Genomic DNA, 57671 nt, shown 5'->3' on the forward strand with positions numbered 1-57671 from the left:
ATCAGCAATCCTTCGGCTGGGATAGTGTTGGGAACAAACATCACTCAAAGTATTGCGATTACCGACAACGACTTCCCCAACGTCAACCTCTCTGTCAGCAGTAACGCAGGCACCGAAGCCGGAACCACCGCCATCACCGTCACCGCCACCGCATCTCAAGCAGTTACAGGCCCTCAAACCGTTGACCTAGGCGTAACAGGAACAAATATCACCCCAGGCGACTACAACCTCAGCGGTACAACCATCACCATTCCCACCGGACAAACCACAGGAACAGTAACATTTACCGTTGTCAATGATGTTTTAATTGAAGGCAACGAAACCGCAACTTTAGCTATCAGCAATCCTTCGGCTGGGATAGTGTTGGGAACAAACATCACTCAAAGTATTGCGATTACCGACAACGACTTCCCGAACGTCAACCTCTCAGTTAGCAGTAACGCAGGCACCGAAGCCGGAACCACCGCCATCACCGTCACCGCTACTACCAACGCACCCGTAGCCGGCAACCAAACCGTTGACCTAGCCTTAACTGGAACAGCAACGGCTGCTGATTTCACCGGCACCATTCCCACCCAAATTACCATCGCCGATGGCGCCACCAGCGGACAAGTCACCTTCACCATTAGCGACGACCAAATTGCCGAAATTGACGAAACTGCCACCCTCACCATTAGCAGCCCATCGGCAGGCATTCAATTAGGAACCACTACCACAGGTAGTTTCACCATCACCGACAACGACACTGCTGGCTTTCAAATCCTCCCGATTAGCGGCAATACCAGCGAATTCGGTGGTCAAGCCACTTTTGACATCCGCTTAACCAGCCAACCCACAGCTAATGTCACCATTGGCTTAACCAGCAACAACACAGCCGAAGGAACAGTTTTACCCGCTAACCTCACCTTTAATTCCACCAATTGGAACGTTTACCAAACTGCCACCATCACCGGCGTAGATGATTTAGTGGCTGACGGTGATATTGCCTACCAAATTATCACCGCTGCCGACACCACCACAGCCGACACAAACTATAACAATCTCAACCCAGAAGATGTCAATGTCACCAACACAGACAACGACTCTCCAGGCGTTACCGTCACTCAATCTGCTGGCAGTACCGAAGTAACAGAAGGGGGAATTACCGATTCTTATACCCTACAATTGAACACCCTCCCCACCAGCAATGTTGACATTACCGTGACGGCGGATACTCAAGCAGAAGTTAGCCTAGATGGAACGAATTTTGCTGCCACGCAAATTCTAACCTTCACAAATGTTAATGGTATCACTCCCCAAACTGTCACCGTTCGTGCTGTTGATGACACGCTACCAGAAAACAACCATACCGGTGCACTAACCCACGCGATTACCAACAGTACCGATCCCAATTATCCAACAACATTGGCGATCGGGCCGGTGAATGCACAGATTACCGATAACGATATTACTTACAGCGTTGTCGGCAGTACCGCTAGCATCACTGAGGGAAATAGCGGCACTCAAACGGTAAGTTTCACCGTTACTCGCAGCGGAGAAATTAGCCAAAGTAGCAGCATCGATTTTAGCTTTGGGGGAACCGCAACCAACGGTGCAGATTATAACAACACCAATGTTACCGGAACTGGAGTCACGGCTACTGGCAGTACGATTAGTTTTGCGGCCAATGCTAGCATAGCGACTATTGCGGTGGATATTTTGGGCGATCGAATTGCCGAACCTAACGAAACCCTAGCACTCACTCTGAGCAACGCCACTGCCCCAGGAACTGCTAACATTATTGGTTCTCCAATAACCACCACGATTCAAGACGATGATATTGCGGGAATTTCTATCAATCCCACTGCCGGATTAACAACCACAGAAGCAGGGGGAACGGCTACTTTTACGGTAGTGCTAAATAGCCAGCCTACAGCAGATGTGACGATTGGGACGACTTCGGATAATACGGCTGAAGGTACTGTAGATAAACCGAGTTTAACTTTCACATCAACTAACTGGAATACTCCCCAAACCGTCACTGTCACCGGAGTAGATGACAGCGTAGTAGATGGAAATGTTGCCTATAACATTGTCACTGCTGCTGCTACCAGTACCGATACCAATTACAGCGGTGTTAATGCCGATGATGTCGCAGTTACCAACACTGACAACGACAGCAAAGGCATCACCGTCACTCCGACTGCCGGTTTAACCACTACCGAAGCAGGCGGAACAGCTAATTTTACAGTAGTTCTCAATAGCCAGCCTACAGCAGATGTGACTGTTGGGATGACTTCCGATAAAACGACTGAAGGGACAATAGATAAACCCAGTTTAACTTTCACCTCTGCTAACTGGAATACTCCCCAAACTGTCACCGTTACCGGAGTAGATGACAGTGTAGTAGATGGGAATGTTGCTTACAACATTGTCACTGCACCCGCTACCAGTACCGATACTAATTACAGCGGTGTTAATGCGGATGATGTCGCAGTTACTAATACTGACAATGACAGCAAAGGCATCACCGTCACTCCCAGCAGTGGTTTAACAAGAACTACTGAAGCGGGGGGAACTGCTACTTTTACGGTAGTGCTAAATAGCCAGCCTACAGCAGATGTCAGCATCGGGACGACTTCGGATAATACGGCTGAAGGTACTGTAGATAAACCGAGTTTAACTTTCACATCAACTAACTGGAATACTCCCCAAACCGTCACTGTCACCGGAGTAGATGACAGCGTAGTAGATGGAAATGTTGCCTATAACATTGTCACTGCTGCTGCTACCAGTACCGATACCAATTACAGCGGTGTTAATGCCGATGATGTCGCAGTTACCAACACTGACAACGACAGCAAAGGCATCACCGTCACTCCGACTGCCGGTTTAACCACTACCGAAGCAGGCGGAACAGCTAATTTTACAGTAGTTCTCAATAGCCAGCCTACAGCAGATGTGACTGTTGGGATGACTTCCGATAAAACGACTGAAGGGACAATAGATAAACCCAGTTTAACTTTCACATCGGCTAACTGGAATACTCCCCAAACCGTCACTGTCACCGGAGTAGATGACAGTGTAGTAGATGGGAATGTTGCTTACAACATTGTCACTGCTGCTGCTACCAGTACCGATACTAATTACAGCGGTGTTAATGCCGATGATATCGCAGTTACTAATACTGACAATGACAGCAAAGGCATCACCGTCACTCCTACCAGCGGTTTAACAACCACAGAAGCGGGGGGAACTGCTACTTTTACGGTAGTTCTAAATAGCCAGCCTACAGCAGATGTGACGATTGGGACGACTTCAAATAATACGGCTGAAGGTACTGTAGATAAACCGAGTTTAACTTTCACATCGGCTAACTGGAATACTCCCCAAACCGTCACTGTCACCGGAGTAGATGACAGTGTAGTAGATGGGAATGTTGCTTACAACATTGTCACTGCTGCTGCTACCAGTACCGATACTAATTACAGCGGTGTTAATGCCAACGATGTCGCAGTTACTAATACTGACAATGACACCGAACCCACACCCGCACCCGATCCCGAACCAATCCCTGCGGAAACACCTGCACCAACACCCGCACCCGCGCCCGCACCAATCCCTGCGGAAACACCCGCACCCGCGCCCGCACCAATCCCTGCGGAAACACCTGCACCAACACCCGCACCCGCGCCCGCACCAATCCCTGCGGAAACACCAGCACCAACCCCTGCACCCGCGCCCGCACCAATCCCTGCACCAATCCCTGCACCAACCCCTGCACCAATCCCTGCACCAACCCCTGCACCAACCCCTGCAGAAACACCGACGCCAACACCATCGGTAACGCCAACACCAACAACCAACAACATCCCCAACGACGACTGCATCTGTGACAAAATTGCCTATCCCAATTTAAACCAACCTAACTCAGTTGAAAACACCATACTTGGTGTATCGGGAATTCAACTAGGCACTGCCCAAAACGATGAATTTTTCGGCACTAACAACGGCAATATATTCGATGCCAAATCCGGAAATGATAACTTATATGGTGGAGCCAACAACGACATCTTTAATGGCAATCAAGGCAACGACTTCATCGCCGGAGGCAAAGGTGACGACATCCTCTATGGAGATGAAGGAAACGACATCGTTCTTGGCGAATTGGGCAACGATTTAATCTTCGGAGGCAAAGCCAATGACTTGTTACATGGCCGCGAAGGTAATGACATCATTCTTGGTGATAAAGATGAGGACTTCATCGATGGTGGCAAGGATAATGACACCTTATATGGAGGCAAAGGTAACGACATAATGCTTGGTAGTCTAGGTGATGACTACTTGTTTGGACAGTTAGGTTCCGATACTATCTGCGGCGGTGTAGGTAATGATTTTATCAGCGGTAACGAAGCAGCAGATATTCTGGGAGGATGTGAAGGAAATGATACTCTTTATGGAGGGGAAGATAATGATACTCTCCTGGGGGGAAAAGGCTCTGATATCCTTTACGGAGACTTAGGCAATGATAGTTTGATTGGCGGTAGCGGCAATGATATCTTTGTCTTTAACCCTGGTCAAGGATTTGATATTATCGCTGATTTTACCCTGGGTCAAGACTTGATTGGATTAAGCGGAGGCTTGAGTTTTAGCCAGTTAGCAATCACTCAAAATACTCAGGGAACTCTCATCAAAAATGTCTTGACAGGAGAGGAGTTAGGTGTGATGATTGGAGTGAGTGCGAATGCGATTACATCCGCTAATTTCATGCTGATTTAGGAAAGGAAGGAAAAGTACGATCGCCCATTCGATCAAAAGGGCGATGGCACTTGACCCAAAATCGCACTTGAGAAGCCCGACTTCTCTAAGCCGTCGGGCTTATCGCCTTCACTGCCAACCTTTTCTAAACAGTCTTAGCCCACTCGATCCAAGTTTCCATCGGGCGGAAACCGACTGATTTGTAAAGCTTTGTCGCCCCCGTCAAACTGTCGGCATCGACGCTGAGTTTCGCAGTATTTGCACCCGCCGCTTTTAAGGAGTGCATACCAGCCAGCAGCATCGCTTTTCCTAAACCCATTTTCCGAAACTCGCGCCGCGTACCCAACAATTCAATCCAACCGTCTTTTGTGCCACTGCGGGCGTTTTTTTGGGGTTTTATTTGACAGTCGCAGAAAGCAGCAAATTTGCGTGAAGCGAAGCTATCCCGCAGGGAATCGCCCGAAACAGCAATCAAGTCTAATTCCGGCTGATAATTCGGATCTTGCATCCAATAACGCACGGTTTCCGCAGTTAAATCGTGGTGATTCCAGTGATCGATAAATGACTGGTTGAACATCTCTACCCAAGGTTGGATGTCTTGTTCTCCTAATACATGTGTCAGCGCAAAATCTGCCGGAAATTCCGGTGTGGGTATGGGTTCAGCGAGGGATCGGGCCATTGTCCAAAAATAGCGATCGACCTCAAAGCCCTGTTTCTCTAACAGCCGCATCTCATCTGTTTTATCCTCGCGGCTGTAGGAACGCAATTTTGCCGGCAAATTGCGTTCTTTTCCTACTTCGCGCAGTCGCTTTTCTCCCCACTTAATTATGTCTTTTTCTAAACCTTCGTCTCGTACATTTGGATGCACGTAAAACCAGAGACAAGCGTCTATTTCCTCTGGCGAATCTGGCATATCTAGGAGTGCTAAGCCAATTAGTTTGTAATTACCATCTTCCCACAACTGCACGTCGCGGGCTTGGTCGAGTTTGGGTGCATCCAGTATTAGCTTGAGTTCAGTTGCTGAGACTTCTTCGCCGAGTCTATCTACGGCTTCGCAAGCATCGATCAAATTTGCGATCGCGCACCAGTCAGTTTCGCCCTTGTAGGAGCGTGTTGTCAAGATATTCATAAAAAACTTGCCATCCGTAATTTCGGACTGTTCCTCTTAATTGGTATGGGCAAACAAGTACAGTAATTCAGACATTTTGGACAAACGTCAGTAACAGGCTTTCCGGCCTGTTCCACAAGAAATAAATACTCTTGTGGGGCGGGCACGCGAGCCCGCACCTAAACTGTTTTTAGTATTTGAGAATGGTGTCGATAAAACTCAGAAACCTGTTTATATCACCCAGGCTTTCAGGTTTTATCTCATAGCGCAATCATAAAAATTGGTTTGCCTTTTTGGGCTAGTTTTGTATGTGAGTCTCAGACTGGAGGAGCGCCCAATGTTCGCAAGCAGCCTCCTCAAAGTTATCAAAGCTGGTGCTTGACTAACTGTTGTTTAAATAAATTGGATGAAGCTAAGTAAAGAAGTTGTCACCCCCACTGGGTAGTTGGTTTTTACTTTTGCTCTGTCTTACAATAAATCCTGTTTCAGGGATTTGTTGCTCCTCTTGTTAACTCGCCCGCTTGGGGGAGGGTAGAAGTTGAACCTATTAAAAAGTTGCCTAGTTCAACTATAACCGCTGCGTTTCTTTTTTGCAAGTTTAATGTAATAGAAGTTCTGTTACTATTAACGAGAGCCTGGATTCTGCCGAAGAACCGCGCTTTTAACCGGCCGTAACTGTAGTTTTTATGACTTTTTTTCCGGGCTTTAGTATTTAATTTTATCCAAACGTTAAACTAACGTTAAACTGTTTTTTACAGATTAATATGAGGTAAATATGCTCGACAACCTCGATTTAGATATTTCCCTGGATAAAGAAACCTATGATGCCAAGATAGAAATTTTAATGCAACAGTTGCGATCGCTCCAACTGGCCTGCAGGGAAAAAAAATTGCCCGCAATCATCGTCCTCGAAGGCTGGGCCGCCGCCGGTAAAGGCGCGCTGGTCAAAAAAATGGTGGGGTACATGGACCCGCGGGGGTTTGCCGTCCACCCGATTTGGCCGCCGTCAGATGCAGAAATGGGCTATCCTTTCCTATGGCGGTTTTGGCAGAAACTCCCCGCCCGCGGCAAAATCGGTTTTTTCTACCACAGTTGGTACACTCACATTTTAGAGGACCGATTGTTCGATCGAGTCTCCGAGGCAGAAGTACCGACAGCCATCAGGCAAATCAATGCCTTTGAGCGGCAGATGGTTGATGAGGGCGCGGCAATTGCCAAATTTTGGATTCACTTAAGCAAAAAAGAGCTCAAGCATCGGCTCAAAAAACTAGAAGACGACACTTTACAAGCTTGGCGAGTGCGACCCGAAGATTGGAAACAAGCCAAAAAATACGAAGAATACACAACTTTTGCCGAAGAAATGGTAGCCCAAACCGGCACGGGCCCCGCACCTTGGACGCTAGTAGAAGGCGATTGTCAACGGTGGGCGAGAGTCAAAGTTTTAACGCAAATGGCAGCGACAATTACAGAAGCCTTAGACAGACTGCCGATGCAATCTGCACCCGTAGAATTGCGATCTCAAGAAAGCTTGCAACCTACCGAACCCGACTTGCTGGCCCAAGTAGATTTAACTCAATCGCTGTCGCCCGACGAATACAAACAGCAACTTCGCGAGGAACAAACCCGTTTTGGGAAACTGCAACAAAGCATCTACGAAGAGGAAATCCCCGTGTTAGTCATGTTTGAAGGTTGGGACGCCGCCGGTAAAGGAGGAGCAATCAAACGCTTGACGGACATATTAGACCCCCGCAGTTACATCGTTAATGCCTTTGGGGCGCCGACAGACGAAGAAAAAGCGCATCACTACCTCTGGCGGTTCTGGCGGCGGCTGCCAACTGCCGGTAAAATCAGCATTTGCGATCGCAGTTGGTATGGTAGAGTGCTGGTCGAGCGAGTCGAAGGATTTGCCACCGAACCCGAATGGCGCCGAGCTTATCAGGAAATCAACGAATTTGAGGAGCAACTCACCAGTTTCGGTTGTGTCTTAGTTAAATTCTGGCTGCACATCAGTCCTGACGAGCAACTAAAGCGGTTTACAGAGCGGCAAAACAATCCATTTAAACAATACAAACTCACCGAGGAAGATTGGCGAAATCGGGAAAAGTGGAATTATTATGAAGTGGCGGTGAATCAAATGATTCAGCGCACCAGCACGCCGCTTGCTCCCTGGACGCTAATTGCGGCCGATAACAAGTATTATGCTCGTGTTAAAGTAATTCAAACGGTAACGCAGGCAATTCGGAATCAACTGAAGCGCCGATAAATTGGGATTGGTGAATGGGTAAGAGGTAATGGGGAAAAAAAGCAGGCAGCAGAAAGCAGAGTTGAATTGCCAATTTCACCTGCGGCGTGCTCGATTCATTACCAATTATCAATCAACTATTACCAGTTATCAATTACCAATTAACTGTCAGCAGTCTGTGAATGGAAGTAGCGGGTTTCACCCTGCAACCAATGATTGATAGCTGACCGGAAGCGAGCATCAGGATAAATGCGATCGGACTGCGTTATTAGCGAAAGTTAAAAACCACCGATGCCCGTATTTCCTCCCGCAGCTAAATTCGCGCTCGTTTCCAAAACTTCTGTACTAATTTATGAAGACACAGAATATTGCAAGATGCCAGAACTGTTAGCTCGCATTCTATTTCTATTCCTCCTGTTCTCATTGATCAAATCGTGGTGGGATCAATCAGGGGGCAAAGACAATCCGTTATTAGACCGGCTGCGCGTTTTGCTACTGATCAGCCTTTTGATCCTAGCTTTTTTTGCACCAGACACCCCGGTCGGAGCAGCGATTTTCGGGCTCATAGCCTTCTTCTTTAAGCCGCTGGGTTTTTCCATCACTCTGCTGGTTATTGCATCGGCGCTGATCACGAACGGGGGCATCCGCAACCCGGCGCCGAGAATGATCCTGGCAGCCCTGCTAGTTTTAATTCTTTCGAGTATGCCAGTTGTCGCTTACTGGTTCGCCGAACAAGCAGAACGGGACGCCGCTGCCGCCGTCCGCACAGCTTGCTGCGATGAAACTGCCGCGGCGATAGTTCTCCTGGGCAAGGGAACCACTCAGCCCCACATCCCCAACCGAGTAGCGATTCAACTGACAGATACAGGCAATCGCCTGCCCTATGCTGCCATTTTGTACCGCCAAAAAGTGGCACCGATGGTCATCGTTACCGCTGGCCCCAGACCAGAGTTGGAGGGTTATGTTGGGGAAGCGAAGGATATCGAGACTTTGCTGGCAAACAACATGGGCGTGCCGCGCAGCAGTATCGTGCTCGACGATAACGGCAGCAACATACGCACCAGCGCCCAAGAAGTGAGAAAGATACTCGACAGCCGTGGCGCCCCGCGCAAAGTAATCCTGGTAACATCTGCGATTCAGATGCGCCGTGCCAGCCTCGCTTTTGCGAATATGGGAATCCAGGTGATTCCTAGGGCTACCGACTTCTACACTTTTCAACCCACATCAGGAGGGAGATCCAGTAGACTCCGCTTAGACGCGGGAGATTTTCTCCCCAGTGCAGAAGCTTTGGTAACTACGACGCGAGTATTCGATGAATATTTCGGGTCTTTCTATTACTATTTGCGCGGCTGGCAGGCTCCCAGGGCCTAAAGTGGCGAGTTGCTGGTGTTTTTCTTAGCCAACAGCGACTGCTCCCCAGATTGGTTTAAAATCTGATGAGAATGAGACCTTTGTGGGGAGCTGTTTTTTCTCATTCCGGCGGGGTCACCGACAATCAAGTTTGCCATGACTGCAAACAATACCCAAAAGATAACTGGCTCCCACGGGGATTTTGTGGGCTTTGCTTCTGGGGTTGTGACAGATTCTACGTTGACTTTAATATCTAGTTTGCCTTCAATTTCTTTGCCTTTGAGAACTCCCTCCTTGCACACACCCTTAAAAATCATGGGAGCGGGCTTTGGTGCTTCTGCTTTCGCTTCATCTGCCATTTTTTTATCCTGGTTTTGGTGAATCCGGTTGGATAGTACATTCTTAAAGGTTCGGGGGTTTTCCGGACAGGATTGCACGAACTCTGAAAGAATTAAGTTAAATATGCACCCCGCCCCTTGCTGGGGCTTAAACATAAGAATCTGAAGGCATTTCCAGCTAGTGCTTGTTTGTTTTGGCTAGCAGCGTTGCCTTGATGCTGCTACTTATATATCGGGGTGAAGGGGAGATTTTTATGCAAAGTACAGGTTTTTTATGAAAAATTTATTTGCTACCGGCGGGCCGAAACGTCAATAGCCTGAAGTTCGAGCTTGGTTTATCTCCCCGAAGAAACCCAGTTTCTTTCCGCAGCGGGCCCAAGTGACGCAATTCGGTTAATAAACGGGGTTTCTGGCTCACTATTGCGCCAGGAATGCCAATCTAAAATTTAAAGTGATCGAAATAATCGAGAGTGAAAATCTCCACCAGCCAACTATCTTCCTTGCAACCGGAACAACTGGAAGCTTGGGCAAAAGAGGCAATTAATCGCAGTAAATCTGGTCAAATCCCTGCGTACATACCTCTCCTAGTGCAAGCCGACAGACAAGGGTTTGCAGTGCAAATTCGGGCAATTGACGGTCAATTTTTGAGCTGGGGTAGTATTGCTCAAATATTCCCGCTGATGAGTGTAGTCAAGCCTTTGGTGCTGCTTTATTTGCTGTGCGAATTGGGCGAAAAAACGGTTTTTGACTGCGTTGGCTGCGAGCCTTCGGAACTGCCTTTCAATTCCTTAACTCAACTCGAAATAGACCAAGGGAAGCCGAGAAATCCGATGATTAATAGCGGGGCGATCGCCCTAGCGTCTTTGATTCCTGGTCAAAATGCTGTGTCCCGCTGTCAAAACTTGCTCGATTGGTTCAATCAACAGGCAAACAGTCAGTTATTTGTTGACGAGTTAATGCTCGATTCAGTGAAGACAAATCCGAATCAAAATAATTGGAATCTCGTATTGAAAATGGTAGAATCTGGTTATATTCAAAACGCGGAAATTGCTTTAGAAACCTACAATCGCGTTTGCTGTTTGTCGGGAAATGTGGAGGATTTAACGAAGCTGGGGATGGTTTTGGTAAATAGTGGCGATCGACAAATCGGCGAAAACAGCCGTACAGTCAAAGCACTGATGGCAACTTGCGGTTTGTATGAAGCATCCGCCCGCTTTGCGCTGCGGGTGGGGTTGCCGGCCAAGTCGGGAGTTAGCGGGGCAATGCTGTCGGTTATTCCGGGTCAGGGGGCGATCGGCTTTTACAGTCCGCCCCTCGATAAAGACGGAAATTCTATCGGTGGCTTATTTCTGTTAGAAAAAATAGCTAAAACTTTGCGGCTCAGCGTATTTGATTAGATGAGATTGCACTTTGATTTCCCCTTTAATTACCCCGACTAATTGGGTAAAAAAATTGGTAATTGGTGATGGTAATTGGGTCTAATCAATCCGACATAATATCATAACTAATGACTAATAACTGATGACTAATGACCGATAACTAATGCTTTTCACCCAAAATAGCATAAACCACAGTCTCTTCTTTTTTGCCACGCAATAGAATTGAGCCTACTTTTTGGCCTTCGTAGCGATCGCGCACGTAAGCAAAAGTCCTCGCCGTCACTAACAAATTAAAAGGACTGTTAGAAACAATTTCCTTATTCATCGCCTCCAATCTAGCAGCAACGTTGACAGCATCGCCGATCACAGAATAATTCAAACGCCGGGAACCGCCCACGCTGCCAGCAACTAACTGCCCGGTATGCAAACCGATGCCAAACTTAATTAAAGGTTTGTGTTCACTTCTAAGCTGCTGATTAAGTTGGTGCAGCCGTTCGTGCATCGCAATACAAGCCGCAACTGCATTCAAAGCATCTTGTTGAATTTCTGCATATTCGGTATGGCAAAAAGGCACTCCAAAAACTGCCATAATTGCATCACCGATGTATTTATCTACAACGCCACCGTGATCCATAATACAGTCAGTCATCGCTTCCAAATAATTGTTCAACCAGGTGAGTAAATCTCGCGGTCGCATTTTTTCGGAAATCGAAGTAAAACTACGAATATCCATAAACAGCACCGTTGCTGTAAGTTCTTGAGGTTCCAGTTCTCCCTGTTCAAATATCTCAGCTTTGCGTTGCCAAATAAGCTGAGCAGTCTCTGGATCGACGTGCTTTTCAAATAACCTCATCAACTGCTGCTTTTCGTACTGTTCCCGCAGTTGCAAAGCAGTGCCAGATAAAATGAGGGTGCCGATAGGTGCGGCAATCGGCACCCACCAAAAAAAGAAGCCAAATAACAAAGCAGCAGCCCCAATCCAAATTATAGGCAAACCGAGAGCGATCGCAATTCTCTCTTTAACACCTCGGTTGCCCAGAACCAAAGCGGTAAGCGGGCCAATCCCCAACAATAACAAAATTTCTAGCAGTATCGGCAGCCGCCGTAGCAAGCGTTGATTGAGCAAATTGTCAACCAATGCTGCATATAAATAAACCCCAGCCGTAGTCTTATTGAGAGGTGAAGATATGGGGTCAAAACCGGTAGCAACTATGCCCACTAAAACTAACTTATTAGTCAGAGCATCTGCGGGAATTCTACCTTCTACGACATCAACAAAAGCATAGGTAGGTAGATTTTTAGTTTTTCCCGGCCAGTTAACCCAGACTTTTTTGTCCTGTTTATTTTTGGACTGTGGGATCAATACTGGATTTTGGGGATTAGCAGCATTGTACCTGTGAGTCATTACTAAACCGAAATTAGGAATCCCGTTGAGAAAGATTTTTGACTCGCGGGTAATACCGTCGCTATCGGCTTCTTGGCTGATGTGGCCGACACCTGCGGCGGCTGCTTTTAAAGATGCTACTGGTTCTTCTTTAAGGGTTCTAGGGAGTACAACTTTGCCGTTGGCGGCGATTGCAGCGGCTAAAATATCATCTTTCGGACTTGGATCGAGGAAAAGAATGTCAAAACCAACTGCTGTAGGGGGAGATTTTTTCAGTGCTTCTAGCAGTTGGGCGTAGCGGTTGCGGGGCCAAGGAAATTGACCGTATTCTTGCAAGGAATGCGGTTCGATCGCAATTACCGCAATTCTCTGATCCCATCCGGGATTTGGCAAAATTCCCGATTCTCGAATTTGAAATAGGGTTTTGTATCCCAAATATTCAAGGGGTTTCCACATTCCCAATTGCAGCATGAGTACAGAAATTATACCTACTACTGTCCCTGTCATCCAGGGAGGATTTGTGATTATATATTGCCGCAAGCCGAGCAGTTTATTTTGTTTGAGATTATCAATCCATTCTTGGAACTTCATGCAATTAATTTGAGGCAATCATTGACATTCGAGTCCGACATTGGAGAGGATTTCTATTAATCCTTGCACGAGTCGTATTTTTTTACCCACCCAACCCTCCCCTTATCAAGGGGAGGGAGTAAGAAATTCACAAATGATGCGAGGATTGCTATATAAAGCGTATTCCAGGTTTATGAATTACAACCCGTAAACCTGGTTTCTTTACAGTTCTCGAATTACTGATTCTGTTGCTCTAAACCCGGTTGATCGCGATCTACATCTACATGGAATATGCTGTATCAATTCCGGTTGCACTCCTCTTGATTGTTGACTCTTGACTTTGTATATAAAAACAGAATGGTTGAGTGTTAACTGTTGACTCGATTTGATTATTTCGATGCAATCGGAAACGATATTAGAGGTAGGAATTGTTACCATACCGTAAGGGCGAAGCTTTGGGGCAAAGTTTCTTTATTTTGACTAATCTGTTGGGCATCTAAATTGTATTTTTTTGCTGGTTCCCTTGCCCACCCTACAAGAATTGCACCCCTCTTGATTGTAAATTGTAAGATTTAGTTGTGCGTGCGCTTACGGAGTTTCACTGCGAAATACTTCGCCTCTACAGGAAATAATCAACTCAAATAAGACTTACGATCTAACTCACTTCCTCAGAGACAGCGCGCGCATTTTAGTCTGAGCTCGGTGGTTTAGGGAACTGCGAGGCTGTAATGCCGTTCTGTGACTGACGGGCCTCGCACTACGATCTTAAGGCGACGGCTTGGAGGTAAAATTCCTTGGATTTTGAAGTTGCCTTTTCGATCGATCTTAATCTCTTCGTCGTTGACATAAACTGTGTCGATCGGGTTAATTTGACCGCTGAGGCGATAGATATTGCCGCTGAATCTCAACAACCTGCGGACTTTGAGTTGAGCTAGGCGAGGGCTCGCGGAGGGCGCCACGGGCGAGGTTTGAGGGAAAATTGTCGTGGCGTTGCCGCTGTTGACAACTACTTCCGAGTCAGTGTTGCCGGATACTACGACTGCACCTTCAATGGTTTCGACTGCGGTTTTGCCCCCGCCGACGCTGACGCCAAAGGAGGTGCCGCGAACTCCGGCAACACCTTCTGGGGTTTCAACCCTAACTGGGGCAGTTTTGGCAGAACGGGTTTTTTGGGCAATTTGACTGGATTTGCCGAGTCCGCTGAAGGTATTGAGGGCGGCTATTTGGTTCGGCGGGATAATTGTTGAGGTGTTGGCTGCGGGAGTTGCAGCAGCAGTTTTGCCGATCGACAACCTGACTCGCCCCCTGCTAACAAAAATGGCTGTGTCTTTTTCGCCACCTGCACTGCTTGACAAATTGGATATTCTGACTGCGGTTTTTTCGCCAACTTCCACGATGCCGATGTTGTTGTCGATGCCTAAACGGGCTGTGGAATTGCGGCCGGTGATGATTTCGTCTCCGGGGGCAAGTAGCCGATCGCCCACGACCGCTGGCCGCCCTTTAAAACTGACTGTACCGCGAATTTCTTCTATTTCGAGCGATCGCGCGGCCGCTGTTCCCTGGGCGTTTATCGTGTGTGCTGGGGATGGATTCGCCGCCACAGTTGCCGGATTTTTTGGAGAGTTTGAGTCGGTTGGCAGTGCTAGCGGTCGATCAACTGAGATAATTTTAGTAGGGTTAGACGGCTGTTTGGGGGATGGAGAGAGCGGGCTGGCGATCGTCCCACGAAAGGGCGACAGACTCGCCAGCACAGCCAAGGACAAACTTAGGAGCGGAATTTTGGTCGATCGCCCACACGTAAAAATTTTATTCATAATTTCAATTTTGTCATATTGAAGTTCCTCGACTTCCTTTCCTGTATCAGACGGCATACATCCGGAAATCGTTCCATTTTTTATGCCGTAACACAGCAGCAAAAATAAACTTTATCAGCCTGAAAGTTTAGCATTAAAACTTTTTTTTAGGGTCATATTTTAGTAAACTGTTACAACATGGCAGTTTCCTAAACTCTGACCTTCGGAATTTTGTGCCAAGCTGACTCAAAGTGTTCTGCAGCATCAACTTTCGCCGATGTCAACGTTAGAGAGCGCAGATTTCTATATAGCAAACATAAAATTAATTACTGCCTGTGAATGCCTTTTGGCTTCTGCCGGAAGGATGACTAATTGGGGATAAATTCTGTAGTTGTGGCAATTAATAAAAAGATGCTTTTTGCGAAGCAATAAAAAATAATAATCTAAGTGGTGCGGAGGCTCTGCCAGTGGAGCTTGCCGCTGTGGAACATTATGAAGCAAACCTAAGCGAATCAGGGTACACGATCAACCAACTCCGACTAGAATACCGTCTTTTAGGGAAAGTTGGTGGAAATTTCGATGGAAAATCATAGGGAGCGATCGACGGAGGGTGTTGCTGTTCCGAAGTAGACGCCAAACTGTAAAATAAACGGTTGTATATAGGTTATATAGAGCAGGAGAACAATTTCAGTGGCAATAGAAGTAGGTCAGAGAGTGAAGGTGCGCCGTCTCAGAGATCGGATACCTGCAAATATGGTGGGCAAGATAAAGGAGAATCCAGTAGGTACTGTTGACGGATTCAGAATGGTTGACGGTAGCGGAGTAGGCGTGGTTGTCAAGTTTGACGGTTTTGCGACTTGGTTCTTTGAAGATGAGCTAGAACCCGTTTAACAGATGTAGAAGGAAGAAGGAAGAAGGAAGAAGGAAGAAGGAAGAGGAAAAATTTTCCCAATTCTTCCCCTCCCCCACTCTCCGACTCGCCGACTCTCCTCTTCCTCCACTGTCCCCCCTCCCCCACTCTGGCTGAAGGTTGCGCTTAAATGTTAAAGAGTAAGCTTTGGCAGTGAGAACAGAAAATGGCTTTGATTTTGACATTTTTGGGCAAAGGCGGCACTGGCCGCAGTACGATCGCGATCGCAACAGCTAAAAAATATGCGGCTCAAGGCAAGCGAGTTCTGCTGCTCGGCCAAGATCCAGGCCCTGCATTGGGTATTCTGCTAGGGGTTCCCCTGACTCTCAGCCCCCAGGAAATCGCCCCCAACCTCAAAGCAGTTCAGGTGCAAAGCGCGCCACTGCTAGAACGCAGGTGGGACGAAATTAAAGAACTAGAAGCTCAATATGTCCGCACTCCGTTTTTCAAGCAGATTTACGGTCAAGAATTAGGAGTGCTACCGGGAATGGACAGCGCGCTGGCGTTGAACGAACTTCGGGAATACGACGACAGCAAACAATACGATGTAATTGTTTATGACGGCAATGGCGGCATGGATACGCTGCGGATGCTGGGAATGCCGGAAATTCTGAGTTGGTACATCCGCAGGTTCCGTCAAGCTTTGGTAGATTCGGATTTGGGTAAAGCTTTGTCGCCTTTTATTCAACCGGTTGTCAGTACGGTGTTGACTGTGGATTTGTCGGGAGACAATGCTTTTCAATCTACTAAGCAAGTCGATAATCTTTTGGATAAGGGTAAGGAAGCGCTGGCAGATCCGAACCGCACGGCGGCTTTTTTGGTGACGACTGGGGATGCAAGTGCGATCGCAACTGCCCGCTATCTTTGGGGAAGTTCTCAACAAGTTAGTTTGACTGTGGGCGGTGTCATTGTTAATCAAGCACCGGTTACAGAAGCTATTACTGCCGATTTTGAGCCTTTGACGGCTGTTTCGGTTCCGGCGCACAGTGACAATAATTGGCAGCCGCTAATTGATGCTTTGCCAGATTTTTCGGAGGCCGCAAAAGCTCCTAAACCGATTAACATAAACATTGCACAGCGTCAAGTTAGTTTGTTTTTGCCTGGGTTTGACAAGAAAGAAATTAAATTGATTCAATCCGGGCCGGAAGTGACGATCGAAGCGGGCGATCAGCGGCGCAATATTTTGCTGCCTCCGGCGCTGACTGGGAAGTCTGTTACTGGTGCTAAGTTCCTGAATGGTTACTTGATTATTTCTTTTTAGGGTAAGAAAGAAGATCGTTTCTAGTAAGGACTAAAGTCCTTAGTTTCCAGAAAATTATGTGGGGTAGGGAGACGGCAATGCCGCATCTTCCGCGACCTAAGTCAGGACACGGCAGTGCCGTTTCCCTACAATTAATCGAGGGTAGGGAGACGGCATTGTCGTGTCCTCCGTTGCTTATGCTACAATCTCCAACAACACATCACCCACCCAGCCAATGTTCCGACAAATTTGGCAACGCATCCTCAATCTGTGGCGGCAAATTCAGCGACATTTCCGCAAACAACCTGCACCCCCACCGCCAAAGCCAACTCCGATTCGCTCTTTTGGGGAATGCGAACAGAAATTCATGGCACTGTTAGAGGGTGTTGAAGAAGGCTGGAGTCGGGGCGAAATTAAAGGTTTTTTAATCGGCTGCAAAATCAAAGATGCTGAGTGGGAAAACTGGCTGCAAGAATTTGGAGACAGGTTGCTGGTATCGCCGGAAACGCATTTAGAATTGGGTAGGCGAATGGTGCGGCTGGGTGAGATGAATTGCGGGAGAATTAGTGAGGTGGCTGGCAATATCGGCAGGGAAGTGTTGGCTGGGGAGAGTTTGAGTCGGAATCCTGCGGATGATTCATCAGTTATAAGTGAAAATATTGTTACTCGATTGTTAGCAAGGGAGGGTTTGAGTGTTTCTTCTACAGATAATTTATCCGCGAATAACCAACGCGATTCAATCTCGCAGTCAGAAGTTATAGCAAGAGGAATCAGTCAAGAGGCTCTAGAATTATTTAAGCAAGGAGTCGCTCGTGATAATGCAGGAGATTTAGAAGGGGCGATCGCAGCCTACGAAAAAGCCTTAGAAATTGACCCCAAATTCGACAATGCCTGGTGCGGGCTGGGCAATGCCCTAAAGGATTTGGGCCGCAACAGTGAGGCGATCGCAGCCTACGAGAAAGCCTTAGAAATTGACCCCAAATTCCACCAGGCATGGTGCGGGCTGGGCAATGCCCTAAGAGGTTTGGGCCGTAACAGTGAGGCGATCGCAGCCTACGAGACAGCCTTAGAATTTACAGGCGATCAATTGTGGCAAGCTTGGGCAAATCGAGGTTTGGCATTTGTCAACTCAGGGCGCTACATTGAAGCCATTCAAAACTGGGATGAAGGCTTGCAGAAATATCTCCCCAGCAACCGCGACTATCGCCTCGCTTGCGGCAGATTGCACCAGCAAAAAGGCTCTGCCCACTACAAACACGGCAAACAAACAACCACTTATTTTGAATATTTCCACAAAGCCAAAGCCAGCTACGAACAAGCCCGCGAATTCTTGAGATCACCCCTCATCCCCGAAACTTATTTAGAAGTAATGCAAGGCTTAATTACCGTCTGCCGCAGCTTGGGAGATGCCAAAACCACAGAGTACCTTACTGAAGCTACTACGGTGTTAGAAAACTTAATTTTAGACAATCAAACTCACCCCGAAATCAAACTGCGACTCCAGCGCAAGTTTGCCGGACTTTACCAACTAGAAGTCGATATTCTCGTCGAGTCTGGCCACAAGGTAAAAGCACTGGAAAAAGCCGAATTGCGGAAAAACTTTTGCCTGCAATGGATGCGCGCAACTTCACAAAACCGCACGGATAGCCCGACTTATCCCCAAATCCGAGACTTACTGGCAAACAACACCGAAACGGCAATTATTTACTGGCATCTCAGCCCAGTTTCCCTGACTGCTTTTATCATTACCCTAGAAAAGTTTGAAGTCATCTCCACACCAGTCACCGATATATTCGCAAAGCGCAACAGTCAGAGTTTAGAAAAATGGCTGGAAAACTGGAAAACCCACTATCAAAATTACGGCCAAACTACCAGCAAACAGCAAAGCAAAGAATCCCATCCCTGGCGCGAGTCAATGACAGCGCAATTGCAACAACTCGCTGACATACTCAAAATTCCCGAAATTTGTACCCACCTCACCAATATCCAACACTTAATCTTAATTCCCCACCGCGACTTGCACCTCCTCCCCCTAGATTCTCTGTTTTTTCCTCCCTTTTTCGCAGAGTCTTTTACAGATACTCGGCAAATCAAAATCCGCAGGGTTACCCGCCTCCCCAGCGCTCAAATAGCCATCCAACAGCAACAGCAAAACCCCACGAAAATTGCGCCAAATTCACTGTTGATGGTAGAGCACTCACAAGGCAAAAGCGCCTTAAAATTCACCCAAATAGAAGCAGCGGCCATCTGTCAAATTAACCAGACTGAGCGCGCCTCCAATGCAACCACTAAAACCGCAATTATTGAAGCACTAAAAGCCAATAGCGGCATCTTTCATTATACAGGTCACGCCTACCACAACACCGAAAAATCCGAGGCTTCGGCGTTAATATTAGCCAAAGACGAAGAATTGACATTGACCGACATTTTACAGTTAAAACTTGTCAATTATTACCTAGTCTGTCTCAGCGCTTGCGAAACCGGCATCACCAAGAAAGGCGAGTTAATCGATGAATTCGTGGGCATAGCCAGCGGCTTTTTGCCGGAGACTAATTATATTATCAGCACACTGTGGCGAGTGGACGAACGTTCTAGCGCTTTGTTAATGATTTATTTCTACCAGTTATGGAAGCAGGGAATCCAGCCGCCGGAAGCCCTGCAACAAGCAAAAGATTGGCTCAGAGAACTCACGAATGGTAAGCTAGGCGAGTGGTACGCCGGAGAGTTGCTGCCTTTGCTGAGAGAGGCTGAGTTTGACAGTAAAGTTGCTATCCTATTCTTCTTTGAAATGGAAGCCTCGCGCCTGCAAGAAAATTTAGATACAATAGAGGAGAAACCCTACGAGCATCCTTACCACTGGGCTGCATTCAATATCACCGGCAACGGCTAAAATAATATGACTTCTCAAGAATCTACTTCATCAGAATTCGATCAGTTTGCGCCCAAAGCTTTTTTAATCGCCCTCGCGAGATTTGAAGAACCTCTTTCGCCTGAGTTGATAGCTGAAGTGAATGAAGTTGGCGAGGCTTTGGTCGGTGGCGAGTTACAGAAAGCAGATAAACTTATTAGTATAGCTCAAAAAGATGCTGCTTTTGAAAAAGATTTTAAGAAAGCTTATCAGGAATTGCAGAACCTTGACAGGGCGAAGGAAAAAAATAAATTTCTTGGTGAAATAGATCCAAATGCTCCTTTGCGGCAGACTGATGATTATAATAATTTTTTGGCTCCTCCTTTGACTAATTCTAATCCGCAGAGTGTGGCGAGGAGGTTGTTGGGAAAGGCTAGTGATTTGGTTGAACGGGTTTATCGGTTGAGGTTTTAGTCCTCTCGATCCCCCCTAACCCCCCTTAAGAAGGGGGGGACAAGAGTGTTCCAAGTCATGATTTGTAAGAGGGATATAAAAGTGTTCTCAAAGTCAACCCCTACTCCCCTTCTTAAGGGGGATTTAGGGGGATCGAGACTCGACAACAAGCGACATTTATCACATATTTTATGATCAAATTAGTTGACCCTACCCTGAATTTATTTAGCTACACTCTCAAACAAGGGTTGGGTGTCGGCGAACCGGAAACTCGGAAAGTTTACCGCAGATTTTTAGCGAGTTTGTCTGAACAACTGCACAAAAAGCTAAATGTTTCTATTCCCCCGCAACAAAAACAAAAATTTCTGGCGCTACATGAGGAAACAGTAGCCGATTTACCTTTTACAGGAAACCTGAACAACCATCAAGTTAAGGGCCGCTACCGCCGCTGGAATGTTAGCGATAATTACCAACTTTTATTTGATGGCTACGTTGATGATAAGTATCAACCTGACCAAGTTATTAAACTGATTGAAAGTTTGCAATATTTAATTCCCCAACCACCGAAGTTGGAAAATATCGGCAAAACTTGGATGCTTTCGGGTTCGCTGGAATCTGGGACTGATTTGGAAGCGGAAGAACTTGCAAAACAGGTTTACAAGAGTTTGTTTGAAAAAGATGGTTTTTCTCAAGGAAGCGGTCTGTTTTTAGGTGGGAAAGTAGCTGAGTTTTGGGGCGATAAGATTGAGGAGAATTGTCAACTGCTGGTAATTTTGTATCCCGATGAAGCGGCTTGTCAGGAATGGGCTAGGGATTTTTATGTTAATTGGCTGGATTTGCTGTGCTTCCGCCATAAAATTATCTGGGCTTATGAGAACAGTCTACTGTTAAAAGAACGGTTGGTGAGTAATTACAACCAAATTGTGGGGATGAGGAATACTTCTCGACTCAATCTCAAGAAACTGCTGGAGGCGATGGGAAAATTATCGGAGTTTGCGATCGACCTTAATTATTTGGAGTTGCAACATAGTACAATTAATGTTAATCTGGAGAAGTATGAGGCTAAGCTGGCAGAAATTAAAGCCAAGGCTAGACCTACTGATGATTTGAAGTTTTTGCAGGATTTTTGCGATCGGGCTAAACAACACTATCCCAAGCAAATTCAAAAAGATATTGACAATTTTCGTCCTTGTTTGGAAATATTGCGGAGTCTGACTGATACAATTAGAGGTACGGTAGAGATTAGGAAAGCTGAGAGCGATCGCACTTTTCAGACAATAGTCGGTATAGTCGGAGTCGGGCTGTCTACTGCTGGTACTGTAGGTTCTGCGGCTGCCAATTTTAAAACGGAAATCGAAGCAAATCCTACTATCAATACTGCCATAAATACGTTTGTACCAATTTTCGATCCGGGTTCGGGATTGAGGGTAATTATGGGATTTAGTATTTTATCTGGAGTAGCAGCTAGTCTGCTGACAGCGATAATTATAGTAGTATGGCCGCGCATTTTTCGGCGTTAGTTAGGTTGACGACCTAATTGCGATCGCGCCGCACCTCCTTACAAAATAGCGATCGTAGTTGCTAAAATATTAACAAGCAAAGCACTCCCAATCAACGATTATGACTGCCATCCAAGAGCCAACCATTAAAACGACGCCCTTTGACGATTTAATCGCCGATTTCAATAAAATAAGAAGTCTCTACACAGTAGGAGAACCTCTAGAAGCCTTTAAGTTAATCATCGACCAACAAGTGATGATAAGTTTAATTTTAGAAGCTCACTCTAAAATTAGAGAACTATTTCCTACGGAAAGATTAGGCTTGGAAGTGAAAACAGATCCAGAAATTGCCAACTGGCGCTCGCTGTGGATTGCTATCTACACTAAACTCGAAGTCGATGAAGCTTTTGCAAAGTTAAACATCCTTGATGATAGTTGGTGGCTCGAAGCTAAAATAGCTGCCCCCAAAAATGATTTACATATTAGCCTTGAATGGGAGCCAAATGAGATTTGATTGGTCTGAATATTTGAATTTAGCTCAAGAGTTAGCAGCCACGAATAGTGACAGTTCAGCTAACAGGGAAGCCAAGTTGCGATCGGTGATAAGTAGAGCATACTATTCGACATTTTGCCTAGCGCGAAATTACTTGCGCGACATTGAAAAAGACCCAAGACTTTTTCGTAAGAATCGCGATATCAACGAACATCAATATGTAGCAGAAGAATTTATATACCACCCAACTAAAAAGAAAAACATGGTCAAAATAGGTGAAAATTTAAACAGATTGAGAGAACTTAGGAATAAAGCTGATTATGAAGATACTATATTTATTAACTTACAAAAAGAAGCCAGAAATGCGCTAGTGCTAGCTGAGAATATTATTTCAGCGTTAAGTAACTTAACTGAATAATCCGACAAATGGGAATTGAACCCAATAAACTTTAAGGGCAACTCGTGCAAAAACCCGGTTTCTTCAAGAAACCGGGTTTTTTAAGACAATTACCTAACTTTTACCGTTACCGTTTCCATTGCCGCCAGTTGTTAGCAAAACCCGCTTAGCTAAAGGTTCCGGCACTTCTTGCAATCGATCGAACTCCCAATTAAAAAATCCTACTCCCATTGTCTGCGATCGCAATTCTACGATCAAATTCTGCATTTGAGCGATCGGCAAATAAGCAGAAACTGCATCCCATCCCTTCCAGCCTTTTTTACCTTCGTAGCCGAGAATTTGGCCGCGGTGTCCGCTGACCAACTGCAACACCTTTGATGTACACTCGTTCGGAGCGCAAATTTCAACTTTGGCGATCGGCTCCAGCAATGCCGGTTCGCACTTCGCCATTCCCTCCTGCATCGCCAAACGCGCCGCTTGCTTGAAAGCTTGTTCGGAACTGTCCACAGAATGGTAGGAACCGTTCGTCAGCGTCACCGCTACGTCTACCACCGGGAAACCCAGCGGGCCGCGATCCAAATACTCGCGCACTCCCACTTCCACGCCGGGAATGTACTGTTTTGGGACGACGCCGCCGACTATTTTGTCGGTGAAATTGAAGCCTTCTCCGCGAGGCTGCGGTTGAATGTCGAGGTACACGTCGCCAAACTGTCCGTGTCCGCCGCTTTGGTGTTTGTAGCGCCCGTGGATGGAAGATGCAGGTTTGCGGATGGTTTCTTTGTACGGCACTTGCGGTAAGTGAGTTACCATCGGCAAATTATACTTGCGGCGCAACCTTTCTAAGGATACTTTCAGGTGGATTTCCCCTTGACCCCAAAGTATAATTTCGTGAGTGTCGCCGTGCTGTTCCCAGACTAAAGATGGGTCTTCTTCTAGCAATTTAGCTAAAGCGGAGCTCAGCTTAACTTCATCGTTGCGTTTTTCTGGGACGATCGCCAGTGCGTAGACAGGCGGGATGATTTCGGCTTTTGGCAATTCGGACGATCGGTCTAGCGCCAGCGTATCGCCTGTTTTCACGCCTTCTAGCCTTCCCAAAGCCACAATTTCCCCCGCGCTGACGGATTGCAAACTTTGCGTTTGCTGGCCGGTCAAGCGGTACAAACCGTTAACTCGGACGCCGTTCAAATTTGCTCCGTCTGCCAGTGTCCCCCGCCACATTCTCACTAACGATAGTTTGCCTCCCTGTGGCGTGTAATAGGTTTTGAGGATTTGAGCCAGAACTTTGTTTTCACTTTGTATAATGCCGCGGCGATCGGCTGTAGTTTCCGGTGTCGGCGCTTCCCTCAGCAAAGCTTGCAGCAGAGGCCGCACGCCGAAATCTTGTTCGGCGATGCCGATGAATACTGGCACAATTAAATCTGCGCCTAATTCCATCTTTAAATCGCGGGTAATTTCTTCGGCGTCGGGATTGATTTCTTCGAGCAATTCTTCGAGTAAATGGTCGTCAAAATTCGCCAATTCTTCGAGCATTTGCTGCCGCGCTGCGCTTTCTTGTGCTTTGAGGTGTTCTGGAAGCGGGACGGGATCTGCGGCGGCGCCCGGATGGTAGTGGTAAGCTTGTTCGGTTACTAAGTCGATAAAACCGATGATTTGTTCGTTTTTGCCGATCGGATATTGGTGAGGTACGATCGGTCTACTGGAAACGGATTTGAGCGCGTCGATCACCTCGGTGAAGTTGGTGCCGCAAGTAGTTTCGTCTGTGTAAGCTCGATCAATCTTGTTGATGAAAACTAAGTGGGGAATTTCCCAATCGTCGAGGAATTTAAACAGGGGTGCGAGGGTTAAAGTGCGATCGGCAACGGGTTCGCAAACAATTATCGCCGCATCCACACCAATCAGCGCATTGTAAGTTTCTTGGGCAAATTCTACCGAGCCCGGACAGTCGAGAAATGTGAAGCGGACGCCTTGATATTCAGCGGTGGCGGCGTTTACTTCTACGCTCATTTGGCGATCGCGTGCTTCCGGCGCACTATCACCTATTGTGTTGCCATCTTTGACATTTCCTTTGCGGGTAATTGTCCCTGTCACTGACAGCAAACTTTCGAGCAGTGCGGTTTTACCGCTTAAATAAGGGCCAACAATTGCAACGTTCCGCGTGGCCCCAATGACTTTTTCGTTCATAATAGCCTCCAACAGAAAACTTGTTTTCCATTGCTCTTGGTGCAATCAGTCTTATACCATTTTCTAGACTTTTTTTAGGTTAATTTTTATTGCATTTTCGAGCAGTTTCAGATTTTGGTATGATTCTATACTTTTGACGCTAGCGTATTTTGAGTGACGCAAACACAAATTGTAGTTTTTCTTAATATTTGGATTGTTAAACTGCAGATGAACGCGGAGAAAATTCTCGTTCCCAGGCTCTGCCGGGGAAGGCATTTCACTCTTGCTCGGCCTCGATTTTAGCGGTTTTTCGTGTTTAATTCCTCAGCAGTCGCAAACCGCTTGTTCCTGTACGTTTCAATCCCTGATAGGGGTTTAGATTAATTGCGGTAATGGGAACTATTAAAAATGCTCCTGAAGGTGCAGAGTTTCAATCCCTGATAGGGAGTTTGGTTAATTGCGGCTCATAAGCAACGGTTTCTTTTCCAGTGCTTTCCGATTTGTTTCAATCCCTGATAGGGAGTTTGGTTAATTGCGGCTATTTTTATTATTCTTGGGCGCTGCCATATTTCGTTTCAATCCCTGATAGGGAGTTTGGTTAATTGCGGCTCCAGTTTGTCCAGTTTGGTACTGGATAAATTTTGTTTCAATCCCTGATAGGGAGTTTGGTTAATTGCGGCTCGGTTGCTGGACTTGCACGATGGTCAGCAAAGTTTCAATCCCTGATAGGGAGTTTGGTTAATTGCGGCGCTAAAAATAAATTTAATACCAAGTCCCATAATATTTCAATCCCTGATAGGGAGTTTGGTTAATTGCGGCGATTATGCGGTACGCCGCGGTGGTGATGTACAGGTTTCAATCCCTGATAGGGAGTTTGGTTAATTGCGGCTCGTTAGATGTAGCGCGTAGAATTGAAGAAGCAGTTTCAATCCCTGATAGGGAGTTAGGTTAATTGCGGCGATCGAAACAGCGTTTAAAGCTTGATATATTTGTTTCAATCCCTGATAGGGAGTTTGGTTAATTGCGGCAATCAAAATTAAGTGAGTCGATTATATCATGATTGTTTCAATCCCTGATAGGGAGTTAGGTTAATTGCGGCGCAATAAATTCCTGTGTGCATTTTGCTGTTTTCCCAAGTTTCAATCCCTGATAGGGAGTTAGGTTAATTGCGGCTAAAAGTTGGACTACACGACGCAATCAATAATTTTGTGATTGTTTCAATCCCTGATAGGGAGTTAGGTTAATTGCGGCCCCGGTCAACTGGCTTTAGAGTTTCCTAAACCTGAGTTTCAATCCCTGATAGGGAGTTAGGTTAATTGCGGCTAGAAGCTTTAAATGATCGCATTTCCGCCCTCGAGTTTCAATCCCTGATAGGGAGTTAGGTTAATTGCGGCAGGAGTTTTGTCTGAGCCAAGACCTAATAATTTTAGTTTCAATCCCTGATAGGGAGTTAGGTTAATTGCGGCCCAAGTAACCTGTACCGTTACAGTCGGGGCAAGAGTTTCAATCCCTGATAGGGAGTTTGGTTAATTGCGGCTATAGCAGTGATTGACTATTCGTACCATAATTACACGTTTCAATCCCTGATAGGGAGTTTGGTTAATTGCGGCTATCACAAGCAGCTATCAGGAGTGGCAAGCTCTGTTTCAATCCCTGATAGGGAGTTTGGTTAATTGCGGCTGGCTTCAAATTGTTGGCTATCTGATCGCCCCATTGGTTTCAATCCCTGATAGGGAGTTTGGTTAATTGCGGCAGGAAGAATGAGGAAGAATGATGAAGTACCGCGCAGTTTCAATCCCTGATAGGGAGTTTGGTTAATTGCGGCCAAATAGCCGAGCTAGAGGCGAATCAAATCTTGTTTCAATCCCTGATAGGGAGTTTGGTTAATTGCGGCGACAGACAAACGCAAAACTAAATCGGAAACTTAAAGTTTCAATCCCTGATAGGGAGTTTGGTTAATTGCGGCTGCAACCAAACTGCTCAGCAGCGAAATGAAGCTCTAGTTTCAATCCCTGATAGGGAGTTTGGTTAATTGCGGCCCTGTGCTTTTATCACAAAGCTTTCCCATTCATGGTTTCAATCCCTGATAGGGAGTTTGGTTAATTGCGGCGAGTGTTGAAGTTGTTGCCGTGCCTGTTGACGTGTTTCAATCCCTGATAGGGAGTTTGGTTAATTGCGGCCCAATAATTTCGCGCAATTCTCGAAAAAAACTTGGTTTCAATCCCTGATAGGGAGTTTGGTTAATTGCGGCTTAATACTTTTGGCGATTAAGCTTTTCAACTTAGCAGCCAGTTTCAATCCCTGATAGGGAGTTTGGTTAATTGCGGCTTTAGGGCTATATCTGCCAAAATTTCCTGCAAGTTTCAATCCCTGATAGGGAGTTTGGTTAATTGCGGCGTTAGATTGCAAAATAAAGCCAAATGGTATGGTAGAGTTTCAATCCCTGATAGGGAGTTTGGTTAATTGCGGCTGTAGGTATCCCTAGCTTGCGAAGCTTTTGAGAAAGTTTCAATCCCTGATAGGGAGTTTGGTTAATTGCGGCTTGGCTGAGCTGGAACAGGCCAAAAACGATGCTATGTCTGGTTTCAATCCCTGATAGGGAGTTTGGTTAATTGCGGCATTAGCGGTACCTGAATTCTTGTAGTCACCGGCTCGTTTCAATCCCTGATAGGGAGTTTGGTTAATTGCGGCATTTTGGGCGCGTTGAATTTTCAATTTGTCCCAGTTTCAATCCCTGATAGGGAGTTTGGTTAATTGCGGCAAATTCTAACTTGGATTAGTCCAGTCGCTCACTGGTTTCAATCCCTGATAGGGAGTTTGGTTAATTGCGGCTCTCCGACAAAGTGCAACTAGAAAAATTAAATCTTTTTTGTTTCAATCCCTGATAGGGAGTTTGGTTAATTGCGGCGATCGCTGGCTGACTTTCCTCTGCAAGAAGCGAGTTTCAATCCCTGATAGGGAGTTTGGTTAATTGCGGCTTGTCTATATCCTTTAAATCGGGGGGATTTAAAGGGTTTTGGTTTCAATCCCTGATAGGGAGTTTGGTTAATTGCGGCTTTGTTCATCACTAAAATCAGATAAATTGCTGCTGATTGAGTTTCAATCCCTGATAGGGAGTTTGGTTAATTGCGGCTGGTTCAATTAAATTTTCCAATTGCGATCGTTGGGTTTCAATCCCTGATAGGGAGTTTGGTTAATTGCGGCATTTGCTAAGAAAAAGGAATAGCTTTAGTGCTTTGGAGTTTCAATCCCTGATAGGGAGTTTGGTTAATTGCGGCGTTGTCAGGCGCTGCTTTGCTACCGTAATCGGTGTTTCAATCCCTGATAGGGAGTTTGGTTAATTGCGGCCATCTCTCAGTGATGCCATCCCTTTAGCGTCACCCAGTTTCAATCCCTGATAGGGAGTTTGGTTAATTGCGGCCTCCAGTTGCAGCACCCGCCAAACCTAAACCACAAACCCAGTTTCAATCCCTGATAGGGAGTTTGGTTAATTGCGGCTTTGCATTTTGGGTAAAGTAAAACTGTGGTTGCTAGGTTTCAATCCCTGATAGGGAGTTTGGTTAATTGCGGCCTGCTTGAGGCCTCCACTAGAAGGCTGTTTACCGTTTCAATCCCTGATAGGGAGTTTGGTTAATTGCGGCAGCATAGCCCCAAACTCTCTAGCATCATTAACATGTTTCAATCCCTGATAGGGAGTTTGGTTAATTGCGGCTTTAAATTATTAGCAACTGCAAAAGTTTCCAAAGTTTCAATCCCTGATAGGGAGTTTGGTTAATTGCGGCTCACAGTTACCGATCCTGGCCCAGTTCCTCCGCGGTTTCAATCCCTGATAGGGAGTTTGGTTAATTGCGGCATTGATACTTCAAGTTGATTGTTAGTTTGCTTTTCGTTTCAATCCCTGATAGGGAGTTTGGTTAATTGCGGCGGTCGCAAATGCGTCGGCAACCACCAAGGAACTTCGTTTCAATCCCTGATAGGGAGTTTGGTTAATTGCGGCCGAATGAGAGAGCCTCACCGAAATCGAAGTAGGGGTTTCAATCCCTGATAGGGAGTTTGGTTAATTGCGGCTGTCAGGGATTCCTATCAATCTGCCCCCCAATAGTTTCAATCCCTGATAGGGAGTTTGGTTAATTGCGGCAAAGGTGTCTGCCTTTGGTTGAGAGAGAACCACGTGTTTCAATCCCTGATAGGGAGTTTGGTTAATTGCGGCTTTACCTCCTTTCTTAATTCCTCGGTAGCTAATCGTTTCAATCCCTGATAGGGAGTTTGGTTAATTGCGGCCCTTCTCGTTTCGTGTACCGTCGCAAATTCCCGTTGTTTCAATCCCTGATAGGGAGTTTGGTTAATTGCGGCTTAAGGCGAGTAATCCTACGATTCCAATTTGTTGTCGTTTCAATCCCTGATAGGGAGTTTGGTTAATTGCGGCTCAGCCTTGGCACCGGGGGAGAGGTGCCGCAGTAGTTTCAATCCCTGATAGGGAGTTTGGTTAATTGCGGCGCACAATGGAGCAAAATGCACCGAAATCACTGCGAGGATATGGTTTCAATCCCTGATAGGGAGTTTGGTTAATTGCGGCAATGATGTAAATATTCTGCAAGGTATTCTGAAGGTTTCAATCCCTGATAGGGAGTTTGGTTAATTGCGGCTTTGGAATCTCATTTTTAAGCAGGTACTTTTTGTTGTTTCAATCCCTGATAGGGAGTTTGGTTAATTGCGGCAGAATTGGAATTTACAAAAGATTAAATGTGTTAGGGTTTCAATCCCTGATAGGGAGTTTGGTTAATTGCGGCCTAAGCCATTGCTACCAGGGAGATTCGCAGAAGGTGCACCGTAGTTTCAATCCCTGATAGGGAGTTTGGTTAATTGCGGCATTCCGTTAAGTGGCACGGCTGATAAAATTATTCGTTTCAATCCCTGATAGGGAGTTTGGTTAATTGCGGCAAGCTCGACTTCCTCTGCCATTTTGCAGACTGGAGTTTCAATCCCTGATAGGGAGTTTGGTTAATTGCGGCAATTTGCTAATTCTTCCTCGGCTTCATCAGTTTGTTTCAATCCCTGATAGGGAGTTTGGTTAATTGCGGCTCTGGTTCTGCTGGTTCACCCGGTTCCGCGGGCTCGTTTCAATCCCTGATAGGGAGTTTGGTTAATTGCGGCCGGAGGAACTGAACAGATTGCCCCAAAGTACAGGTTTCAATCCCTGATAGGGAGTTTGGTTAATTGCGGCGCGAAGAGAACGAGCGACAAATTGATTTAAATCAAGTTTCAATCCCTGATAGGGAGTTTGGTTAATTGCGGCTTTAGCCAGCAATCCGCATGATCACCGCTTCCATGTAGTTTCAATCCCTGATAGGGAGTTTGGTTAATTGCGGCCTCGATCGCGGTTCCGGCTGATTGATTCCACAATCTCCCCCCAAGTTTCAATCCCTGATAGGGAGTTTGGTTAATTGCGGCTACTAAAGCTTGTTGCAGGCTAGGCAAAGCTAGTTTCAATCCCTGATAGGGAGTTTGGTTAATTGCGGCTATTGGAAAAACTTAGTGATTTAGTAGTGTTACGTTTCAATCCCTGATAGGGAGTTTGGTTAATTGCGGCCTGTGGCCCGATAATCAACCAAGCCTCCTCAGTCTGTTTCAATCCCTGATAGGGAGTTTGGTTAATTGCGGCTCAAAGGTGAACCAAGAAGGTAGACTTGTTGGTGTTTGTTTCAATCCCTGATAGGGAGTTTGGTTAATTGCGGCCGGATGCGATCGCGTACAGAGCGTCTAGCATTCCATCGTTTCAATCCCTGATAGGGAGTTTGGTTAATTGCGGCCCGTCAAGAATGCGATGGGCGCTGGTGGGCGTGGGTAGTTTCAATCCCTGATAGGGAGTTTGGTTAATTGCGGCATATTTTGCTATCTGGCGAGATGCAGAGTGGAGCTTTGTTTCAATCCCTGATAGGGAGTTTGGTTAATTGCGGCCCGACTGGATCTCTTGCAGTGCGATCGCCACTTCCTCGTTTCAATCCCTGATAGGGAGTTTGGTTAATTGCGGCCTGTCAGTGCGTCAGTTGGGTCGCCAATATAAGTTTCAATCCCTGATAGGGAGTTTGGTTAATTGCGGCTAAGATGCAGGAATACCCATTGCTGTTAGCCGTTGATTGTTTCAATCCCTGATAGGGAGTTTGGTTAATTGCGGCGCGCTGCAATAGTCCCTTTAAGTGAGTATATCAGGTTTCAATCCCTGATAGGGAGTTTGGTTAATTGCGGCAAAATTGGGTGTGACAGTTCCACATTTACCCCTGTGTTTCAATCCCTGATAGGGAGTTTGGTTAATTGCGGCCTTGAATTTGTTTCGGTAAGTAACAAATCAGTGTTTCAATCCCTGATAGGGAGTTTGGTTAATTGCGGCACTTCTTTAGTGGTCGCGTATTGAGCAGTTGCAACTGGTTTCAATCCCTGATAGGGAGTTTGGTTAATTGCGGCCCTGGTTTGTGCGTGAGATTGATGTAGAGTATGTTTCAATCCCTGATAGGGAGTTTGGTTAATTGCGGCTTCCTACGCTCCAGCAAGCGATTGTAGGCACAACCGTTTCAATCCCTGATAGGGAGTTTGGTTAATTGCGGCATTGCCGTATCAATTAAGAGTTGTTTTCTGATACGTCTTTGTTTCAATCCCTGATAGGGAGTTTGGTTAATTGCGGCCTATCTCATCTTCGTAAGCGCCAGCCTGCATCAAACCGGTTTCAATCCCTGATAGGGAGTTTGGTTAATTGCGGCGTACGATCGCTTAGATAAAAAGCGCTGAAAAAGCTTGTTTCAATCCCTGATAGGGAGTTTGGTTAATTGCGGCTTATACCAGTGCCAACTTTCCCAGAACCACCTTTGTTTCAATCCCTGATAGGGAGTTTGGTTAATTGCGGCTTAAACTAGGTGGCATCGGATTAGGAGCAATGCTTCCGTTTCAATCCCTGATAGGGAGTTTGGTTAATTGCGGCGTTTGTAAAGAGTTTTATTCCGTCGTCTCTACTCCTGTTTCAATCCCTGATAGGGAGTTTGGTTAATTGCGGCATTACTTTTACTTGGCGGGGAATGCCAAAATTTAAATCGTCGGTTTCAATCCCTGATAGGGAGTTTGGTTAATTGCGGCGCTGCAACACAGGCGATTGGTCTAGCAATGCTTGTTTCAATCCCTGATAGGGAGTTTGGTTAATTGCGGCTCATTTGTGCAATTTTTTTATCGTCGGTATATCCTTTGCGTTTCAATCCCTGATAGGGAGTTTGGTTAATTGCGGCTGTATGCAGCACTAGACAAAGATGAAGCTGTAAGTTTCAATCCCTGATAGGGAGTTTGGTTAATTGCGGCTCGACCAAGGAACAACTTAAGCAACAAATTTACCGTTTCAATCCCTGATAGGGAGTTTGGTTAATTGCGGCGGATTCTGCAACTCCCCCAACAAGTTATTATCCTGTGTTTCAATCCCTGATAGGGAGTTTGGTTAATTGCGGCTCAACATCTCGTCTCGTTTCGCGGCCCTCTCCCCCGTTTCAATCCCTGATAGGGAGTTTGGTTAATTGCGGCGTCGGAACTGAAAAACCAAGTCCGTAAAAAAAATCGTTTCAATCCCTGATAGGGAGTTTGGTTAATTGCGGCTTTTCAGCGCTTTCTATCAAAGCGATCGTACAAGTTTCAATCCCTGATAGGGAGTTTGGTTAATTGCGGCTAAAGGATGTTACGACAAATAGCACAAGTCTCGTTTCAATCCCTGATAGGGAGTTTGGTTAATTGCGGCAAAAAGATTTGCTGGCAGAAGGCGGAATGTGCGTTTCAATCCCTGATAGGGAGTTTGGTTAATTGCGGCTTTTTGCCGAGGTGAAATTTCGCGGATTTAAGTACGTTTCAATCCCTGATAGGGAGTTTGGTTAATTGCGGCTGGACTAACTTCACCGTTAGGACACAAGGTGTTTTGGGTTTCAATCCCTGATAGGGAGTTTGGTTAATTGCGGCCACGTGGATTTTGGCCGCAGACCGTCAAGATTAAAGTTTCAATCCCTGATAGGGAGTTTGGTTAATTGCGGCTCAATTTGACGAAGCATAGACGAACTTCGACTTTTGTTTCAATCCCTGATAGGGAGTTTGGTTAATTGCGGCAAAAAAGCCAAAGAGGCGATCGCTCCCACAGATGTTTCAATCCCTGATAGGGAGTTTGGTTAATTGCGGCTTGCCTGTTGCCGAAATTAAAAACAGCACCATTCCTGGTTTCAATCCCTGATAGGGAGTTTGGTTAATTGCGGCTTGGAGCAGCCTTGGGCTTTAATGGCTCCTTGGTTTTCCACGGTTTCAATCCCTGATAGGGAGTTTGGTTAATTGCGGCCGTCGGGCCTGTTCGGCAGTTAGCAAGAATTTAGCAACCCAGCTGTTTCAATCCCTGATAGGGAGTTTGGTTAATTGCGGCAAATAGCAGCATTAAAGCAGGTTCAAGGTTTCCGAGGTTTCAATCCCTGATAGGGAGTTTGGTTAATTGCGGCGCCAGGCGAGCAAAAGGAGAGTGGATAGTAGTCTTGGTTTCAATCCCTGATAGGGAGTTTGGTTAATTGCGGCGAGATATTTACTTGGTTTTGTTATTCAGGTAATAGTTTCAATCCCTGATAGGGAGTTTGGTTAATTGCGGCGAGGACTACCGTGTCAAATGGCGAGCTGAAGTCGGTTTCAATCCCTGATAGGGAGTTTGGTTAATTGCGGCAAACTCTGCCAATTCCTCTTCAAAGCGCGACAAGTTTCAATCCCTGATAGGGAGTTTGGTTAATTGCGGCACGGTGATAGCAACTACCTTTTGACCGCTTACTCGTTTCAATCCCTGATAGGGAGTTTGGTTAATTGCGGCCACCCATCAACCTGTAAAGCACTCGAAGTACGGTGTTTCAATCCCTGATAGGGAGTTTGGTTAATTGCGGCACGGAAGGAGTAGGAGTAGTAAGTTGATGGGTGGCGGGTTTCAATCCCTGATAGGGAGTTTGGTTAATTGCGGCACTACGAACTAGAGCACGGGCAGGTTGTTACTTTCGTTTCAATCCCTGATAGGGAGTTTGGTTAATTGCGGCATCGCGATCGAATACGTGCGCTTTGTTGAAATAGGTTTCAATCCCTGATAGGGAGTTTGGTTAATTGCGGCGCCAGAGTTAAAGCAGCCGCTGGGGGAAGAATCGCGCGTTTCAATCCCTGATAGGGAGTTTGGTTAATTGCGGCCGAAATCTGGCAAAACCTTCATTAATGAACCCGACGTTTCAATCCCTGATAGGGAGTTTGGTTAATTGCGGCCGGGGACAGATAACGTGCGATCGCACTCTTCTCCAAAGGTTTCAATCCCTGATAGGGAGTTTGGTTAATTGCGGCGCCAGGAAACGGAATGATACTACTGGCATCCCAGTTTCAATCCCTGATAGGGAGTTTGGTTAATTGCGGCAATGCCACCAACAATTCCAGCACCGTCTATATCTGAAGTTTCAATCCCTGATAGGGAGTTTGGTTAATTGCGGCAAGGTTACTGAGATAGTCAACTCGCTTGAGTCCGTTTCAATCCCTGATAGGGAGTTTGGTTAATTGCGGCGGACTGCTTTTAGCTCGATCAAAGCTAGCCAATAAGTTTCAATCCCTGATAGGGAGTTTGGTTAATTGCGGCTTCGGATTGATTATTTGCCATCAGTGGCGATTAGTTTCAATCCCTGATAGGGAGTTTGGTTAATTGCGGCTCCCAGCCTTCAGTCATCTCTCCCAAAGAATCACGCGTTTCAATCCCTGATAGGGAGTTTGGTTAATTGCGGCGCGAAATGACAGCATTTAGATTCATCTTTCCCGACGATGTTTCAATCCCTGATAGGGAGTTTGGTTAATTGCGGCCCTACGCCACGGAGCGGCAAATTCGTCGCTCCCGTTTCAATCCCTGATAGGGAGTTTGGTTAATTGCGGCCTGCTTCTTTGTCTTCATTTTCCTCCAATTCTTCGTTTCAATCCCTGATAGGGAGTTTGGTTAATTGCGGCAGGGGAAATCTTCTGTCAGCAAATCATTGAAAGATGCGTTTCAATCCCTGATAGGGAGTTTGGTTAATTGCGGCGCGATAACTGGTTGGCCAGTCACGAGTCTCAGTTTCAATCCCTGATAGGGAGTTTGGTTAATTGCGGCCAACTAACTGCGAGGCAATTCCCAACATTCTGGCGTTTCAATCCCTGATAGGGAGTTTGGTTAATTGCGGCAGCCCGTTCCAGAAGCCTTGCTGTATTTGGTTTTCAACGTTCATTTGCGTCTGCATAAAACAAAAGTACCATTTCAGCCTTCGACTTGTCAATACCCAACTTTTCAGACAGCCCTCAAACCATTGTCCTGCAACGATTTCAGCGATTGCGTCTACCATTTTATTGCTTGAAGTGCCTCTAACCCTTACAGCATCTACATTATAGCCCCCCAATTTAACACCTCGATTTTTACACCTACTCCTAGACGCATTTTCCACCCAAAAACAGACATCAACCCGATCACCACTTCCCCAAAGCCCCCCAAACAGTACCCGAAACCACGCCCCAAATCGCCCCCAAACCAGCCCCCACGATCGCCCCCGCCACAGGCCCCAACTCCACTGGCACCCCAGCGCTAACAGCCGGAAACATCGCAGACACCCCCGCCCCCAACACAGCACCCGCAAAAGTCCCCAAAAAACTACCCCAAATCGCCCCCAAAGCCCCACCCTTCAAGCCCGAAGGCTGAAACGAAATTGGCAGCTTCGGCGAAAACCCGCAAAAGCCCAACAAACCCCCAGAAACCACACCTCCAACAGAACCCACACCAGCAGCCACGATCGCCACACCCAGCAGCAAACCCGCAAACTCATTCACCGGCCGCATCTGGACACCGTATTGCTGCCAAACCACCAGCCCAGCCCCCAAAAAAACACCAGCCAGAGTCCCCACAAACGAGCCCCAGACCGCCCCCAAATACCCTCCCCGCCGGCCCCACACCCTCCCCGCCGGCAGCGCCAGAGGAGGCCGAAAAGTTGCCCAAACACAGCCCCAGACAGCACCAACCACCGCCCCAGCCAAAATCCTCTCCCCGATTCCCGGAGTGCTATTGATCGCGCCAAACACCGCACCGCCGATCGCCGCCAACAAAAAAGCCCCCCAAGACGCCCCCACCAAAACTCCGCCCCACTTCCGCCAAATCTGATTCGGTGGCAAAGTGAAAACACCCCACATCACCCCAAAAAAACAGCCCCAAATCGAACCAACAAAAATCGCCCCCAAAATAGCACTGCCGCCCTCAGCGATTGCCGAATAAATCCCCCCGATCGCCGCCAAACACAAACTACCCCAAACACCTCCCCAAGCAGCATCCTGAAAAATGCGCTCAAACTTGCCCACCGGAAGCTGAGGCGCAGGAGTCCGACTCCGAGAAGACATCGGCATCGGTAGCAACGGCACTGCGTACTGGCCGAGGGGGCGTGGCAGCCCCGTGGCGGGCTGTTGCCGGCGCATTGCGGGCTGGGCCACGACAGGCGGTGGTTGGGGCTTTTTACGCTTGATTTTCGCGGGCTGCAAGTGCAATCCGTGGCTGACTGCTTGCCGCGAAGGAAACGGATCGCGCCCTTTGAGGAGTTTTGCCCGATCGCACCAAGGACACCGACTCAGATGATTTCCGTATTTATGCTGACTATTTTTACTGCAAGTAACCAAAGCATCTTCCGCTTCCCGAATCGCATTCACCCAAGTTTTCGCATCCGGGCGCGCCGCAGGATTACCGTGCCCTTCCTCAAAACAGCGGATAAACATCTGCCGCAGTCGGGGATGCAGCATCTCAAAAGGAGGCGCAGCCGGCATCGGGCGGTAGGGAATCCGCTTCGTACCTGTGGGGAAATGGCCCGATCGAATTCTCGCTTCCAAAGACGGCGGTTCATCGCTACCGAGATAAACTCCCGCAAACGGGTGCGTACCTTCCATCAGCAATTGAAAAATTAATACCGCTAAACCGAACAAATCGTGCTCTGGAGATCGATCAATATCGCGGAAAGTCTGCCCCTGCAACTCCGGCGGCGTAAACTCGGGTTTCCCCACGGGGCACCGATAAACGTAACCCGTATAAGGATCGCGGACTTGAAACGAATCCGTGTCTACCAGCGTTACCAACGCCGTATCCGTGACGAGAATGTTCGACTCGTTTACGTCGCCGATGACGTAACCCCTGACGTGGAGGGCGTTTACAGCCGAGGCGAGGTTTCTGGCGGTACGGTGGAGGTAAAGATAGCTAAATAGCGGTTTTTGTTCGCGCCTGGTTTTGGGAGTGTAGAAAGTGTGTACCGGCATCACTTTGTTGACGCGCGGCATCACAAAACCGACGATTTTTTCTCGCCCGCCCACAGTATGCAGCAAATCGATCGGCCAAGCAATGGAAGCGTGCCCGGGTTCTGCGATCGGCGCATCCGGCGGCATACTGAACATGACTGTGAGTTTGTCGCCGTCTTCGTCTGTCGGTTTGTGGTAGATTTTTGCTACAAGGGACGAGTCTTGGGCGATCGGGTAGATGCGACCTTCACCCCCACTGGCGATCGCGTTTTTGGTGTCGATCGCAATCAGTTGTCCGCTAAATTGGCGCTGCAACTGCATAGAATTCCGTTATGGGATACAGGATTTGGAAGCCATCACTCAATAAATTTGACTTGCCCATTAAATCTTACCTTTCTTAGGACTTAGGCACCGGTGCGTCGAAACCGGGTTTTTCACCAAAAGACGGGTTGCAGCCCGCAGATTCGGTTAAAAACCCGGTTTCTTGGGTGGGAGTGCGTAAGCCCTGTTTCTGTTAGTGGGATGGGCGTCCCGCCCGTCCATCCATTAGTGGGATGAGCGTCCCGCCCGTCCACGCTATCAAAATTAAATGTGAACCAGCTTCAAATCCACCGACAATAACAACATTTTATCCTCAATTTTTTGTCTGACGGCCGGTGTCACCTGACAATTATCGCTGTTGAGGCATTCCACCAGCAAGTTGTGGGCATAGTAATACTGTTTCAGCAAAGTTTTCTGTTGGGGGCAAAAGTTTCGATTGTAGCCGATCGCAGTTTTGAATTTTGCCAGCCAACAGCCACCGAATTCTTTGCGCCAGTTTTTCCAGTTTTGCAAATCCGGCATCTCAGTCTGAAATTGTGCCAGCAGTTGTTTAAGTTCGGGTTCAATATCCAGCGCCCAAATGTCAACCAAGATACCCGCCACATCATTATTATCAAAAGCCAATTTCAGAGACTCGTTAACCTCTGCAAATTCTACATTTTTTCCCACCTTTACCAAACAATTCCGCAACTTGCGAACTTTCGATCTATCAAACTTCAAACTCGGATCGAGGACGCTAGTCAAAGCCAAATCGAGCACGCAAACTAAGGCAACATAAAAAGCCCTAATTTCCGCCGGTTTAAAATTCCTTTGCACTAACTGAGACTTGTGATTTGCCCAGATTAGCAACTGCTGCAAGGTTTCATCCTTAGCCACCATACTGTCTAATTTTTGTTGCATCAGCAGCAAAAGTTCGTCAGCAGGTTGCAAAATGCTGACAACTCTCACAAATTCATTTTTCCACTTTTTGTCTGTAATCCGGCTGACCAATTCTGGCAGCGATTCCGGGTTCGCACTGTCAATCACATATTCTGGTTGAGTGTCGGTTTCCTCTAGCAGTTCGTCAACTGCGCTTTTGATAAAGTTATCCACCAACCAGTCGCGGGTACGCGAGAAATTGCTCTCCAATTCTAGGTAATGACTGCCTAATTTAGCCTTAAAGTCTTTGGGAAAACTCTCTTTGGCCACTAACATATTTTTCCAGCGAGTTAGCTGGCTGGCGTTGCGTTCTGGAAAGCGGTTGTACAAATAGTCGATCGCGATCGCATCTAGAATATCCGCACCCAGGATTTCCCGCCGTTTCACCTCGTTTGCGGGGCCTATTTGTCGCCACTGAGTTAGATCCCCATGCTGGCTAACATTTGGTTCAATCAAGTGCTGAATCAGCCAGTTTCCCCCACGGGAAAAATCGCGATCTAACTCTAAGTAAATCGCCGCAAACAAAGCCTCAAAACTTTCGGAGAAAGATATATTGTACTCGCTTTTCTCTGTTTCTTTCCCGTTCCATACTAGCCAACTAAGCTCGTTTAATTTCAACTTTTGTGCAAATTCCGCAGTTCTTTTCGAGTCTGCTAAACGAGCTTTTAAGGTTGAGATAGCATCTGGATCGAGTTCTGGATATTCGCGGTAGAGGTAATCGGTAACAACCGCACCGAAAATCGCTCCCCCTAAAAGTGACAGCCGTTTGTACTTAACCTCTTGCCAAGCGGCAGACTCCTCGGGGCGATCGGGGTAATAGTTGGTAGAGTAACGGCAATTCAAGGCAATTTCCAGCAGTTTTGTCTGCTGAAATCTGGGAATGTCGATCGCTGCTTTGACTGCTTCAATATCTACCTTTTTATGTTTAATTCGCTCTAATTCTTCTTCACATTTTCCCCACTTTTCCAACCAATCACCGCCCGCATCTTCCACATACAAATCCACAAAATCAACCCCGTAATTCATCCATTCATCCTGCATTTTTCTGGCGGCTTCCAGTTCTTCCCAAACTTTCTGCAAGTTATTTTCAACGGTGTGTGTACCTTGTACTGTCATAGTATTTGATTTTGATGTAATTAGATTTTATTTCCAACAATTTCACCGCACTTAAATCAAATCTCATCTCACTTCAATTTAGGCCGAGTTGCTAGTTATTTCACCCGATTGATTGCTGCGGTAAATGTTCCCATTGCTTAGCCTTCGTCTCAAGCACCTATTGCCAGCGTCTGGCAGACTCCTCCCGGAAACAGAAAAGGGGAGGGAAAATCTTGGTCTGTTTTACCTTTTCCAGAAGCAGGCTGGGGGTTAGGTTTTTGGCATTGTCGAAAATTGTGCAATATGTGAGTTAGTCAAAAATTTTTTTTTTCACAGAGTTTGGAGCAGTCGAACTATTCTCAGCAGCAGATATGCTTGATTTACGGGAACTTGAGGTAACGACCTGCGGGCAAATTATCACTATTATATAATGCTATATTAACTAACTGGTTCAGGAAATTTGCATCGTTTTTATCATAACTTAAAAATAATCCTCTGTCAATCCCCCAATCTTGAAGAGTTTGTTGCCAATTTTGATATTTTAGTTCAGAGAATTCATCCGAAAGAGTAGTGACTTGAATGCAGAGGGGCTGCTGTTGGCGGTTGCTAACGATGGAATCGGTTGCCATAGAAAGATCGGCAACATATCGATACAAAACAGTGCCTTGGCGATCGACAATTCGGGCTGCGATCGCACGAATGACGAGATCGTCAGCCGGATCAAATTTACCGGCTTTCAGTTTTTGTTTCCAGATGTAAAATTTGCGATCGTTTTCGCTCAGCCATTTAGGAAATAGATAGCTGTACCAATACCTCTCCCCCGGAGTCATTAACTCAAAAGCGGCTTTTTTTTCTATTTCCGAAGGTATAGATTGAATAGCCAGCCAAACCTGAGAATCTCGGATAAGCTGCAGCAAAAAAGCCATCACAAATTTTTTAGCCGTTAGCGAACCGGGTTTAACATCTTTCACCCAGCGATTGATTTCATCCAATCTTCTCGCCAAACTCGGATCTATTGGATCTGCTGCGCTAATTAGGGAGTTGAGCTTATCCTTAATCTCTTGTGCTTGCAAACGACGACCTACTGTACAAACTAAAGCAGAATTGTTGACACCTCGATTTTATTATAGAACCGCACCAAATTTTCACCGCTCATTACACATCTCCCAAAATTGTTGTGGGTAAGTATCCTGCCAGCCCTTGACTTTATTTGAGTAGATGCCTATTCAATAGTTGCTGCCGATTCCCGCAGCTCCTTGTACAATAAAACCATATAAACAGTCATCAACGGCCCGACTAAGAATCCCAGTAGGTTACTCACCATCTGAGATGCTAGCGAATTCCCCAATCTTGAACCGATTAGTCCCAAAATCAAGATGGCTGGCACAAGAGCCACAATAGATATCAGAAAGTTGGCGCGAAATAACAACCACCAGCGCCCTTGAGTTAATTTCCAACTGCTGTTAAGACTATCCTGTACTGAAGAGTTATTAATGACCGTAACGTAAGATGAAAACATTAAACGATATAATATATAACATCCGAAAATTACTATTAGGAGTAGAATCAAGCCTGGCAAAAACAAATGGAACAACCTAATCCCTATCATCCCTGCTAAAATAAGAACCATAGGAATAAAATAAGCCAAGATGAGTTGCAGCAATCTCCTGTTTGCTTGATTAAAAGCCTCACTCACAGTTACTTGATTTCCTGTCAAACTTCGGTAACTGTAGAAAATCATAGCTCCCGATAAGAAGGGAATTAGCACGAACAAGTAGATAATATTCAAAGGAATAGCTGCCGAACCCAAACCCAAATTATTCAGCAGCAGAATTATCAAACTGGGAGAGTTGATTATCAACAGAGGAGCGTATATAGCTCCCATCTTAGCAAAGGTTTCTCGTAACAAGTATATTGCACTAATTGGTTGATCTATCATTATTGTGTAACCACACTTTATCAGTGGATTTAAACAGATTAAACATTGCTCGAAAAACTTGCTAACAATAATGTTAAGTCATCATCGGTGCGTTCGGAAACGCGGGGCGATCGCAAAAATGACTCTAACTGCTGTTTCGCATCTTCCTCTTCTTTCCACTCGCCAGAAAACCGAAACAAAGGCGCAAAAAACGGCTTGTGCGGCGTCCCTTCCGGGATTTTGAGCGCTAGCATTTGCAAGCCGTCGGAAAACACGGCTAAGTGCTGCAGTTTTTCCCGCAGTACCTGAAATTGTGCTGTTTCTATCGCATTCGGCGAAATCAAAAAGATAGTTTCGTTGATGTATTCGCCGCAGGGAGGTACAGTCAGGGCGATCGCATTTCCTGCACTATCACCTGCTACCGCCGCACCGTCCCCGATTTGAGCAACTGCGATTAATTCCGGCGTAGCAACAACAGCAATTAAAGTGCAGGCTAAATCTCTCGGCGCCACTGCCCGCGCTGCCGCTTCTGCTTCCACCTGTGCCCGCGCAACTTGCAGTGATGCTGTCAAGAATACCTGCCATTCGTCGTCATTTTCAGGTAGCCTTTCCTGTTGCTGGCAAATCGTTTCGACAACCGCTTCCACAGCAATTTTTGCCCCAACTTCCGCGAGTGCTGCCGAGCCCGCACCATCGGCAACCGCTGCCGCTAAAACACCGTTTGGCAATAGACGCCAGCAGTGGGCATCTTGACAAGGCTGCGATCGTTTTTCGTGGCTCGTACCTATCACTGACGCCCCTACAACTTGCCAATTAAAGGATGAATTCTGCATTAATAACTCTTTAACTCAAAACTTCGTAAATTCACAACTATGCAAAGTCTGGACGGGTTTATTTATCCCTAATTACAGCACTTTTCTGGGTTCGTAGGTACTAGCCATTATAGGGACACGACAGTGCCGTAGGGACACGGCACTCTTACTAATGACCAATGACTAATGACTAATGACCAATGACCAATGACTAATGACCAATGACTAATAACTAAACAGTTCCCCATCCGGGTGGCGGCAGTGCTACTTGTTCATCAATTTTTGAGTGAGAAACTCTCTGCATACTAGCCGACAGCCAGATGAACATCTCTCTAAAGTCTAATCCTCTCAATTTTACAGGCGTGCGCTCCACAATTTGCGCGAGACGAGGGATATTAGCACCTTCCACTCCGACTGCAAAAAATGCGACGCGCTTGTTAGTTTCTTCCTCTTTAATCCGCTGTGCTGCTATTTCCACAACATCGTCGGATTCACCTTGAGGTTCACCGTCAGTAATCATAAATACCCACGGGCGGTAGTAGGTAATGCCGTTGTTGCGGTAGTCGGATTTGCGGGCTGCAATGGTATCTAATGCTAGCTGAATGCCTGCGCCCATGTGGGTTTGTCCTTGAGCTGTCAGCAGTGGCGTCTCGAACTGGTCGGCGGTCACGAAGTCTTGTACGACTTTGATATGATTGTCAAATGAAATAATCGCGACTTCGACTCGCTTTTTAGCTAGTTCGTCTTTAATTAGGTCATTCCTAAAGATTTCCAGCCCCTCATTCAAGGCATCTATGGGTGCGCCTTGCATGGAGCCGGAGGTGTCCAGCAGGAGGACGCAGGGACAGCGCGGCTCTGGGTTTTCGGCAAATTCTACGGCTTCGTCTAGTCTCATGGTTCGGGGTTGACCTGGGAGTGGCTCGATTTCTAGGTTTGTTACTTTACTGTATCAAGTTAGTAACAAATTTAAGTGCAAATTGCTAGGGCGATCGTATTTTACCATTTACCTGAATCGATTTGAGATTTTTAATTGTAGATTTTAGATTTTAGAATTGGATGTCTGCGGTCAAAAAAACAAATTCCTTCCTGCCTGTGGTAATATAGACTAATAGTATTACTGCAAAATAAGGATAAATCTTATGATTGCAACAGTCATGCAAAAATTAACCTTTGACCAATTCCTTGTAGAATGTCCCGAAGATGGACTCTATGAACTGGTAAATGGAGAAATTGTAGAGAGGAATGCCACAAGAAATTATGGTGATGTTGCTAATTTCATGTTATTTGGCTTCAATGATGAAATCCGGCGACTAAATTTGAATTATGTAATCCACACTACAGCCGTTATCAGAACTGTAAGTAAAGCCGGCATCGAACAAGGGCGAAGACCGGATGTCAGCGTAATCGATCGCGATTCGTGGCGATCGAACCGTTCTGCTTATGCTGCATTGCGGGAACCAATTCAACTGGCAGTGGAAGTAACATCAACAAATTGGGAGGACGATTATATAGACAAATTGGACGAATATCGGCGCCTCGGAGTTCCTGAGTATTGGATTGTCGATTATTTAGCAATTGGCAGCAGGGAATTTCTGGGCAATCCCAAAGTTCCAACTGTATTTGTCCACCTTGTGGATGCAGATGGCAACTATCAAAGAAGCGCGTTTAAAGGCAGCGAACTAATTGTGTCGCGGACTTTCCCCGAATTAACGCTGACAGCAGAAGAGGTGATGAATGTTTAACTTCTGCTAATCCAGGTAGCCAGACTATTTTCCATAAACAATCACTAAAAATATGAAATCTATTTCTGATAAAAAACTTTCCAATCAAAAAGCTATTAGTCCTTGGAGTTACAAACCTTGGTGGTGTCAACCTTGGTCGATTCTTTTGACAGGCACGAGCCTGATTAGCGGTAGTTGGTTTTTATTAAAAACTGTTTGGATAACTGTTTTAGTCGCGATTCCTTTATTAGCTTGGATGGGTTTTTTCTTGTTAGTTTGGCCGAGGTTGATGCTGTCTAGCGGAGTTTTAGATTCCGATGCAGATTAGGTTTTGGTGGCGCGCACCTTATGTTTAGGGTAAGGTGCGCGGTCATTGGTGTCAACTTAGCGTTAAACCCTCAATCCGGCTCTTGTTGAAACAAGAGCCTCAAAGCGAAAGTCCTCGCTATGAGGACTAATGAGTTCTTCAGTCCTCTTCGAGAGGACTTTCGCTATAAGACAGGGAATTCATTCCCTGGCGGACTGCCGGGTGAACGCGAGGACTGGCGGACTAAAAGCTTCATTTGACACTAATAGTCCGCGCTGCACACCCTAAACATAGGGTGTTTCGCCCTCTAGGTTTGCGGGTAATAGTCTTGAATTGCTTTTACTTCCATTGGGTAGGATTTGAGCGATCGAATTCCCGCTGCTGTCGCTTTGGCACCGGCTATTGTGGTAATAATCGGGATTTTGTAAGTCAAAGCTGTGCGGCGGATAAAGATGCCGTCGGCGCGGGATTCTTCCCCGGAAGGTGTGGTGATAATTAGTTGAATTTTCTCATTCTTGATCGAATCCAACAAATTCGGCCGCCCTTCGTGCAGTTTCAATTCCAAATCTACCTCTAAACCTTGCTCTTGCAAAACTTTGCGTGTCCCGTGGGTTGCGACTACTCTGAAACCCAATTCTAAGAATTCCTTGACAACGGGTACAACCGCTAGTTTGTCGCGATCGCGCATCGAAACCAGCACAGTTCCAAACAGCGGCATCATTTGTCCAGCGCCGAGTTGAGCTTTGGCAAAGGCTTTGCCAAAATCGGTGTCAATTCCCATGACTTCACCGGTCGATCGCATTTCTGGCCCTAACAAGGTATCAGTTCCCGGAAACTTCGCAAAGGGCAATACTGCTTCTTTTACCGAAACATGAGTGGGTATAATCTCTTCAGTAAAACCTAAAGCTTCTAGAGTTTTGCCAGACATGACTCGCGAGGCCATTTTTGCTAAGGGAACTCCGATCGCCTTGGAGACAAAAGGCACTGTTCTAGAAGCGCGCGGGTTAGCTTCCAAAATGAAAACTTCTTCCCCTTGAACAGCAAATTGAATATTCATCAACCCGATTACTTTCAGGGATTTTGCTAATTCTACAGTCCAGCGGCGGATTGTTACCAAAGCTGCATCAGAAAGCGTTTGGTAAGGGATAGAACAAGCAGAGTCGCCGGAGTGGATTCCCGCTTCCTCGATGTGTTCCATAATACCGCCGATCGTCACATTGCCAGTAACATCGGCGATCGCATCGACATCCACCTCGATCGCATTCTCCAAAAACTTATCAATTAAAATCGGATGATCGGGTTCTACCAGCACGGCATAGGTCATGTAACGTTCCAATTCAGCATCGGAATAAACAATTTCCATTGCTCGCCCGCCTAATACGTAACTCGGTCGCACCACTACCGGATAACCAATCCGTTGAGCTACTATTAAAGCATCCTCAAAACTACGAGCCAAACCGTTAGCAGCTTGCTGAATATCCAACTCCCGAAGAATCTTTTCAAATCGCTCCCTGTCTTCAGCAGTATCAATGGAATCCGGCGAAGTTCCCCAGATTTTTGTTTGTACATCGGGGTGATTTTCCAGAGCTTTTTGTAAAGGAAGCGCTAATTTCAGTGGGGTTTGTCCGCCAAACTGAATAATTATTCCTTCGGGATTTTCGGCTTCGATGATGTTGAGAACATCTTCTTTTGTTAGCGGTTCAAAATACAGGCGATCGCTCGTATCATAATCCGTCGAAACTGTTTCCGGGTTCGAGTTGACCATAATTGTCTCAAAGCCATCTTCTCCTAGGGAATAGGAAGCGTGACAGCAGCAGTAATCAAACTCAATTCCCTGTCCGATCCGGTTCGGCCCGCCACCTAAAATCATCACTTTTCGTTTGGTAGAAGGCAAAACTTCCGACTCCGGCGCGAGACTGTGGCCTACAGACGAAACTTTCTTTTCTTCATCGCCCACTTCCCAAATTGCCGCTCCCGCTTCGTAGGTGGAATAATAATAGGGTGTAAACGCTTCAAATTCAGCGGCACAGGTATCGACTGTTTTGTAAATCGGAATTACGCCTAACTGTTTGCGGTAAGCGCGGACTTGATCTTCCGATGTTTTGGTGGCATAAGCAATTTGGCGATCGCTAAAACCCAACTGCTTTACTTCAAACATTGTCTCTTTTGTCAACTCTTCCAACCGCGTTCGTTTCAAGAACTTCTCAGTTTCCAGCAATTCCTGCATTTTATCCAAAAACCAAGGATCGATTCCTGTGAACTCGAAGATATCTTCCACCGACATTCCCATCATCATCGCGTGGCGAACTGTAAAAATGCGATCGGGATTTGGCGTCCGCAATCCGGCGCGAATTTGTTCCAAACTCGGCAATTTTTCCGGTTTGTCGCACCCGAAACCTGCGCGGCCTGTTTCCAATCCCCGCAGGGCTTTTTGGAAGGATTCGTTGAAGCTGCGCCCGATCGCCATTACCTCCCCAACAGACTTCATTTGCGTTGTTAGAGTCGGTTCGGAACCGGGGAACTTTTCAAAGGCAAATCGGGGAATCTTCGTCACCACGTAGTCAATTGTCGGTTCAAAAGACGCCGGAGTTTTCTTGGTAATATCGTTGGAAATTTCGTCGAGGCTGTAACCTACCGCTAATTTTGCCGCCATTTTTGCAATAGGGAAACCAGTTGCTTTCGAGGCCAAGGCGGAGGAACGGGAAACCCGAGGGTTCATTTCAATAACGATGAAATCTCCGTTGACAGGATTGACGGCAAATTGAATGTTGGAACCGCCGGTTTCAACTCCGATTTCGCGAATAATTTTCACCGAAGCATCTCGCAGGCGCTGATATTCTTTGTCTGTGAGAGTTTGCGCCGGGGCGACGGTGATAGAATCACCGGTGTGGACGCCCATCGGGTCGAGATTCTCGATCGAACAAATAATCACCACATTATCTGCCAAATCTCGCATTACTTCCAGTTCGTACTCTTTCCAACCAATCAAAGATTGTTCGATTAAAATTTGCGATACTGGACTGGCATCAATCCCGCCTTGTGCCATTTCTTCAAATTCTTCTTGATTGTAAGAAATGCCGCCTCCCGTGCCGCCCATTGTAAAAGCAGGACGAATAATTAACGGATAACTGCCGATTTGGTGACCAATTGCTTTGGCTTCGTCGAGAGTGTTGGCAATTCCAGAAGGGCAAACGGCGACACCAATTCGCGCCATCGCTTCCTTAAATAATAGCCGATCTTCTGCCATTTCAATTGCTGGCAACTTAGCACCAATCAACTCGACGTTGTATTTTTCTAAAACGCCATTTTTAGCGACAGCAACTGCTAAATTTAGCGCCGTTTGACCGCCCATTGTTGGTAAAATTGCTTGAGGTCTTTCTTTAGCAATGATTTGTTCGAGGATGGCAGGTGTTAGAGGTTCGATGTAAATGCGATCGGCAGTTTCCGGATCGGTCATAATCGTTGCAGGGTTGGAATTGACCAACACTACTTCAAAACCTTCTTCTCGCAAAGCTTTGCAAGCTTGTGTCCCTGAATAGTCAAATTCGCACGCTTGACCGATAACAATTGGGCCGGAACCAATAAGAAGAATCTTTTTTAAGTCTTGACGACGGGGCATAGGTTCGTAATTAGTAATTGGACAAGGTGGAGGATTAATTTGATATTTTGCATCAGTCTTAGAAACAGGCTTTCTAAGCTGTTCCCCCCAAAGCTTACTCAAAATAGTGCAAGTTTTGTTGTTAATTTGAAATTGTGCACCATTCTCAGCATTTTGGAAGCAGAAGCTCGCAACTCCGGCCCACAGACACCCCCAGCTAACCAGAAATATTGATGAGAAAAGGGTGCAGTCGATCGGTAAATCAAGACTATTTTAAGTGTTGCGGTCAAATCGTGTTCTAAAATACACAATCCCTGTATTCCGCACGATTAATCATTGTAGAGACACTCCAAGAACCCATTGATGCCAACTTAACGTCTAACCCAATCACAGACTGTTGTTTGAGTATTAAATCTAGATCCCCCCTAGCCCCCCTTAAAAAGGGGAGTAGGGGGTGGGACAAGAGTATTCTCAAAGTCAACCCCTACTCCCCTTCTTAAGGGGGATTTAGGGGGATCTAGACTTAGCTAAAAGCGAGATTTATCAATGGTTTCAGGCGATTGTTGACACGAAGAAGGGATCTTGGAGTGTCCCTACCGCATTTGATCCTATTTTTAGGCTTTGCGCGATCGGCGAATGAGTAGGCTTATCACTTGTCCCGGCTTTGCACCTCGCTGCGGCGGACTCCAATCGCCGACTTGGGCAAATCCTAGTCGGTACAAAGTGTGGATGGTTTCTAACACGGCGGCGCGGGAACCGACAACCGTGATCCGCACGACTTCCTGTTCGGATACTGCTGAGTCGTCATTTGGACGTGCGGAAAAGTTATCGTCAGGTACGAATTCCTGTGACATAATATGGTCTCCTGGTTTTTGGTTTTCTAGGAAAACCCAAAAACCCAGCCGCCCCGCACGTTAACACAGAGCAGGGCGGCTACAGAGAATGTTAAAATTCTCCATTAGCCTCCATACTGCTTACTCAGTTTGGCGGTTAGCTGTCCATTGCTGTTGGTAGCAGCTTTGGGCAGTGCAACTAGATTTTTGAGCGACGTGGGCTGCTTCCTCTTTGAGGAAAGCAGCCTTAATTTCACAGCGTAGCCGCAGATGGGGGCCGCCGTCAATCGATTTAAGATTTTGGATTTTAGATTTTAGATTGGGGTTTTCCTGCAACAACTCAATCGGTTTTAGATTTTAGATTTTAGATTTTAGATTGAGATTTTCCTGCAACAACTCTCCGGTCTCTCCGGTCTCTCCCCTTCTCCCACTCTCCCCCTCTCCCCCTCTCCGGTCTCCCCCTCTCCGGTCTCTCCCCTTCTCCCACTCTCCCTCGACCCAACCTACTAGATGAGGGAATGCACCGAGGAAGAGGTAAAATATGGAATCGTTCCAAAAGCTTAAAATCAAAAAACTAAAATACAGATATGCCTAGAACACAAGTGCGAATATTCCTTGCACCTGCTGCTTGAAGGCAACCACATCAATTTTAGATTTTAGATTTTAGATTGTCCTCCAACAACTCTCTCCATCTCCTATGCCTAGAACTCCCAGCGAATATTCTGTGCACCTGCTGCTTGATGGTGGCCATCGCGAAGAAGTGCGTTTCGCAACCCTGCAAGATTTTCAAAAGTGGTACAGCAGTACGCTGGTGCCGAAACAAGATTCAAGAGAATTTCTTAACGTCCCGATTAAAAATATTCAAGGCGAATACATGGTAGTTCGGCCTACCAGCGTTCTCGCAATTCGCGTAGAACCGATATTTACTTCTAGCGTCGAACGATACGATGAATAAGGAAAATAATCAATTGAGTAGGGAAGATTGGAAATTGAGCAAGATTTTTCGCTATCAGCTATTAGCGATCGCCTGTTGCGTTTTGGCGATCGCTTTTTCGGTGCCCGCCGTTGCAGTTCCATCTCTGCAACCAATGAGTGTAAATCAATTACAAGCGAGTGAGTTGGAGTCGATCGCCTTTGACGCTCAAATCTGGGGCGAAAATGGCAAACCGGGCGATCGGGAATTGCTGTTAAAGTCGATCGACAATAGCCTCCGCTATCTCAATACATCGGCCGCCGCCACTGCCTACAGCCGCTATCCAGTAGCAGGAGTTACGCGCGATCGAGTCCGCCGTTCCCTCGATCGATTCCGCCAATTAGTTGTCAGTTCCACAACCCCTGCACAACTTCAGGAATCGGTCAAGCGCGAATTTGTATTTTACAAATCCACGGGCAAAGATGGCAAAGGAACAGTCGCATTTACAGGTTATTTCGAGCCGACTTACGCAGCATCTCGCACGCCTAATTCCGAATACCGTTATCCTCTGTATCGGATGCCGCCAAACATGGCATCTTGGCCGAAACCTCACCCGACAAGAGTGCAATTAGAAGGCGAAGATGCTTTGCAGGCAAGTAAAGGATTGCTGCGAGGGTTAGAATTAGTTTGGTTGCGCGATCGCTTCCAAGCATTTCTCGTGCACGTCCAAGGTTCTGCGAGATTGCAGCTAACAGATGGTAGCGAGATGACCGTCGGTTTTGCAGGCAAAACCAGTCACAGTTATACAGGAGTTGGACGAGAATTAGTTAAAGACGGAAAGTTTACTTTAGAAGAGTTAACTTTGCCGAAACTAAGGGAATATTTTACCAACTTTCCCGCAGATATGGACAAGTATTTGCCGAAAAATGAAAGCTTTGTATTCTTCCGGGATAGTAATGGAGCTCCAGCCACAGGAAGCATTGGAGTGCCAGTAACTGCCGAAAGGTCGATCGCCACCGACAAAGCCTTAATGCCACCCGGTGCACTAGCATTAATTAGTACAAAACTCCCTTATCCGAATGCGGCGGGACAACTCGAACAAAATGCCGTGAATCGGTACGTTTTGGATCAAGATACGGGCGGTGCAATCAAAGGCGCGGGGAGAGTTGACGTATTTATGGGAACGGGTGATTTAGCGGGCGATCGTGCCGGTTATATCAACTCAACAGGAGAACTGTATTATCCGCTTTTAAAGTAGATTAATTCTACTTCATGTGATTGTTTGCTGTGCGTCGCAATCCCGGACACGGCAATGCGCCGTGTCCCTACAGATATCTTCGACAATCTATATGTAATCCTACTTTTGATAATTGCTATAAAATAGAAAATACCCCACCCTCGCAATCTCACAAATGCTCAACAAAATTCTGCAATTCTTCAAACGACTAATTCAGCGGCTATTCGGAACCCCAAGCCAGCCCGCCCCGCCTTCAGAAAATACCACCATCCGCCCAACATTAACTGACGCGGAATACGAGTCAAAATTCATGGAAATCCTGGAAGGGGTGAATGCCGGCTGGAGTCGCGGGGATGTAGCAGGATTCTTAATCGCAAAACGCCTTAAAGATGGTGAATTGGCTGCTTGGCTGCGACGGTTTCAGCAAAGATTGTTAGAGGGTGAACATGATGAGATCGCTGCTACGGATGCGGTGGCATCGCTTCAGGAATTAGCGCAGCGGCTGGTATTGTTAGGTAGAATTGGCAGCGGGGAATTCTCAGAGGTTGCGAGGCAAATTGGGCGGGAGATATTGACACGGTTTCCGCTGCCGGAGGCTGAGGAGGAGGATACAAAGGGGAGGGTAATTGAGGCGGTGTTTGTTGGGGATGGTTTGGGTTTTTCTGGGGAAGGGAACCGCACAGGCGCTGAGGGTGCGGAGGCAGAATCGGAAGTTAATGTAGAGGCTGAGGCATGGTGCGATCGAGGTAATGAGCAGTATAATTTAGGACGATTTGAAGAAGCGATCGCATCTTATACCCAGGCAATTGCTCTCCAACCAGACTATCACGATGCTTTGCACAACCGAGAGGTAGCGCAACGTAAGTTAGGCGAAATTCAATAGGCGAACTCGCTTGTATCCAGAATTTTTGCTAGGGATTGCGATCGGTATGATACTATTAAGAATTAAGCCCAGTTTTCCTCACTAATTATTATACACTAAAATAGGAGTGGGAGGATTTAAATCCTCACTACCAACTTAATTGGTAAGGTGCACAATCCGCACCATAAAATATGTTTATCCTATGAGGATTAATCCTAAATCCTTGCATCTCAAACCCAAATCGAATGACACAAGTAATCGGCATTGACTTAGGCGGAAGCGCCATTAAACTGGGCAGATTTAGCGAAAATGGTCTTTGTCACCAATCCTTAACTGTCCCAACCCCTCAACCCGCAACGCCAGAAGCAGTTTTAGCAGCGATGACGGATGCTATTTTACAACTGAATCCGGCCGAAAATGCTGTAAGTGCGATCGGCATCGGCACTCCAGGCCCCGCAGACGCCGCCGGCAGAATAGCCAGAGTAGCCATTAACCTCAAAGACTGGCATAACGTCCCCCTAGCTGACTGGGTGGAAGCTAAAACCGGACTGCCGACCATGTTAGCAAATGATGCCAATTGTGCCGGATTGGGAGAAGCTTGGTTGGGTGCAGGAAGGCACTTTAAAGACCTAATTTTAATAACTTTAGGTACAGGAGTCGGCGGCGCAGTTATCCTAGACGGCAAACTATTTGTAGGTCATCAAGGCGCGGCCGGAGAACTAGGATTGATTACTATAAATCCCGACGGCCCGGAGTGTAAAAGTGGCAATCGCGGTTCTTTAGAACAGTACGTTTCGGTGCAAGCAATTCGCCGCCAAACCGATTTAGAACCGCTACAATTAGCAAATTTAGCTAAGTATGGAGATGCCAAAGCTTTAGAATTTTGGCGAAATTACGGTCGTTATCTCGGTATAGGTTTGGCAAGTCTCATTTATGTTTTAACCCCGGAAGCTATTATTATCGGCGGTGGAATTAGTGCAGGTGCAGAATTTTTCTTGCCGCAGGTTCGAGAAGAAATTGAGCGGCGGGTGTTGCCGACTTCTCGCGCAGATTTGGAGTTATTGGTTGCTGAATTGGGCAATCAAGCAGGCATAGTAGGTGCGGCCAAATTAGCTTGGCAGCTTGTTGAATAGTTAAAATTTAAAAATTCAGCGCATTTTACTGCGCTTTTTTCATATCTAAAATGAGGGTGCAACCTAAGCATTTTAGGTAAAAAAAATAAAATGAATGTGAGGAGTTACTAAACATAGTCTCCTTCATTCTTCATTGTTAATCTTTCTAACTAATGACTAAAGACTAATGACTAATGACTAATGACTCCTTCATGGCAGAGATTGTCCAGTCGTATTTTTTATGTATTCCTGAATTTGTTGATAAGTTTCCGGGTTGCTTTGGCGCAGGATAATAATATTAGTTGCGCTGTCAGGGAGGCAAAAGCTTAGGCGACCGTTCTGTTCGCAAGCAAAAGAGCTAATTCGACTCATATCGATCGCAAATTCTTTGCGGTCATAATTAAGTTTAATCCACGAACCTCTAGAATTGCGATCGATGGTTTTTTTGAGGTAATCGAGAACTTGCTTGTAAGCCTCATAATTGCCTTGGGGATTGAGGATAATCGGCTGACTGCTATTAGGCAGCCAAAAGGTGAGACGCTTGTTATCCAGTTCGCTAGAAAAAGCACTAATAGTGTCAAGGTCAATTATGTATGTACTTTTCTCATAAGTAATTTTGCTCCAATAAGCCACAAAGCCTCCTCAAACCTGTGTTTCCTGGTATTTTAGGATAGTTTGACAACTCATACCATTTTAGATTTTAGATTGTAGATTTTAGATTGGGCATGACAGATGACTATCGGGGTTGGGAAGTTGCCTAAAGTTACATTTTTTTTTGGAAACTGGTATCACCCTTGAAATCCGTAAAAAGTTAAGTAAAAATATCAGCATTTTTACCTTCTGCCTTCTGCCTTCTCCCTGGTGGTACTAGCCCCCCAGCCCTAGCATAGGGGTTGGGGGGAAGGTTTTTCACTCGTTGAGAATACTGCCCGATATCTAGTCCGGTAAGTGCGACCCCTATCAAATCCTATTGGTCTGTTGGGTGGGTTTTGTAATGTCCATTGTCTGGGCGATTTGAATATTGTCTACTCTGAACCGCCCCTACAGACATCTAATATATCAGAACTAATCGATCGCACATGATATGAGATCAGTTTGCTGCAACTTTCTCTGCCACCAAGTCGCGACCCTCATCTTCTAAAACATCCTGCTTTCCCTGGATGCTAGCGGCCTGGATAAACCCTTGAAACAATGGGTGAGGGGCGCTAGGTCGAGATTGGAATTCGGGGTGAAATTGGCAGGCTATGAAAAAGGGATGGTTAGGAAATTCGATCATTTCTACCAATCGGCCGTCTGGAGATGTACCGGAGACTGCATAACCTGATTCTAAGAAAAGATTGCGGTAGGCGTTGTTAAATTCGTACCGATGGCGGTGCCGCTCGTAAATCACTTCTTTCTGATAAAGTTTGAAAGCTAGCGTGTCTGGGTTGACACGACACGGATACAAACCCAGTCGCATTGTACCGCCCAAATCGACTACATCTTGCTGTTCTGGCAATAAATTAATTACCGGATTTGCAGTATCCGGGTCAAATTCAGCGCTGTTGGCATCCTTTAGTTGGGCGATGTGGCGCGCCCATTCAATCACAGCACACTGCATCCCCAAACACAATCCCAAAAAGGGTATTTTATGGTGTTTGGCATATTCGATCGCCGCTATTTTGCCGTCAACTCCCCGAATCCCAAAACCCCCGGGTACAAGAATGCCGTTGATATTTTTGAGATAATTTTCCAGGTTTCCCGATTCTAAATCTTCTGAGTTAATCCAGTGCAAATTCAGGTCGCAGCCGATCGCAATTGCTGCGTGCCGCAAAGCTTCGACCACCGAAAGATAAGCATCGTTCAACCGCACGTATTTGCCCACCAAAGCAATATCAATCTTGTGGTTGGGACTGTAAAGCCGCTTGACTAAGGTTTGCCACTGAGTCAAATCGGGTTGCCGCGGTTCGAGTTGCAGCAAATTGATGCTTTGTTCCGCTAAACCTTCCTGTTCCATCATCAGCGGCACTTCGTAGATACTTTTAGCATCTTGAGCGGTGATGACACATTCTTCGGGCACGTTGCAGAATTCAGACAATTTCTGTTTCATGCCCAAAGACAGCGGGCGATCGCACCGACAGACTAAAATATCTGGTTGAATGCCGATCGACCGTAATTCCTTCACCGAATGCTGAGTCGGTTTAGTTTTCATCTCCCCAGCCGAAGGAATCCAAGGTATCAGCGTGACGTGCATATACAAAACATTTTGCCGCCCGACATCCTTGCGAAACTGGCGAATTGCCTCCAAAAATGGCAAAGATTCAATATCTCCCACCGTTCCGCCGATTTCCGTAATCACGACATCGGGATTAGTATTTTTTGCTACTCGGTGAATTCGCTCTTTAATTTCGTTAGTGATGTGGGGAATCACCTGCACCGTGCTCCCCTGATACTCGCCGCGGCGTTCTTTGTTGATCACCGCTTGATAAATGGAACCCGTGGTGACGCTGTTGAGGCGAGACATGGAAGTATCGGTAAAACGCTCGTAGTGCCCCAAATCCAGGTCAGTTTCGGCACCGTCTTGCGTCACGAAGACTTCTCCGTGCTGAAACGGGCTGAGAGTGCCGGGGTCAACGTTAATATAGGGGTCTAGCTTCAAAATCGAGACCGAATAGTCCCGCGACTTCAATAGGCGGCCCAAGGAAGCAGCGACAATTCCCTTGCCGATGCTGGAAACCACGCCGCCGGTCACAAACACAAATTTGCTCATAGAATTTTCGACTTTAGATGTTTCAATGTCAGGTCAGACTCAAATGTGACATACGTAATCCATAAGGGCAACCACGGGGGATTGCCCCTACACCCATTTGACCAATTATTGACGATTGTTATGTGCTTGCAACCAAGTTGTCAAATCTGACAAAGTAGTAAAGTCTAATAGCGCCTCTCCTAAATTCTCTAATTGCTCAGTGGATAACTGAGCGATGCGGGTTTCGGTATCCGAAGACAGCGCGCCGAGACTGCGCTCTAACAGACGAACAATTAATCGCAATTTTCCTTGTTTGATACCTTGTTCGATACCTTGTTCGATGCCTTGTTCGATACCTTGTTCGATACCTTCTGCAAGGGCTATTTTGGTAGCTAGACTAATGGAGCCACGCTGGTCTTGAATGAACATTTCTCGCTTATCTAAATCATCTAGTTCCTGAGCATTTAGATTGGCTGTACTGGCAATATTAAAAGCCTGTTTCAGTTCCTGTACATTTCCCAATTCTTCCGGAACAGACTGTAAAGCTTGAGCTGTTTTCATGAAATATATCCACTTATCTGTCAAGGTTTCTAATTCATCTAGTCCCTTGTTGAATTTTGGCAACTCCACAAACACCATCTCAAATTCATCCGCTAGATAATCTACTAAAAATGTCTTTTCTTTGAAGATAAAGTGCGAAATCACTGTCTCCATGTTCTCAAACATTTTAAAATCTGTAATTGTCAGAGCAATCACAGGGTTTAAATTGCTGTAGCCACTTCCTGTGCTTAGCTGCATTGAATAAGTTTTAGTTGCATTATACAAAACCCGCTGCTGAAAGTATTCTACATTCAAAACCTGCATTTCAATAATCACAGTTTTGTCACCAGTAATCTTGGCTTTAACATCCAAGTAAGTATCTTTGATCCCTTTAATGTTTGGAGCTAAATAGGGGTCGATAATTTCTAAATCTTCGATAACTGGCTGTGCTTCGTAGAGAAGGGCATTCAAGAAACTAATCAAAATGTCCTTACTCTCAGCAGAGCCGAAGATTTTTTTAAATGCAAAATCGGTTTTGGGGTTGATAAAATTCATGGCATTTTCAATTTATTAGAGCTTGAGAGGTTGAGGTTAGAGCTATTTAAATAATTCCCGCACGTACCGCACTTGCTCGGTACTCCGTGTTAGCGGTGAGTAGTTCACTTATCTAACTATCATACAACTCTTGTAGGTTGGGGCCGATCGCCCGTTGGCGAAGCTTGCAGAAGAGGATCGACCCCAACCTACTGGTTTTGGCAGCCCGTTCCTTCATTTTTCCCAAAAAGCTAACTCAGGAACGTTTCGCGAAGGGTAAAGTCATGGTAAACAAAGCACCTCAACTCTGCTAAAAAAAACAGCTATGAAGTTTGTCTGCGTTATATCCCCCCAACGGTTGCTTTCTGCTGGTATCGCATTGCTCGCTGCGATCCTCTTCGAGGGCTTCGCTAACGAGTGTGGTGCGTGGCTCGCTCCAAATGCGGCGCGGGCAAAATCTCCTGGGGAAAATTATTCGTCTCTGTCGCCAAAAATCCTCGCTAGTAACGATGTTAATTGCAATGGCGGACGATCGCCCGAAACTCGCTGTCCAGTCGGCGGTTTGTTCGTCAAAACTCAAAATACGGCCTCAGAACAAGTCTTTCCTCTCAAGCAGACTGAAGTTAAAGCCAAAATAACTGGCAATATCTCCCGCGTCGAAGTTGTTCAGAAGTTTGAAAATCCTTTTCCTGAATCTATAGAAGCTGTTTATGTATTTCCTTTGCCCGATGAAGCGGCGGTGGATGATATGGAAATTAAAATAGGCTCACGAACTATCAAAGCTGATATCAAACTCCGCGAGGAAGCTTTGGAAATTTACCAAAAAGCCAGACAGCAAGGCCGGACTGCGGGTTTGTTGGAACAAGAACGCGACAATATTTTTACTCAGTCTCTCGCGAACATCAAACCGGGAGAAAAAATTGAAGTTACTATTCGCTACACCGAAAGTCTCAAATTTGCCGGCGGCGATTACGAATTTGTGTTTCCAATGGTGGTAGGGCCTCGCTATATTTCGGGA

35 protein-coding genes and 1 CRISPR repeat array (1 of these 36 running past the window's edge) are annotated in these 57671 nt (G+C 46.3%); of the genes, 18 read left to right on the plus strand and 17 right to left on the minus strand.

Features of this window, described 5'->3' with window-relative positions; all coding sequences use genetic code 11:
- Nucleotides 1-4758: Calx-beta domain-containing protein (locus tag QUB44_RS00665; RefSeq protein WP_333361842.1), on the plus strand; the 4758-nt coding region annotated here is incomplete at its 5' end.
- A 124-nt stretch (nucleotides 4759-4882) separates the two neighbouring features.
- Here QUB44_RS00665 and QUB44_RS00670 read toward each other — a convergent pair.
- A complete protein-coding gene (locus tag QUB44_RS00670) occupies nucleotides 4883-5866 on the minus strand; it encodes a GNAT family N-acetyltransferase (protein ID WP_333361845.1) in 984 nt (327 codons plus the stop codon).
- Between the two features lie 754 nt (nucleotides 5867-6620).
- Between QUB44_RS00670 and pap the strand changes: the two genes are divergently transcribed.
- Both pap and QUB44_RS00680 read left to right on the plus strand, forming a co-directional pair.
- Nucleotides 6621-8108, plus strand: a complete 1488-nt coding sequence (gene pap, locus QUB44_RS00675; protein WP_333361848.1) for a polyphosphate:AMP phosphotransferase — start codon at nucleotides 6621-6623, stop codon at nucleotides 8106-8108.
- Nucleotides 8109-8378: 270 nt separating this feature from the next.
- The gene (locus QUB44_RS00680) at nucleotides 8379-9458 is read left to right on the plus strand and encodes a YdcF family protein (protein ID WP_333361851.1); all 1080 of its coding nucleotides are present in this window, start codon (nucleotides 8379-8381) and stop codon (nucleotides 9456-9458) included.
- Here QUB44_RS00680 and QUB44_RS00685 read toward each other — a convergent pair.
- Complete coding sequence (locus QUB44_RS00685; RefSeq protein ID WP_333361854.1) at nucleotides 9455-9796, minus strand: hypothetical protein; 342 nt, start codon at nucleotides 9794-9796, stop codon at nucleotides 9455-9457. The two genes, QUB44_RS00680 and QUB44_RS00685, sit on opposite strands and share 4 nt — an antisense overlap.
- Before the next feature lie 449 nt (nucleotides 9797-10245).
- Here QUB44_RS00685 and glsA point away from each other — a divergent pair, with 449 nt between their 5' ends.
- Complete coding sequence (glsA, locus tag QUB44_RS00690) at nucleotides 10246-11172, plus strand: glutaminase A (RefSeq protein WP_333361857.1); 927 nt, start codon at nucleotides 10246-10248, stop codon at nucleotides 11170-11172.
- 142 nt (nucleotides 11173-11314) lie between these two features.
- On the opposite strand, the gene QUB44_RS00695 is transcribed toward glsA, so the two are convergent.
- Nucleotides 11315-13129 (minus strand): adenylate/guanylate cyclase domain-containing protein, encoded by a 1815-nt coding sequence (locus tag QUB44_RS00695; RefSeq protein WP_333361860.1) that lies wholly within the window; start codon nucleotides 13127-13129, stop codon nucleotides 11315-11317.
- 686 nt (nucleotides 13130-13815) lie between these two features.
- Nucleotides 13816-14979, minus strand: a complete 1164-nt coding sequence (locus QUB44_RS00700; protein ID WP_333361863.1) for a FecR domain-containing protein — start codon at nucleotides 14977-14979, stop codon at nucleotides 13816-13818.
- Between the two features lie 612 nt (nucleotides 14980-15591).
- Here QUB44_RS00700 and petP point away from each other — a divergent pair.
- From petP to QUB44_RS00735, 7 genes are all read left to right on the plus strand, one after another.
- Nucleotides 15592-15792, plus strand: a complete 201-nt coding sequence (gene petP, locus QUB44_RS00705) for a cytochrome b6f subunit PetP (protein ID WP_333054278.1) — start codon at nucleotides 15592-15594, stop codon at nucleotides 15790-15792.
- A 185-nt stretch (nucleotides 15793-15977) separates the two neighbouring features.
- On the plus strand, nucleotides 15978-17072 hold the full coding sequence (locus tag QUB44_RS00710) for a Get3/ArsA fold putative tail anchor-mediating ATPase NosAFP (protein WP_333361866.1): 1095 nt from the start codon (nucleotides 15978-15980) through the stop codon (nucleotides 17070-17072).
- A 160-nt stretch (nucleotides 17073-17232) separates the two neighbouring features.
- On the plus strand, nucleotides 17233-19941 hold the full coding sequence (locus tag QUB44_RS00715; protein WP_333361869.1) for a CHAT domain-containing tetratricopeptide repeat protein: 2709 nt from the start codon (nucleotides 17233-17235) through the stop codon (nucleotides 19939-19941).
- A gap of 6 nt (nucleotides 19942-19947) precedes the next feature.
- A complete protein-coding gene (locus tag QUB44_RS00720; RefSeq protein ID WP_333361873.1) occupies nucleotides 19948-20373 on the plus strand; it encodes a hypothetical protein in 426 nt (141 codons plus the stop codon).
- Nucleotides 20374-20543: 170 nt separating this feature from the next.
- A complete protein-coding gene (locus tag QUB44_RS00725) occupies nucleotides 20544-21872 on the plus strand; it encodes a hypothetical protein (protein WP_333361876.1) in 1329 nt (442 codons plus the stop codon).
- Nucleotides 21873-21972: 100 nt separating this feature from the next.
- The gene (locus QUB44_RS00730) at nucleotides 21973-22365 is read left to right on the plus strand and encodes a peptidase (RefSeq protein WP_333361879.1); all 393 of its coding nucleotides are present in this window, start codon (nucleotides 21973-21975) and stop codon (nucleotides 22363-22365) included.
- Entirely contained in the window at nucleotides 22355-22762 is a 408-nt protein-coding gene (locus QUB44_RS00735) for a HEPN domain-containing protein (RefSeq protein WP_333361882.1), read from the plus strand. Before QUB44_RS00730 ends, QUB44_RS00735 begins: the two co-directional genes overlap by 11 nt.
- A 93-nt stretch (nucleotides 22763-22855) precedes the next feature.
- Here QUB44_RS00735 and QUB44_RS00740 read toward each other — a convergent pair whose 3' ends face one another.
- The 7 genes from QUB44_RS00740 to QUB44_RS00770 all read right to left on the minus strand — a co-directional run bounded on the left by QUB44_RS00740 (nucleotide 22856) and on the right by QUB44_RS00770 (nucleotide 43163).
- On the minus strand, nucleotides 22856-24922 hold the full coding sequence (locus tag QUB44_RS00740) for an elongation factor G (protein ID WP_333361886.1): 2067 nt from the start codon (nucleotides 24920-24922) through the stop codon (nucleotides 22856-22858).
- Nucleotides 24923-25255: 333 nt separating this feature from the next.
- Nucleotides 25256-35128: direct repeats of the CRISPR family, unit length 37 nt; unit sequence GTTTCAATCCCTGATAGGGAGTTTGGTTAATTGCGGC.
- A gap of 279 nt (nucleotides 35129-35407) precedes the next feature.
- Nucleotides 35408-37525 carry a DNA-binding protein gene (locus QUB44_RS00745; protein ID WP_333361888.1) on the minus strand — a complete coding sequence of 706 codons (2118 nt, stop codon included), beginning with the start codon at nucleotides 37523-37525 and terminating at the stop codon, nucleotides 35408-35410.
- Between the two features lie 264 nt (nucleotides 37526-37789).
- Nucleotides 37790-39559 (minus strand): NACHT C-terminal helical domain 2-containing protein, encoded by a 1770-nt coding sequence (locus tag QUB44_RS00750; RefSeq protein ID WP_333159475.1) that lies wholly within the window; start codon nucleotides 39557-39559, stop codon nucleotides 37790-37792.
- A 359-nt stretch (nucleotides 39560-39918) separates the two neighbouring features.
- Nucleotides 39919-40611 carry a hypothetical protein gene (locus QUB44_RS00755; RefSeq protein WP_333159477.1) on the minus strand — a complete coding sequence of 231 codons (693 nt, stop codon included), beginning with the start codon at nucleotides 40609-40611 and terminating at the stop codon, nucleotides 39919-39921.
- Between the two features lie 149 nt (nucleotides 40612-40760).
- A complete protein-coding gene (locus QUB44_RS00760) occupies nucleotides 40761-41477 on the minus strand; it encodes a hypothetical protein (protein ID WP_333159479.1) in 717 nt (238 codons plus the stop codon).
- Nucleotides 41478-41515: 38 nt separating this feature from the next.
- A complete protein-coding gene (locus tag QUB44_RS00765; protein ID WP_333361891.1) occupies nucleotides 41516-42289 on the minus strand; it encodes a PP2C family serine/threonine-protein phosphatase in 774 nt (257 codons plus the stop codon).
- Between the two features lie 211 nt (nucleotides 42290-42500).
- Nucleotides 42501-43163, minus strand: a complete 663-nt coding sequence (locus tag QUB44_RS00770; RefSeq protein ID WP_333159483.1) for a VWA domain-containing protein — start codon at nucleotides 43161-43163, stop codon at nucleotides 42501-42503.
- A 244-nt stretch (nucleotides 43164-43407) separates the two neighbouring features.
- Between QUB44_RS00770 and QUB44_RS00775 the strand changes: the two genes are divergently transcribed.
- On the plus strand, nucleotides 43408-44010 hold the full coding sequence (locus QUB44_RS00775; protein WP_333361894.1) for a Uma2 family endonuclease: 603 nt from the start codon (nucleotides 43408-43410) through the stop codon (nucleotides 44008-44010).
- Between the two features lie 52 nt (nucleotides 44011-44062).
- Complete coding sequence (locus QUB44_RS00780) at nucleotides 44063-44317, plus strand: DUF6737 family protein (protein ID WP_333046688.1); 255 nt, start codon at nucleotides 44063-44065, stop codon at nucleotides 44315-44317.
- 286 nt (nucleotides 44318-44603) lie between these two features.
- Here the strand turns inward: QUB44_RS00780 and carB are convergent, their stop codons facing one another.
- The 3 genes from carB to QUB44_RS00795 form a co-directional block, all read right to left on the minus strand.
- Entirely contained in the window at nucleotides 44604-47915 is a 3312-nt protein-coding gene (carB, locus tag QUB44_RS00785) for a carbamoyl-phosphate synthase large subunit (RefSeq protein ID WP_333362185.1), read from the minus strand.
- Nucleotides 47916-48508: 593 nt separating this feature from the next.
- Nucleotides 48509-48748, minus strand: coding sequence for a hypothetical protein (locus tag QUB44_RS00790; RefSeq protein WP_333159487.1), 240 nt, complete (start codon nucleotides 48746-48748; stop codon nucleotides 48509-48511).
- Between the two features lie 120 nt (nucleotides 48749-48868).
- Nucleotides 48869-49066 carry a hypothetical protein gene (locus QUB44_RS00795; RefSeq protein WP_333159489.1) on the minus strand — a complete coding sequence of 66 codons (198 nt, stop codon included), beginning with the start codon at nucleotides 49064-49066 and terminating at the stop codon, nucleotides 48869-48871.
- Nucleotides 49067-49424: 358 nt separating this feature from the next.
- Here QUB44_RS00795 and QUB44_RS00800 point away from each other — a divergent pair, with 358 nt between their 5' ends.
- From QUB44_RS00800 to QUB44_RS00815, 4 genes are all read left to right on the plus strand, one after another.
- Nucleotides 49425-49682 carry a hypothetical protein gene (locus QUB44_RS00800; RefSeq protein WP_333070949.1) on the plus strand — a complete coding sequence of 86 codons (258 nt, stop codon included), beginning with the start codon at nucleotides 49425-49427 and terminating at the stop codon, nucleotides 49680-49682.
- A complete protein-coding gene (locus tag QUB44_RS00805) occupies nucleotides 49675-50898 on the plus strand; it encodes a murein transglycosylase A (RefSeq protein ID WP_333361897.1) in 1224 nt (407 codons plus the stop codon). The genes QUB44_RS00800 and QUB44_RS00805 overlap by 8 nt, the downstream gene beginning before the upstream one ends.
- Before the next feature lie 154 nt (nucleotides 50899-51052).
- Entirely contained in the window at nucleotides 51053-51760 is a 708-nt protein-coding gene (locus QUB44_RS00810; RefSeq protein WP_333159493.1) for a tetratricopeptide repeat protein, read from the plus strand.
- 224 nt (nucleotides 51761-51984) lie between these two features.
- The gene (locus QUB44_RS00815; protein WP_333361900.1) at nucleotides 51985-52872 is read left to right on the plus strand and encodes an ROK family protein; all 888 of its coding nucleotides are present in this window, start codon (nucleotides 51985-51987) and stop codon (nucleotides 52870-52872) included.
- Nucleotides 52873-53061: 189 nt separating this feature from the next.
- On the opposite strand, the gene QUB44_RS00820 is transcribed toward QUB44_RS00815, so the two are convergent.
- From QUB44_RS00820 to QUB44_RS00830, 3 genes are all read right to left on the minus strand, one after another.
- Complete coding sequence (locus QUB44_RS00820) at nucleotides 53062-53484, minus strand: hypothetical protein (protein ID WP_333361903.1); 423 nt, start codon at nucleotides 53482-53484, stop codon at nucleotides 53062-53064.
- 457 nt (nucleotides 53485-53941) lie between these two features.
- On the minus strand, nucleotides 53942-55600 hold the full coding sequence (locus tag QUB44_RS00825; protein ID WP_333361906.1) for a CTP synthase: 1659 nt from the start codon (nucleotides 55598-55600) through the stop codon (nucleotides 53942-53944).
- Nucleotides 55601-55705: 105 nt separating this feature from the next.
- Complete coding sequence (locus QUB44_RS00830) at nucleotides 55706-56674, minus strand: Rpn family recombination-promoting nuclease/putative transposase (RefSeq protein WP_333361909.1); 969 nt, start codon at nucleotides 56672-56674, stop codon at nucleotides 55706-55708.
- Between the two features lie 304 nt (nucleotides 56675-56978).
- Here QUB44_RS00830 and QUB44_RS00835 point away from each other — a divergent pair, with 304 nt between their 5' ends.
- Nucleotides 56979-57671: the start of a VIT domain-containing protein gene (locus QUB44_RS00835; RefSeq protein WP_333361912.1), read on the plus strand. Its footprint extends 1821 nt past the window's final position; 693 of the gene's 2514 nt are visible here — the first part of the coding sequence; its start codon is at nucleotides 56979-56981; its stop codon lies beyond the right edge, outside the window.

The sequence above is a fragment of the Microcoleus sp. AT3-D2 genome, from assembly GCF_036705715.1.
In the GTDB taxonomy this organism is placed as follows: domain Bacteria; phylum Cyanobacteriota; class Cyanobacteriia; order Cyanobacteriales; family Microcoleaceae; genus Microcoleus.

Excerpts from the sequence above, each read along its gene's own strand:
- QUB44_RS00670 (WP_333361845.1), bottom strand. The coding sequence starts at position 5,866 with ATGAATATCTTGACAACACGCTCCTACAAGGGCGAAACTGACTGGTGC.
- pap (WP_333361848.1), top strand. The coding sequence starts at position 6,621 with ATGCTCGACAACCTCGATTTAGATATTTCCCTGGATAAAGAAACCTAT.
- QUB44_RS00680 (WP_333361851.1), top strand. The coding sequence starts at position 8,379 with ATGCCCGTATTTCCTCCCGCAGCTAAATTCGCGCTCGTTTCCAAAACT.
- QUB44_RS00685 (WP_333361854.1), bottom strand. The coding sequence starts at position 9,796 with ATGGCAGATGAAGCGAAAGCAGAAGCACCAAAGCCCGCTCCCATGATT.
- QUB44_RS00695 (WP_333361860.1), bottom strand. The coding sequence starts at position 13,129 with ATGAAGTTCCAAGAATGGATTGATAATCTCAAACAAAATAAACTGCTC.
- QUB44_RS00700 (WP_333361863.1), bottom strand. The coding sequence starts at position 14,979 with ATGCCGTCTGATACAGGAAAGGAAGTCGAGGAACTTCAATATGACAAA.
- QUB44_RS00710 (WP_333361866.1), top strand. The coding sequence starts at position 15,978 with ATGGCTTTGATTTTGACATTTTTGGGCAAAGGCGGCACTGGCCGCAGT.
- QUB44_RS00720 (WP_333361873.1), top strand. The coding sequence starts at position 19,948 with ATGACTTCTCAAGAATCTACTTCATCAGAATTCGATCAGTTTGCGCCC.
- QUB44_RS00725 (WP_333361876.1), top strand. The coding sequence starts at position 20,544 with ATGATCAAATTAGTTGACCCTACCCTGAATTTATTTAGCTACACTCTC.
- QUB44_RS00730 (WP_333361879.1), top strand. The coding sequence starts at position 21,973 with ATGACTGCCATCCAAGAGCCAACCATTAAAACGACGCCCTTTGACGAT.
- QUB44_RS00735 (WP_333361882.1), top strand. The coding sequence starts at position 22,355 with ATGAGATTTGATTGGTCTGAATATTTGAATTTAGCTCAAGAGTTAGCA.
- QUB44_RS00740 (WP_333361886.1), bottom strand. The coding sequence starts at position 24,922 with ATGAACGAAAAAGTCATTGGGGCCACGCGGAACGTTGCAATTGTTGGC.
- QUB44_RS00745 (WP_333361888.1), bottom strand. The coding sequence starts at position 37,525 with ATGCAGTTGCAGCGCCAATTTAGCGGACAACTGATTGCGATCGACACC.
- QUB44_RS00750 (WP_333159475.1), bottom strand. The coding sequence starts at position 39,559 with ATGACAGTACAAGGTACACACACCGTTGAAAATAACTTGCAGAAAGTT.
- QUB44_RS00760 (WP_333159479.1), bottom strand. The coding sequence starts at position 41,477 with ATGATAGATCAACCAATTAGTGCAATATACTTGTTACGAGAAACCTTT.
- QUB44_RS00765 (WP_333361891.1), bottom strand. The coding sequence starts at position 42,289 with ATGCAGAATTCATCCTTTAATTGGCAAGTTGTAGGGGCGTCAGTGATA.
- QUB44_RS00770 (WP_333159483.1), bottom strand. The coding sequence starts at position 43,163 with ATGAGACTAGACGAAGCCGTAGAATTTGCCGAAAACCCAGAGCCGCGC.
- QUB44_RS00775 (WP_333361894.1), top strand. The coding sequence starts at position 43,408 with ATGATTGCAACAGTCATGCAAAAATTAACCTTTGACCAATTCCTTGTA.
- QUB44_RS00780 (WP_333046688.1), top strand. The coding sequence starts at position 44,063 with ATGAAATCTATTTCTGATAAAAAACTTTCCAATCAAAAAGCTATTAGT.
- carB (WP_333362185.1), bottom strand. The coding sequence starts at position 47,915 with ATGCCCCGTCGTCAAGACTTAAAAAAGATTCTTCTTATTGGTTCCGGC.
- QUB44_RS00790 (WP_333159487.1), bottom strand. The coding sequence starts at position 48,748 with ATGTCACAGGAATTCGTACCTGACGATAACTTTTCCGCACGTCCAAAT.
- QUB44_RS00800 (WP_333070949.1), top strand. The coding sequence starts at position 49,425 with ATGCCTAGAACTCCCAGCGAATATTCTGTGCACCTGCTGCTTGATGGT.
- QUB44_RS00805 (WP_333361897.1), top strand. The coding sequence starts at position 49,675 with ATGAATAAGGAAAATAATCAATTGAGTAGGGAAGATTGGAAATTGAGC.
- QUB44_RS00810 (WP_333159493.1), top strand. The coding sequence starts at position 51,053 with ATGCTCAACAAAATTCTGCAATTCTTCAAACGACTAATTCAGCGGCTA.
- QUB44_RS00815 (WP_333361900.1), top strand. The coding sequence starts at position 51,985 with ATGACACAAGTAATCGGCATTGACTTAGGCGGAAGCGCCATTAAACTG.
- QUB44_RS00825 (WP_333361906.1), bottom strand. The coding sequence starts at position 55,600 with ATGAGCAAATTTGTGTTTGTGACCGGCGGCGTGGTTTCCAGCATCGGC.
- QUB44_RS00830 (WP_333361909.1), bottom strand. The coding sequence starts at position 56,674 with ATGAATTTTATCAACCCCAAAACCGATTTTGCATTTAAAAAAATCTTC.